The organism is Pseudomonas sp. CFBP 8770, assembly GCF_014841705.1.
Taxonomy (GTDB): domain Bacteria; phylum Pseudomonadota; class Gammaproteobacteria; order Pseudomonadales; family Pseudomonadaceae; genus Aquipseudomonas.
The window spans coordinates 56604-112835 of the sequence record NZ_JACYUL010000007.1 but is presented as its reverse complement, the minus strand read 5'-3'; the positions used below and the strand labels follow the sequence as shown (position 1 = coordinate 112835).

Sequence of the window (56232 nt, the reverse complement as noted above, 5' to 3'; positions counted from 1 at the left end):
TTCGCCGACGACATGCCGCCACCCGGTGGCCCGGCCCAGGCCTACCGCGCCCACGTCATCGAAGGCGAGGTGATCGAAGGCGAAGTGGTCGGTCGCGACACGCCGCGTTCGGACCGCTGAAAATCTGCCGCAACGTCTCGACGGCGCCCTCGGGCGCCGTTTCTTTTGCAGGTTCGCCTGCAAATTTTTTCGCCCCGGCCCTTGTAATCGCCCGCGCCGACCTCATGTATGGGTCACCGCAAGGTTTGTGGCATCAGCGCCACACATGTTCCCGCGTCTTGCGGTGCAAGACGCGACCGGTTACGCCGGAAGATCCACACCGCCGGTATACGCCGGCCGATGAAAACCATAATTAGGAGAGATCGACAATGAAGCTTCGTCCTCTGCATGACCGCGTCGTTATCCGTCGCAGCGAAGAAGAGTCCAAAACCGCTGGCGGTATCGTTCTGCCAGGTTCGGCCGCTGAAAAACCCAACCGTGGCGAAATCGTCGCAGTGGGCACCGGCAAGATCCTGGATAGCGGCGAAGTTCGTGCGCTGGCCGTCAAAGTGGGTGACAAGGTGGTATTCGGGCCTTACTCGGGCAGCAACACCGTCAAAGTCGACGGTGAAGACCTGCTGGTGATGAGCGAGAGCGAGATCCTCGCCGTCGTCGAAGGCTGAAACCACTGAACTCCCGTTACTACCCAGTATTCAAGGAAATCGATCATGGCTGCTAAAGAAGTTAAATTCGGCGACTCCGCCCGCAAGAAAATGCTGACTGGTGTCAACGTCCTGGCTGACGCGGTAAAAGCGACTCTGGGCCCGAAAGGCCGTAACGTGATCATCGAGAAGAGCTTCGGCGCTCCGACCATCACCAAGGACGGCGTTTCCGTTGCCAAGGAAATCGAGCTCGAAGATCGTTTCGAAAACATGGGCGCGCAGCTGGTCAAAGACGTTGCCTCCCGTGCCAACGATGACGCAGGCGACGGCACCACTACCGCTACCGTTCTTGCCCAGGCCATCGTCAACGAAGGCTACAAGGCCGTCGCTGCCGGCATGAACCCGATGGACCTCAAGCGCGGCATCGACAAGGCGACCATCGCCGTCGTTGCAGAGCTGAAGAACCTGTCCAAGCCATGCGCCGATACCAAGGCTATCGCTCAGGTCGGTACCATCTCCGCCAACTCCGACAGCTCCATCGGCGACATCATTGCCGAAGCCATGGAAAAAGTCGGTAAAGAAGGCGTGATCACCGTTGAAGAAGGCAGCGGCCTGGAAAACGAACTGTCGGTTGTAGAAGGCATGCAGTTCGACCGTGGCTACCTGTCCCCGTACTTCGTCAACAAGCCTGAGACCATGGTCGCCGAGCTGGACAGCCCGCTGATCCTGCTGGTTGACAAGAAAATCTCCAACATCCGCGAAATGCTGCCGGTGCTGGAAGCTGTTGCCAAGGCCGGCCGCCCGCTGCTGATCGTTTCCGAAGACGTCGAAGGCGAAGCCTTGGCGACTCTGGTCGTGAACAACATGCGCGGTATCGTCAAAGTCGCCGCCGTCAAGGCGCCAGGCTTCGGCGATCGTCGCAAGTCCATGCTGCAGGACATCGCCGTATTGACCGGCGGTACCGTCATCTCCGAAGAGATCGGCCTGAGCCTGGAAAGTGCCACCCTGGAAAACCTGGGCAGCGCCAAGCGCGTGACCATTTCCAAGGAAAACACCATCATCGTCGACGGTGCTGGCGTTGAAGGCGACATCCAGTCCCGTATCAACCAGATCCGTGCCCAGGTTGCCGAAACTTCCTCGGACTACGACCGTGAAAAACTGCAGGAGCGTCTGGCCAAGCTGTCCGGCGGCGTTGCAGTGATCAAGGTTGGCGCTGGCTCCGAAGTTGAAATGAAAGAGAAGAAAGCCCGCGTTGAAGACGCCCTGCACGCAACCCGCGCAGCCGTCGAAGAAGGCGTGGTACCTGGCGGTGGCGTTGCACTGATCCGTGCTCTGGAAGCGCTGACCAATCTGACCGGCGACAACGCCGACCAGAACGTAGGCATCGCTGTACTGCGTCGCGCAGTTGAAGCGCCGCTGCGCCAGATCGCTGCCAACTCCGGCGACGAGCCAAGCGTCGTGGTCAACGAAGTCAAGAACGGCCAAGGTAACTACGGTTACAACGCTGCAACTGGCGTCTACGGCGACATGATCGAAATGGGCATCCTGGATCCTACCAAGGTGACCCGTTCGGCATTGCAGGCAGCCGCTTCCATCGGTGGCCTGATCCTGACTACCGAAGCAGCCATTGCCGACAAGCCGAAAGCCGAAGGCTCGGCTGGCGGCGGTATGCCAGACATGGGCGGCATGGGTGGCATGGGCGGCATGATGTAAGCGAGCCCTGCGCTCTACCTGTCTTCAGGTAAGAAAAACCCCGGCCAGCCATGGCCGGGGTTTTTTTATGCCTGCCCAGCCTATAAGCTGCGCGAGCCCCGCCGGGGCGACAGCAGCACTCGGAGACCTGCCCATGCGAATCCTACTGGTTGAAGACAACCGCGACATCCTGGCCAACCTGGCCGATTACCTGGGTATGAAAGGCTACACCGTCGACTGCGCCCAGGACGGCCTGTCCGGACTGCACCTGGCGGCGACCGAGCACTACGACCTCATCGTGCTCGACATCATGCTCCCGGGCATCGACGGCTATACGCTGTGCAAGCGCCTGCGCGAAGACGCCCGGCGCGACACACCGGTGATCATGCTCACTGCGCGCGACCAACTGGACGATCGCCTGCAAGGCTTTCGTTCCGGTGCCGACGACTACTTGCTCAAGCCGTTCGCCCTGTCGGAGTTGGCGGCACGCATCGAAGCGGTCCTGCGCCGCGCTCAGGGCGGTGGTCGTCGCTCGCTGCAGGTGGGCGACCTGATCTACGACCTCGACACCCTCGAAGTCACCCGCGAGGGCCGCCTGCTCAAGCTCAACCCGGTAGGCCTCAAACTGCTCGCCGTGCTGATGCAGAAGAGCCCCCACGTGCTGCGCCGCGAAGTGCTCGAAGAAGCCTTGTGGGGCGACGACTGCCCCGACAGCGACAGCCTGCGCAGCCACGTCCATCAACTGCGCCAGGTGATCGACAAGCCGTTCGAGAAACCTTTGCTGCACACCGTGCACGGCGTCGGTTACCGTCTTGCCGAAGGCCGTGATGGAGTTTAAGCAGAGCCTTGCGCAACGCATCATCATCGCGTTTGCCTTGATGAGTGCGTTGGTCGCCGGAGCGTTCGCGGTCGGTATCGTGGCCACCGTGCACCTGGTGGAAGAGCGGTTGATATCCGCAGGCCTGGGCGGCGATCTGCAGCGCCTGTTGCTGATGGACAACGCTGCCGATTGGAGCCATCGCCCCGAACCCGATCAGTTGTTCTACTACGACGACGGTCCGGGCGACTTCGAGCTGACTGCGGACGTAAGGCATCTGCCACGCGGCTTCCACGAAGTGTTTCGCGGCAATCTGTCCTACCACGCGATGGTCGAAATAGTCGACGGTCGTCGTTACGCCTTGCTGCAGGATCAGAGCGATTTCGAAGAGCGCGAACGGGTGCTGTTCGCCGTGGTGCTGGTGGGCTTCGTGCTCAGCCTGGCCCTGGCGATCTTTCTTGGCTGGGTTCTGGCACGCAAGGTCATGGCACCTGTGGTGCGCCTGGCCCGCCAGGTGCGCCATCGTGACCAGATCCTCGGCCTGGCACCGCCACTGGCACCGGACTACACGGCCGACGAGGTTGGCGAGCTGGCCGTGGCCTTCGATGCCACCCTTGGCCGCCTGCGCGATGCCTTGACCCGCGAGCGGCTGTTCACCAGCGACGTGAGCCATGAACTGCGCACGCCGTTGATGGTGCTGGCCAGCTCCTGTGAGCTGCTGCTGGAAAATCCGGCGCTGCCTGAACGCTCGCGTGCACAGGTGCTGCGCATCGCCCGAGCCTGCGAAGACATGCGTGACCTGGTGCAGACCTTCCTGATGCTGGCGCGTGCCCAGCGTGACGACAGCGGCCGAGTCACGCCGGCCACTTTGGGGCAGGTGGCCGAAGCGCTGCTGACCCAGTGGCGACCAGCCATCGAAAAGAAAGGCCTGGCGCTTGAGTTCGTCGCTGGCGCGCCCTTGGCGCAGACCTACAACGGTACCTTTCTACACGCCGTGATGGGCAACCTGCTGCGCAATGCCCTGCACTACACCGATCAGGGTTTCATTCGTCTGACGCTGGGAGCGAGCAGCTTCCATGTGGAAGACAGCGGTGTAGGGATTCCCGAAGCCCAGCGCGAGGCCATGTTCCAGCCGTTCGTGCGTGGCCCGGAGAAGCGCGGGGAAGGACTAGGCCTGGGGTTGTCGTTGGTCCAGCGGATCTGCGAGGACCAGGGTTGGCAGGTCCGTCTGGAGCCTGTCGAGCCTCATGGCTGTCGCTTCACCGTTGAGCTGGGCCTTGGCAAGCGACCCTTGGCGTGATGCTTGCGTCGCACCCCAGGGGCAATTATTGTAGGAAATATCCTGTATCACCTCGGAAATTTCTGACAAATTTTTCACAATGACATGACCTAGCCATGACGGTTGGATGAATAAGGTGTGCGCCACTGTCCTGGAGGCGTGCCCATGTCCGATCCCGTGAAGCTGGAATTTTCCGATAAGTACGATCGCGCTCACGCGCAGAAGTACTTCGACAAACATCGCAACAGTTTTGCTCGACGCATGTCGCACCGACGCGACGAACAACTGGCCCGCAAAGCCCTGGCCCTGGTCGGCGAACCTGGGTTGGTGCTGGACCTGCCGTGCGGCGCCGGTCGTTTCTGGCCGCTGCTGGCAGAGAAGCAGAACCGGGTGATCATCGGTGCGGACAACTCGGCAGCCATGGTGGAAACCGCCTGCGCTTCACAGCCGGCGCACATCGTGGGACGGGTGCAACCGCTGCAGACCTCGGCATTCGATGTCGCCCTGCCGGACAATTCGGTAGACAGCATTTTTTGCATGCGGTTGCTGCACCACATCGGTGAAGCCGAGCACCGCATGACGATTCTCAGGCAGTTTCATCGGGTGACGCGTGACAGCGTGGTGTTGTCGCTGTGGGTCGATGGCAACTTCAAGGCCTGGAAGCGTGAGCGGGCCGAGCAGCGTCGACGCCTGCACAACGAGCAGGATGGGTATCAGAACCGTTTCGTGTTGCCAGCGGCAACCGTTGAAGCGGAGTTCATCCAGGCCGGTTTCCGCATCCAGGAACGTCTGGATTTTTTGCCGATGTACGCCATGTGGCGAGTATACGTTCTACGTAAGGGGTAAGCAGGATGGCGGTTGAGGGCATGACGGCAGGTGCGGCGAGTGGGGATGCCGGCTTCGATCACTACTGGCGGCAGCAGGGTGCCTGGGTGGAAGAGCCGAACGTCCGGCGTGGCGGCGAAAGCGGCGTGCAACGCCTGTTCGCGGCTGACGGGCAGATGATCTACGTCAAGCGTCAGGTCGGGCATATCTACCGCAGCTGGCTGCACCCGCTCGGTCGTCCCACGGTGCTGCGTGAACGTGATGCGTTGACCGCGCTCTACCAGCTCGACGTGAATGTGCCGAAGATGATTTTCTGCGGCACCCAGCGCGACGAGAACAATCAGTGGCGCGCACTGCTGGTGACCCGTTCCCTGGATGGTTTCGAGGAGTACGAGCACTGGCTGCAGGGCGGGGGCCGTGAACGCCATGGCGAAGCGGTCCACGAGCAGATTCTGCAGAGCCTGGCGACCAATCTGGCGCGCATGCACCGCGGGCGCTGGCAGCACAGCTGCATCTATATCAAGCATGTGTTCGTGCGCGTGACAGGCGAGGGCAGCGCTGCACGCGGCGAAGTGGCGCTGCTGGATCTGGAGAAGTGCCGTCAGCGAATGACCGCCCAGCAAGCCGCGTCTCACGACATGAAGCAGTTGCGTCGCCATTCGTCGTTCAGTGCGTCGGACTGGCAGAAGTTGATCTACCTTTATGAGGCGGCATTCGGCAGCTCCATCAAAGGTTTAGCGTGATGAAACTAGAAATGGCACGAGGTTTGTTTCTGGTGGCAGCCCTGGGGGTGGCCACTGCGGCGGCGGCGGCGTGGGAACAACCTCGCTCGGCCATTGTCAGCACGGCCCACGGCGAGGGCAATTGCCCGTTGCCGCGGTCGCAGAAAGCGCACATCGCAGTGACCCCGGACAAGGATTTCATCCTGTTCATGCTGGGCCTGAGCCAAGGCGTGCGCACCCAAGGCTGAATTTTAGAGCCAGTCCACTGGCTCACCTCGCACTGGCTCAAGCCAGGTACAGGTGGTTGTCCCAAAGCCCCGACGGCAATTGCAGGGGTGTGCCTACCAGCTGCGCAGCGCGGCAGTCGTAATGGCGGCAACGGCCCTGCCCCGAGGTCACCACGAAACCGTCGTCCACTGCCCCCACGCCCGCGCAATCGGGCAAGGTGCCGTCATGTCTGACGGCGCCGCTGTCCATGTCCCAGATGAAGAAACGGTTGGCCCTTGGCGCAGTCAGCGCCACCAGCCTCAGTTCGCTGTGCACGGCAACGCTGGCCGTGTAATGCCCCATGGACTGCAATTGCGTCATTGATACGGGAAAGGCTTCGAAGGGCTGGCCCGGACGCTTGACCGCCAACAGTGGCGCGCTTTCATGGGCGGGCCCCATGAACTGCTGGCAGGCGAAGACGGTATCGTCGCTGCCAATGGCCAGGTGCCGCACGCTGTTCATCGGCTGCTCCAGGCACTCCTTGCTCAGCAAGGTGCCATCGCGCTGCATCATCACCAGGCTCGGCTGCATGGCATCCAGATTCATCTCGATCCGGCTTTCGGCCTCGGTACGAATACCGCCGTTGGCCACTACCAGGGTTTCTCCGTCCGGCATCCACGAAACCTGGTGAGGGCCGATGCCATGGGTGGACAGTTCGCCACTGTGCACCAGGCGGCCGTCGACGAAGCGGTAGACCCCCAGCACGCCACGGCCTGGATCGGTGGTGTCGTTCTCGGTGGCGTACAGCCACTCACCGTCCTTGTGCACCACTGCGTGGCCGTAGAAGTGCCGGTCGGTCTGGGATACCAAGGTCTGCAGCAACACGCCGTCGCGTAGATCGATCAGGTAGCTTTCGGTGCCGGGACGGCGAGCCACGAACAGCGCCACGGGCAGCGTTGGGTGCGCGACGATGTCATGGCAGCGTTGGCCTACCTGCGTGGCGAACACCTCGCGGCCATCCAGCCGATAACCCACGGCGTAATGGCCGCCGTCGGCATCATCGCGGGCAGACAACAGCAGCGGTTCGCGCTGCGGATGCCGAGCCAGCGTCCAGTTGCCCAGGGTCAGCGCCTTGAGCAGTACGTGGGTCAGCTTCTGCGCCGAGCGTGCAATCATCGTCAGTCACCGTCGTTGGCATTGAAGCCCAGCTGGATGTTCAGGGCGCGGGCCAGTTCGCCTTCGTGCAGACGGTGGACCACGTTGAGGCTGTCGTAGAGGGTGTTGAGGAACTGTTTGCCGGCATCGTCGCCGAGCAGTTCGCCGAGGTTGCGGGTGTTGCCGTCGAGCAATTTCATGGACGCGGCGTAGGCGGCGTCGATCTTGTCGGCCAGCGGTTTCTGCTCGCTGGGCAACAGGCCGCGCAGACCCTTGCCGTCGACGCCGACCCAGACGGTCTGCGCGGCCGCCAGGCTCGCCCGCACACTGTGCATCGACTGCGCGCTGCGCCAGGCCTCGGCCTGGTAGGGCTGGGCAATACCCTTGCTGAGGCGGCCCATGGGCGCGCCGAGTTTTTTCTTCAGGGTGTCGAGTGCGGTTACCTGAGCACGCAGCACGTCGGCGATGGCTTCGTGGGAGTCGGCATAGCGCTGGTTGGGAAACTTGGTCATCTGCGCAAGCATGCCGTCGGCGCTGTTCCAGCTGGCGAGTATTTCTTCGGCCAGCGCTTTCTGGCGTTCGCCAATGGCGCTGAGCAGTGGGCAGTAACGCGCTTTTTGCGCGGCGTCGGCGATTTCCGGCTTGCTGTCGAACAGGATGTACTCGTAGGCCGACAGCCCCTGCACGACCACACTGGCCTTGGCCAGACCCTGTGCGTCGATGGGTTGCTCGGCGTTGGCCAACTGCTCGACCTGACGGCCAACCAGGTTCTTCTTGTCCGGCCAGAACTGCACCGACCAGGCTTTGTTGCCCTCGGCCAGCGGGCCGATCAGCAACGGTTGCAGCTCGGCCCAGGCTCTTTGTGCCTTGAGGAAGTCGGCGCGTGCCGCATCCAGTGGCTGCGTGCCCTGGCAGAACGCCAGGGCGCTGGCAGCCAGTTGCCGATCAGCCTCGACCCAGCGGCTATACGTCGGCAGGATGACCTGCTTGGCGATGGCCGCACTGGTAACGGCTTGCCGGTCTTGCGGCGAGCAGGCACCCAGTGCCAGGGCGGCGAGGCCGGTGAAGAGCAGCTTGGGACGGAACATGTAGGCTCCTGAAACGTGTGTTCATCTAGAGAGAGTTCAAGAACGCCAGCAGGGCAGCGCGCTGCTGGGCGTCGAATTGCAATACCTGTCGCTTGGCCGCTTCGGCTTCTCCGCCATGCCACAGCACGGCTTCGAGCAGGTTGCGCGCGCGACCATCGTGGAGAAACTGGCTATGCCCGCTAACCGTTTCGCTCAGGCCGATGCCCCACAGCGGCGGCGTGCGCCAGTCCTGTGCGCCGGCCTTGAACTCGCTGCGCCCGTCGGCCAGGCCGGGGCCCATGTCGTGCAGCAGCAGGTCGGTGTAGGGGCGAATCGTCTGGCTGCGCAGCTCGGGCTCCGCCGCGTCGCTGGCCGTGGTGTATTGCGCCACATGGCAACCCTGGCAGCCGGCCTGATAGAACAGATTCTTGCCGGCCAGTACCTGCGGCGAGTCGACGTCGCGGCGCGCAGGCACACCCAGGTTGCGGGTGTAGAACAGCACCAGGCGCAGAATGTTATCACTGACTTCGGGTTCACCGCCCGGGCCATTGCCGTTGACCGCTTGACGACATTCGGTTTGTGCCGCCGTACAGTCATCGAAAGGACGCAGCGAGGTGGTCAGCCCCATGTCGCTGGAAAAGGCGTGGACATTCTGCTGATTCAGGTTGGGCTGTCCGGCTTTCCAGCCGAATCGGCCAGGTACGCTGCGGCCCTGGGCGTCGTCCCATACCTGGTTGGGCCGACCCTTGATCGGCCCGGCGGTAGCGGCCTGGTTGCGGGCATTGGCCAGGATGTCCGCTTCGCTGATGGCTTCGAGCAGGCCCAGGCCGATCATCGGTGGTGCAACCCGCGCAGAGAAGCGCGTGTCAGGATGCAGCGCACCGTAGCCCAGCTGGCTGATCTGCAACTGCGGCTGGCGCAGTTCGACCTGGGTACCGTCCTGGAAGCGCACCGGCACGCTTTGATAGGTGACCCTCACCTTGCCTTCGGGCACATGGCCGGGGATCGCCATGTCCTGCAATTGCGTGCCATAGACTGGCTCGGGCACCACGCCCAGGCGTTCGATCTCGCGCAGATAGTGCGGGCTGTCGGGCAGCGACAGCCGAACCAGCATGGAGACGGCGCTGAGTGCGTTGTCTTCGGGCGGATGACCACGGCCATCCTTGATGTGGCAGTTCTGGCAGGCGTTGGTGTTGAACAGCGGCCCCAGGCCGTCACGCGCCGTGGTGGTGGACGGTGCGATGACCCAGGGGCTGCGGAAGAAACTGTTGCCCACGCTGAAGTCCAGGCGCCGGACCGGCGACAGATTGGCCGAGGGCATGGAGTAGGCGTTGACATCGAATTTGCGCACGGTGGCCTGGCCTGCGCTCTGTGCTTCGCCCGGTTCTGCCTGGGTGAAACGCGGGGCGTCGTCGCACCCGACCAGGCCGCAGGCCAGGAGCAGGAAGACGATACGGAGCAGGGATGGGCGCATGGGTGAAAAGCTGTGCTGAAGGAAGCGGATGTTCGGCCGACGCGCGGGGCTGCAACTGGCGTCGGCGTAGCCTTATCCAGTGCAGCCCCGGTTGAATCAGAACTCGTGATCGGCGGTATCCGGGTTCAGATCGGTGATGCCCAGTTTGCCGGCGGCCTGTTCGATTGCGCCGGTCTGCTTGACCAGGGCGGCGATGGCATCGCGCACCACCTGCTGGCCGGCGGCGTTGTCGGCACTGATCAGCTGGTCGAAGTGCTCGCCCTTGTTGGCGCGGTCGACGATGGCCTGCATCTTCGCTTCGGTGTCGGCCAGATCGGCCTTGAGCGCGGTATCGGCAGCCGGATCGGCCTTGGCCACCAGTGAGGACAGGCTGGCGCCGGTCAGCTTGGTGCCGTCGGTACGGGTGTACTCGCCCAGGTACACATTGCGGATGCCCTTGGCATTGTAGAACGCGGAATTGTGCGTGTTGTCGCTGAAGCAGTCGTGCTCGTCTTCCGGCGAGTTGGCTTCGAGCGCGACCTTCATGCGTTCGCCAGCCAGTTCGCCGAGCGACAGGCTGCCCATGCCGAAAAGCATTTTGCGCAGGCCGCTGTCGACCGGTTCACCGACCAGCGTGGCGCGGTAGTTGTCGGCCACGTTGGGCTTCCAGTTGGCGAGCATCTCTTCGAGGTCGCTGACCAGCAGGTCGGTGACGGCCTTGAGGTAGGCGCGCCGGCGATCGTTGTGGCCGCCGGTGGCGCCCGCGCCGTCCAGGTAGTCGGAGGCAGGGCGGTTGCCGGCGCCAGGGCCGGTACCGTTGAGATCCTGGCCCCAGAGCAGGAATTCGATGGCGTGGTAGCCGGTGGCGACGTTGGCTTCCGAGCCGCCCAGTTCGTTCAGGCTGGCGAGCTTCTCGGGAGTGATTTCGCTGACGTCGACCTTGTCTTCACCGACCTGGATTTCCTTGTTGGCGATGATGTTGGCAGTAGCGCCCGGGTTGCCCAGGGCGTGTTCGTAGCTCTTGTCGGTGTAGTCGATCAGGCCTTCGTCCAGCGGCCAGGCGTTGACCTGGCCTTCCCAATCGTCGATCAGGGTGTTGCCGAAGCGAAAGGTTTCGGTCTGCAGGTAGGCAGGGCGCGAGGCTACCCAGGCATCGCGTGCGGCCTTCAGCGTGGCGTCGCTGGGGGCGGCGAGGAAGGCGTCCACGGCTTTCTGCAGCGTCTGGGCAGTGCTCAGCGCGTCTTCGAAGGTGGCGTGCACGATGTCGGCGTAATGGGCAACCACGGCCTTGGCGGCCGCTTCGTCCAATGTCCCGGAGGCCGTGGGCACCGCAGCTGGGGCCGCCGGGGCGGATGCAGCCGGGGCTGGGGTCTGGGCAGCGGTGGTGGTTTGCTTGTCCTTGCTGTCGCAGCCGGCAAGAGCGATGGCGATGGCCAGCAGACTGGCGGTGGCCAGGGGCGTACGAATCATGGCGAAATCCTGCGTCAAGAGTGGCGAGCGGGCGCGCCAACGGCGCGCAAAACTGCGCCATAATGCGAAAGATTTGCATTTTCTGTAAAGGGTTAATGTGAAAAAAGCTTCAGGCTGGCATGTCTGCCGCTAGGTTTGCGACGGTGTCCGCGCCAGGCTGGTACGGCTGCGCTCGGATTGCTTGAGCAAGGCCGTCAGTTCGCGAGCGGCCAGCGGCTTGCTGTAAAGGTAGCCCTGGCCTTCGTGACAGCCCTGGGCAACGATGTACGCTTCCTGCTCCAGGGTTTCCACACCTTCGGCAATCACCTGCATGTTCAGGCTCTTGCCCAACTGGATGATCGCCCGAACGATGGTCGCGTCGTCCTCGTCGTTGAGCACGTCCTGCACGAAGCTCTTGTCGATCTTGATCTTGTCCAGTGGCAGCGACTTCAGGTAACTGAGCGAAGAATAGCCCGTGCCGAAGTCGTCGATGGCGATCAGCGCACCCGAGCGTCGCAGACTCAGCAGGTGCTGCGCTGCGGTGCTGATGTCCTCCATCAGGCCGGTTTCGGTCACTTCCAGTTCGAGGCTGCGGGGCGGCAGACGGTACATTTGCAGGATGTTGCTCACGACCCGCGGCAATTCGTTGTGGTGCAGCTGTACCGTCGACAGATTGACCGCCATGCGCAGGCCGCTGAAGCCCTGGTCGTGCCATTCGCGCAGTTGGCTGCAGGCCTCGTTGAGCACCCACTCGCCGATGGCGATGATGCTGCGGTTCTGCTCGGCCAGCGGGATGAACTGATCGGGCGGCACCAGGCCGTGTTCGGGATGCTGCCACCTCAGCAGCGCCTCGACGCCGACGATCCGGTGGTCGCGGTAGCTGATCTGCGGCTGGTACACCAGATGCAGCTGATTGCGTACCAGTGCCTCGCGCAGGTCTTTCTCCAGCTCGCGACGCCGGCGCATCTCGGTGTCGACGCTGGCGATGTAGAACTGGTAGCGATTGCGCGAGCGGACCTTGGCCAGGGTCATGGTCTGCTCGGCTTTCTGCAGCAGGTTTTCGGTGCTGTCGCCGTCTTCGGGAAACAAGGTGATGCCGATGGTGGCGCGCAGGCGAATGGAGTGCGGGTCGAGCGGGAAGGCGGCATCGAGGTCGTCGAGGATGCGCTGGGCCAGTTCCGCCGCCTCGTAGGGTTGTTCGATGTCGGCCTGGACCAGCGCGAACTGATCGCCGCCCAGGCGTGCCAGGGTGCCGAACCTGCCACTGTGGGCCCGCAGGCGATCGGCCAGGGCGCGCAGCAACTGGTCACCGGTCTGGTAGCCAAACTGTTCGTTGATGCCCTTGAAGTCGTCGAGGCCGACGCACAGCACCGCCACCCGCCGCTGCAGTCGGTGGGCGTCGAGCAGGACCTTGTCCAGTTGCTGCTGCAATTGCACACGGTTGGCCAGACCGGTCAGGAAATCATGCTGGGCCATGTGCAGCATGCTGTCTTCGGCTTCGTGGCGCAGTTGGGTATTGCGCTCGATGGAGGCCAGGAGCTGGTTGGCAGTGTTCACCCACAGGCCCAGCTCGTTGTGTTCATGGCCGCGCGGCAACGGCAATTGGTACTCGCCGGGGCGGTCGGGATTGATTTGCAGGAGGTGTTTGATGATCCGCGACAACGGCTTGGTCAGCAGCCAGTGATAGATCAGGTACAGCAACAAGCCCAGGGCGAGCGCGCGCAAGGTGCCGGAGATGAAGATGATCACCGAGCTGACGATGAAATCCTCGCCATAGGTGGCGGTGTCCAGGGTGATGTGCAGGTCGCCGTAGTATTCGCTGTAGGGCCCGCGGCCGATCAGCCGGGTACTGAAGCTGCGCTCCTGGCCCAGGATGCGATCGGTCAGCCAGCGGCTGGTCAGGTTCTGCAGCGGGCGCGAACGTTCGGCGAGCATCGGCTCGTCGGGATGGCCAATGGAAGCCTGGCGGACGGCATCGTCCTGGAACAACCCTTCGATGACCTGCATGCCCATTTCCCGGTCCAGGCTGTAGACCGCCTGGGTCGACGGATCGCGGAACATGGCCAGGATCCGCTCGGCATCGGCGGAGATGGCCTGGCGGGTCTTGTAGCCATCGAAGACGATCTGCGCACAGCTGAGCACCATGCCCACGACCAGTGCCGACATCAGTACCACGCGAAGCAACTTGACGGACAAGCTGTTCCTGACTTCCAGCTTCAATGGCAATTCCTTGTTTCGAACGCTTGGCATCAAGATGCCATGAGTATTGGCAACTTACCGTGAGCCGTAAAGCCACAAATGTACACGAGCCATACCGATGGTCTTGAATACCGGGGGACGCGTTAGTGTATCGGCCGACCTGAACGCATTCTTGAGCGGCAATGTAGCAACAAGGTAAACGAGGCGGGCCTTCGGCGTTTGCGGCGGGCACAAAAAAGCCCGGCGCGAAGGCCGGGCTTTTCAAGCACGCTGTGGCTCAGGCCGTGAATGCCTTGCCTTCGTACTGCTGGGCAACGAAGTCCCAGTTCACCAGGTTCCAGAACGCCTCGACGTACTTGGGACGGACGTTGCGGTAGTCGATGTAGTAGGCGTGTTCCCAGACATCGCAGGTCAGCAGCGGAGTATCGCCATTGGTCAGCGGGTTGCCGGCGCCGATGGTGCTGGCCAGGGCCAGAGAGCCATCAGCCTTCTTCACCAGCCAGCCCCAGCCGGAACCGAAGGTGCCGACCGACGTCTTGGTGAATTCTTCCTTGAAGGTGTCGAACGAGCCGAATGCGGTGTTGATCGCTTCGGCCAATGCACCGGTAGGCTGGCCGCCGGCGTTGGGCGCCAGGCAGTTCCAGTAGAAAGTGTGGTTCCAGACCTGGGCGGCGTTGTTGAAGATGCCACCGGAAGACGACTTGACGATCTCTTCGAGGGTCTTGCCTTCGAACTCGGTGCCGGGCACCAGGTTGTTCAGGTTCACGACATAGGTGTTGTGGTGCTTGTCGTGGTGATACTCCAGGGTTTCCTTGGAGATGTGCGGCTGCAGGGCATCGTGGGCGTAGGGCAGCGGCGGCAATTCGAAAGCCATGGTGATTCTCCTAATCAGGTCTGTTGCGGTTTGCGCAAGGCCGATCACGGGCGGCCTGAGAAACGTCGGCGAGTTTTTACTCTTTGCGACGCAGTGCCGGATCATAGCATCGGCATAGTGGCTTAACCACGCAACAACTGTGTGGAATAGAGGTTCCAGAGCCTTTGCGCGGCCAGACTGACGGTTTCAGGCAAACACCAGCTGTGCCGCCACGGCGAACATCATGACCGCCACCATCAGATCGAGCAGGCGCCAGGTGTTGGGCCGCGCCAACCAGGGTGCCAGCCACGCCGCCGCCAGGGCCAGGCCGAAGAACCACAGCAGCGATGCGCTGGTGGCGCCGGCGACATAGGCAGCAGGCACGCTTTGCTGAGCGCCGAGCGAGCCGATCAACAGAACCGTGTCCAGATACACATGGGGGTTGAGCAGGGTCACCGCCAGCGCGCTGAGCAGCACCGCCTTGCGCGAGCGTAACCCGGCGGTGCCGGCCTGTTCCAGGCTCTGCCGCGAGCAGGCACGGCGCAGGGCCTTGACGCCGTACCAGAGCAGAAACAACGCGCCGCCCCAGCGCGCCACCGCCAGCAAGGTCGGATTGTGTGCCAGGACCGTGGCCAGGCCGAACACACCCGCAGCCACCAGCAACGCATCGCACACCACGCACAGCAGCGCTACGGGCAGGTGATGCTCACGGCGCAGGCTCTGCGCCAGAACGAAAGCGTTCTGCGTGCCGATCGCCATGATCAGGCCGAACGCGACCAGCAAACCGTTCAAATAACTCTGCCACATCGCTGTATCTCCCATTGGATACTGGCCATTGTGAGTGACGGTGCGCTATAAGAAAAAGCAATAGTGCTGATCACTCATTAGGAAATCTGATGTTCGATTACAAGTTGCTCGCCGCGCTGGCCGCCGTCGTGGAGCAAGCGGGCTTCGAGCGTGCCGCGCAGGTGCTGGGCTTGTCGCAGTCGGCGGTGTCGCAGCGGATCAAGCTGCTCGAAGCGCGGGTGGGTCAGCCCGTGCTGATTCGCGCCACGCCGCCGGCACCCACCGACATCGGCCGGCGCCTGCTCAACCACGTGCAGCAGGTGCGCTTGCTCGAACGTGACCTGCAGGGTCAGGTGCCGGCGCTGGATGAACAGGGCATGCCCGAGCGCCTGCGCATTGCCTTGAACGCCGACAGCCTGGGCACTTGGTGGGCTGGTGCGGTCGCGGATTTCTGCATTCGCGAGCAATTGCTGCTGGACCACGTGGTAGAGGATCAGGACGTTGGGCTCAAGCGCATGCGCGCCGGTGAAGTGGCCGCCTGCCTGTGTGCCAGCGAGAGGCCCCTGGCCGGGGCGCGCAGTCTGTTGCTGGGGGCCATGCGCTATCGTGCGCTGGCCAGCCCCGGCTTCATGGCCCGGCATTTTCCCAACGGCTTCGAGCCGGCTCATCTGCCCCGCACCCCCGCGCTGGTGTTCGGCCCGGACGATTACCTGCAACATCGTTTTCTGGCGTCGCTGGGGCTGGCGGAAGGCTTTCTCCATCACCTGTGCCCGTCGTCGGAAGGGTTCAATCGGTTGGCCAAGGCCGGGATGGGCTGGGGCATGGTTCCCGAGCTGCAGGTCGAGGACGCGCTAGCCGATGGCAGCCTGATCGAGATCGTCACCGGCCATCCGGTGGACGTACCGTTGTACTGGCATCACTGGCGCAACGGCGGGCAACTGCTCGAGCGCCTCACCCGGCATCTGCGCGAGGGCGCGGGAAGCTGGTTGGTGCCGCTGTGAGCCCTGCGTGCGTCTACCGCTAGCGGCCCGGTCGCCCACAGCCAGGGTGCCGGGCAGCGAGTGACCTCGAAGAACGCTGCAGGACCCTCCCGAGGTCGTGCGGCGGTAACACATTGAACGATGCACAGCGGAGCAATTCATGAAGATTCTGGTTACCGGCGCAAGCGGCTTCATCGGCGGACGCTTCACGCGCCTGGCGTTGGAGCAGGGGCTTGAAGTGCGCATCAACGGTCGCCGGGCCGAAGGGGTGGAACATCTGGTACGACGCGGCGCACAGTTCATGCAAGGTGACCTGCTCGACCCCGACCTGGCCAAGCGCCTGTGCATCGGCGTCGACGCCGTGGTCCATTGCGCCGGTGCCGCAGGTACCTGGGGTCGCGCTCAGTTGTTCCAGCAGGCCAATGTCGAGGTCACCGAGAACGTCGTCGAGGCCTGTCTCAAGGAGCACGTGCAGCGTCTGGTGTACCTGTCTTCGGCAGCGGTCTGTTTCGACGGTCGCAGCCACCTGGCAGTCAAGGAAGAGCAGGTGCCGGGACGTCTGCGCGGGCATGCGGCGCGGAGCAAGTGGCTGGCCGAGCGCAAGGTGCTCGGCGCTGCCGAGTTCGGCCTGGAAACCATCGTGCTGCGAGCACACCGGGTGACCGGTGCGGGTGACGGGCAGCAGTTCGCGCGGTTGATCGAGATGCAGCGCAAGAATCGCCTGCGGATCATCGGCGACGGCTTGAACAAGGTCGATTTCACCAGCGTGCAGAACCTCAATCAGGCACTGCTGGGCGCTCTGACGGCGGGCGATACCGCACTCAATCAGGTCTACAACATCAGCAATGGCGTGCCGATTCCGTTATGGGACGTGATCAACTACGTGATGCGCCAGCTGGAGTTGCCCCAGGTGCGTCGCTACCGTGACTTCGGCCTGGCCCACGGCACCGCGGCGGCCTGCGAAGCGGCCTGCCTGCTCTGGCCCGGCCAACCCCGACCACGTTTGTCGCGCCTGGAAGTGCAGGCCTTGCACGAGCACTTCACCCTGGATATCAATCGTGCCCGGCATTATCTGGGCTACGACCCACGCACGTCCTTGTGGGCATCGCTGGATGAATTCTGTGGCTGGTGGCGTGCCCAGGTCACGCCCGGCGGTTGAGCCAATCGCCTGGGTGGTGGGCCAGTACCCGTCGTTGCAAGGGTATACTCGCGGTCCTGGCCATTACCCGTGACACAAAGGTTTCTCACATGCGCAAAGATGCTCCCGACGACTTCGACGACAATCTGCCCAGCTTGCGCGGCGATACCCGCGACGACCACGAGTTTGCCCCTGTGGGCGGCGGGCGCGATCGCGAGGCACTGTACTCGCGCAACACGCCGGTGGTGCGCGTCAAGGCGCCCAGCACGGGTGCGCTGTGGGCACTGATCGGTGCGTTGTTCATCGCCCTGGGCGGCCTGGGCTGGTGGAGTTTCCAGCAGATCAACCTGATGGAGCAGCAATTGGTCGCAACTCAGGAGAGTTTTGCGCGCATCAGCGAAGAAGCGGCGGGGCGTCTGCAGGACATCAGCGGCAAAGTGGCCAATACCCAGTCCACTGCCGTATCGGGTAGCGAAGCGATGCGGGCCGAAATCAAGCAGTTGCAGGACCAGCTGGCGCAGCAGACTCAGCAACAGAGTGGTGTGGCCGGCCAGCAGAGCACTTTGCAGACTCGTCTGGAACAGGCGGCGTCCCAGGTGGCCGCGCAACAGACGCTCAACGAGCAGTTGCAGGCGCAGTTGAAGGCCTTGGCGGCCGAGCTTGTGACGTTGAAGCAGGCGCAGCCGGACACCGGCAAGTTGCAGGCACGTCTGGACAGCGTGGACGGCGAGCTGGCCGCATTGAAGAAGAGCAATCCAGGCGCGCAGCTCGAGCGCCTGGAGCAGGACCTCATCGTGCTCAAGAGCGAGCAGGACAATCGCCCGGCGGCCACCAGCGGGCCGAGCGTCAGCGAGTTCGATGCCTTTCGCGGGCAGGCCACGCGCAGCCTGAACACGCTGCAGAATCAGGTGCAGAACCTGCAGCAGCAGATCAGCCAGCTGCGTCGCTGAACGGCCGGGCACGCCAGGTGGCGGCCCCGGCCTGGCGCTTACATGCGCGGGTAGTCCAGGTAACCGGCAGCGCCCTTGGCGTAGAACGTTTCGGGGTGCGGCTCGTTCAACGGTGCGTCGGCCTGCAGGCGCTCCGGCAGGTCAGGGTTGGCGATGTACGGCACACCGAAGGCCACGGCGTCGGCGATGCCATTGGCCAGGGCGGCGTTGGCCGACGCCTTGTCGAAGCGCTCGTTGACGATGTACGGACCGCCAAACGCATCACGCAATTGCGCGGCCAGGCTGTCCTCGCCTTCCTTCTCGCGGGCACAGATGAACGCGATGCCGCGCTTGCCCAGTTCGCGTGCGACATAGGTGAAGGTTTCGGCACGGTTGGCGTCGCCCATGTCATGCAGGTCGGCACGGGGTGACAGGTGCATGCCAACACGGTCCGCGCCCCAGACGTCGATGGCCGCATCGGTCACTTCCAGCAGCAGCCGTGCACGGTTTTCCAGCGAGCCGCCGTAGGCGTCGGTGCGCTGGTTGGTGCTGCTCTGCACGAACTGGTCGAGCAGATAGCCATTGGCGCCGTGGATTTCCACGCCATCGAAGCCCGCAGCCTTGGCGTTCTCCGCGCCCACTCGATAAGCCTCGACGATGTCGGCGATTTCAGCGGTTTCCAGCGCCCGTGGGGTTTCGAAACCGGTAATCGGACGTACCAGGCTGACGTGGCCGTCGGCCGCGATTGCGCTGGGGGCCACCGGCAACTCGCCGTCCAGGTATTGCGAATGCGAGATGCGGCCTACGTGCCACAGCTGCAGCATGATCCGCCCACCGGCAGCGTGCACGGCCTGGGTGACGTTGGCCCAGCCGCGAACCTGGTCGTTGGACCAGATCCCAGGGGTGTCCGGGTAGCCGACGCCCATGGGCGTCACCGAGGTCGCTTCGCTGATGATCAGCCCGGCGCTGGCACGTTGCACGTAGTAGTCGGCCATCATCTGGTTGGGCACGCGGCCCTCGTCGGCGCGGCAACGGGTCAGCGGTGCCATGATGATGCGGTTCGGCAATTCCAGCGCGCCGAGCTTGATCGGGTCGAAAAGTGTAGTCATGAAGAACAGCCTCTATCAGTGAGTGGCGGGTGCCAGGTCCGGAGTGCGGGTCTGGCGAAAAGTGATCAAGGTGACGATCAGGGCAAGCACGGCCAGTGCGGCGGCGGCCAGCGGCACGCTGGTCAGGCCGAGGCCGCCGGCGATGACGGCGCCGCCGATCCAGGCGCCCAGGGCATTGCCGACGTTGAAGGCGCTGATGTTCAGGGTCGACACCAGGTTGGGCGCCGACTTGCCGAAGGTCACCACGTTGATCTGCAGCGCAGGCACGGCGGCGAATGCCGCAGCGGCCCAGAGGAATAACGTGATTTCGGTTGGGATGACGGCCACTGCGGTCCAGCTCAGCGCGGTGGACACCACGGCCATGGCCGCGAAGACCCCGATCAGGGTGGCGCCCAGGCGTCGATCGGCCAGCTTGCCGCCGATGATGTTGCCCACGGTCAGGCCCAGGCCGATCAGCAGCAGGGTGTAAGTGACCCCCCGCGGGGAAATGCCGGTGACGTCACCCAGCAGCGGCGCGATGTAAGTGAACAGGGTGAACATGGACGCGGCGAACAGCGCCGTCATGCTCAGCGACAGCCAGATCCCGGCGCCCTTGAGGGCTGACAGTTCGGCGACCATGTCCAGCTTGGCTTCGTCGCGATTGCCTGGCAGAAAACGCAGCAGACCGATCAGCGCGACAACGCCGATCAGCGTCACCACCCAGAAGGTCGAACGCCAGCCCGCTGCCTGGCCCAATGCGGTGCCCAGCGGCACGCCGAGCACGTTGGCCAGGGTCAGACCGGTGAACATCAAGGCCACCGCCGAGGCGCGCTTGTTGGGTGCTACCAGCCCGGCCGCCACCACCGAGCCGATGCCGAAAAAGGCACCGTGGGACAGCGCGGTGACCACGCGAGCGAACATCAGCACGTTGTAGTCGCTGGCGATGGCGCAGAGCAGGTTGCCGACGATGAAAATGCCCATCAGCACCACCAGCGCCGCCTTTCGCGGCAGGCGTGCGGTGGCCAGGGCCATGAACGGCGCGCCGATGGCCACGCCCAAGGCGTAGCCGGTGACCAGCCAGCCGGCGCTGGGAATGCTGACGCCGAGGTCGCCCGCCACATCGGGCAGCAGGCCCATGATGACGAACTCGGTGGTGCCGATGGCGAAGGAACTCAGCGCCAGAATCAGCAGGGGTAAGGGCATGGGAAAATCCTTGTCAGAGCTGTGCGCTCATTTGCGCGAGAAACGCCTGGATGACGTCCTCGTTGCGTTTGAAAAAGTGCCACTGGCCAACCTTCTTGCTGCTGATCAGGCCGGCCCGTTGCAGGGTGGCCAGATGCGCCGAGACGGTCGACTGCGAGAGGCCGCAGCGTTGATCGATCTGCCCGGCACAGACGCCGTTTTCGGTGCTGTGGTGCTGATCGGGAAACTGCCCCTGGGGATCCTTGAGCCACGCCAGGATTTCCCTGCGCACGGGGTGGGAGAGGGCTTTTATTATTTCGTCGAGATCGAGGGACATGACGTACTCGGCTTATATCGGGACGGGGCGAAATATATATCTGTATTTCGCGATATACAAATATGAATGTGTGCTAATGCCGGGTCATTCGGCTATATCGGGTTATAACGATACAGCTGCAATGGTGCTAAGCTGCGCGGCATGAACTACCTGGCGCACCTTCATCTCGGCGGTCCTGCACCTGAGCAACTGCTCGGCAGCCTCTATGGCGATTTCGTCAAGGGCCCGCTGGCAGGGCGCTTCAGCGCACCCATGGAGGCCGGCATTCGACTCCATCGGCAGATCGATGCATTTACCGACAGTCACCCGCTTGTGCTGCGCGCCATCGGCCGCTTCCCGGCGCAGCGACGGCGCTATGCAGGGATCATTGTCGATGTGTTCTTCGATCATTGCCTGGCGCTGCACTGGGCGGATTATTCCCGGCAGCCGCTGGCGGCGTTCACCGATCTTGTCTATCAGGCGTTGGCAGCCGAAGCCGAACTGCCGGGGCGGCTGGCGGCCATGGCGCCGCACATGATCGCCGAGGATTGGTTGGGGTCGTACCGGGATTTCCAGATCATCGAGCGGGTGCTGCAGGGGATTTCCCGGCGTTTGTCCAAGCCTGAAGGGCTGGTTGGAGGGTTCGAGGAAGTACAAGCCTTGTACGCGCCGCTGACCGAGGATTTCCGCGCGTTCTATCCGGTGGTGCAGGCGTTCGCGCGGGAGAATCACTGACCGCGCCGACACCTTCGCGGCCACTGACCACTCCCACCACAGGCTGCGGTTTTTTTGTGGGAGCGGTCCGTGGCCGCGAAAGGGTCGACTCAATCTCCCAGACTCACGCCGCCCGCCGCACCTGCTCAACCTCCCCGAACAATGCGAACCGCACTGCCTCCTGAGCCTCGTAGGCCAGCGCCGCGCGTTCCTTGCCCAGGCTGGCGATCGGCGCCAGCACCTGAATCAACACCTGCCCGCGAGGCTGAGCAAAAATGCGCAGCAAGTGCGACAACAGATCATCATCGCCCACAAACGGCGCGATCGGATCCAGCTCGCCATCACGCTGATAGCGGATCGCAATCGGCTGCACCGGCACGCCGGCGTCTATGGCGCTGGACATCAGCCGCCCATGGAACGTACGCAGGCTGTGGCCATCGGTAGTCGTGCCCTCGGGGAAGATCATCAGGTCCAGATCGTTGCGCAGGTGCTGGGTCATCTGCCGCCGGATCAACTGGCTGTCGCCCGCGCCGCGGCGGATGAACAAGGTGCCGGCCTTGAGCGCCAGCCAGCCGGCCACCGGCCAGGTGCGCACCTCGGCCTTGGACAGGAACGAAAGCGGCGCCAGCATGCCGAGCAAGGGGATGTCGGTCCAGGAAACATGGTTGCCGACCCACAGCATGGGCTTGCGCGGCAACTCGCCCTGCACGGTCACCTCGAACGGCAGCGCGTTGCTCAGGCGCACCATGAACCAGCGCGACCAACGCTGGCGACGGCCCATGCAGTCGGGCACGCGCAGCCGCTCCAGCAGGCTGAACATCGCCGCCAGCGCCAGGCCCAGGCCGATCACCCAGAGCAGTCGCAGGATGCGCGCGTACACGCGCCAGCGCGGCATCACACGGCCGCCTTGAAGTGGCGGGCGTAGCGCGGGCAGAGATCGTCGCGCTTGAGCAGGATGAATACGTCGGCAACCTGGAAATCCGGGTCCCAGCACGGCTCGCCGCAGATCTTCGCCCCCAGGCGCATGTAGGCCTTCAGCAACGGCGGCAGTTCGGCGATCACGTTGCCTGGAATGTCCAGGCTGGGCAGCGGCATCTTTGGTTCGGCGCGCAGGTGTTCGGTGCACAGGTAGCGCTCGCGCAGGCGCTGCATGATTGCCTGGGCCTGAATGCCGCCGTCCTGCATCGGAATGCTTGCACAGCCCATCAGGTAGTCGTAGCCACCCTCGTTGAGCACTTCTGCCAGTTCGCCCCAGAGCACTGCGATGGTGCCGCCGTTGCGGTAGGCGGGGGCCACGCAGGTGCGCCCGATTTCCAGGATCGAGCCTTGCAGGTGGCGCAAGCCGTGCAGGCTGAACTCTTCTTCGCTGTAGAAGCGCCCCAGCCGGTCGGCGGCGCGGTGGTCGAGCAGGCGTGAGGTTGCTACCAGTCGCCCGGTGGCCAGGTCGCGAACCCCGATGTGCTGGCAATGGGCATCGTAGTCGTCGACGTCCAGACCCTGTTCGGCGCTCTTGAGTTTGGCGTTGAGCTCTGTGCTGAACACGGCGAAGCGCAGGGCCTGGGCCTCGTGCAGAGCTTGCGGGCCGACAAGTCGTTCGGCGTGCAGACGGCGTTCGGTACGGGTGTCGCCAGAGCGTGCGATCTGAGTCATTGCAAGTCTCCAAAAGCCGGCCGGTGAGTGCGGCAGGTCGATTTTGCTAGGCATGGCCAGCCTAGGAAGACCCGGTGTCATCACCATGAAGCTTTGGTGATGCTTGCGTGACAGCCCTCGGCTGCCACATGCCGCACAACTCTTGCAGCGAACGGCTGTCATACCCGCACTGCACACTCGCTCCAACCTCGATCACGAGCCTTCTCCGCATGCCGCGTCTGCTTATCCTGTCGATTTCCCTGCTGTGCGCGTTACCGGTGTGGGCGCAGAATTGGCCGTTCGAGCACTGGAGCCTGGCACCGGCGCCGGCGTCGCCGGCCATTGCCGCGCTGGAGCAGTACGCTTTCGTCGCCCGCGATGATGCCGTGCGCCAAGGCGTGCGCACCGATGCGCTGGTGGTGGTCCGCGACGGCGAGATTGTCTACGAGCGCTACGCCGGCCCCGGTGCTGCCGACCGCGTGCATGCCACCTGGTCGATCAGCAAGAGCCTGCTGGCCACGGTAATGGGCGTGGCCTATGGCGAAGGGCGTTTTGCCCTGCAGGATGCTGCCGCCGACTATTTCCAGCCCCTTGCCCAGCACCGCGACATCCGCGTGCAGGACCTGTTTCACTGGGCGTCGGGGCTGGACTGGCAGGAAGGCTACGAATACGCGCCGCTCAACTCTTCGGTGGTGGCGATGCTCTACACCCGTGGTCAGCGCGACATGGCCAGCTATGCCGCCAGTCACGGGCATGCCTACCCGCCCGGCGAACACTTTCGCTACTCCAGTGGCGACAGCAATCTGCTCGCCGCAGCGCTGCGCAACATGGTCGGTCTGCACGAATACCCGGACTATCCCTGGCAGGCCTTGTTCACCCCTCTGGGCATCGACCAGGCGGTGTGGGAAACCGATGCCAGCGGCACATTCGTCGCCTCGTCCTATGCCTACCTGACCGCGCGCGATCTGGCCCGCGTGGGCCTGCTGATGCAGCGCGATGGCCAATGGCGTGGCCGCCAATTGCTGCCACAGGCGTGGGTGGCTTTCAACCGCACGCCGTTCGCCCCGAGTCAGGACGTTGCAGGAGAACCCGCTGCGGGTGCTCACTGGTGGCTCAACAGCAATATGGCCTGGCCCCATGCACCGCGCAGCACGATGGCAGCGCTGGGGCACTGGGGGCAGGCCCTCTACGTGCTGCCCGAGCAACGCCTGGTGGTGGTGCGCTATGCCGACGATCGCGATGGCAGCTTCAGCCATGATGCGCTGTTGCAGCGGATCGTGGCCGCTTTCGCCGCACCAGGTGGCCAATGAGCACCGGCAAGCGAGCCTGGGCGGCGCTCGGCCTGCTGCTCTCGCTGGCAGCGGCCACCTGGCTGTGGCACGAACGCACGCAGTTGCTGGCCTTTCCCGACATTCTCAGCGCCTTTTCGGCAAAGGAATACTGTTCGTGCCGCTATGTGCTGCAAAACAGTGCCGACTACTGTCAGAGCTACATCAAGCAGTATCTGCCGCTCAGCAGCCTGAGCGAAGACGCTGGCCAGCGGCGGGTTCTGGCCAGCGGCCTGGGGCGCAGCAATACGGCGGCCTGGGTCGGGCCCCGGCAAGGCTGCCGGTTGATTCCAGGAAACGACGGATGAACCGACCTGAACCCCGGCTGCCTGCGCCCGCCACCGGCCTCTTCATCCACTTGGTTACAGGACTGCCCATGCGCGAATTGAACGGCTTGCAAGCGACCTCATCTGTCATGCAGGGGCGCTGACATGGGCGGGCCGGTGTTTCCATGGCGCGAGAGCAGCGAATTCGAGTTGCTGATCGACGGGCCGCAGTTCTTCCCGCGCATGCTCGAACGCATCGGCCAGGCCGAGCACGCGATCGATCTGGAACTGTACCTGGTGGAGGCCGGCGCCTGTGCCCAGGCCGTGGTCCAGGCGCTGCACGCGGCCGCCGCACGGGGCGTGCATGTGCGCTGCCTGTTCGACCACTACGGCTCGCTGGCCTTCACCGCAGAACTGCGCGCGCAGTTGACCGACGTCGGGATGGAACTGCGTTTCTACAACCCGATCAGTTGGCGCCGAGGCGTGCGCAACCTCTACCGCGACCACCGCAAACTGTTGCTGGTGGACCAGCAATGGGCGATGGTCGGCGGCACTGGCGTTACCGATGAGTTCTGGCAGCCGAATGAAAGTGTCAGCGAATGGCATGAAGTGATGGTGGCCATGACCGGCACCTTGGTCGCCGACTGGCAGATGCTGTTCGACCGCCAATGGCGCGCCAACCTCAGGCGCACCGCGTGGCGTCCGCCGACCCACTTTGGCCTGGCACGCGTACCGCCCATGCCCGACGGCGGCCAGGGGCTGGGTCGGGTTGCCTACGCCGATGCCCGGCAACATCGAGACATCCTGCAGTCACTGGTGCGCGCGCTGAACAGCGGGCAGCGTCGCATCTGGCTGGCGACACCGTATTTTCTGCCCACCTGGAAAGTGCGTCGCTCGCTGCGCCGTGCCGCCAGTCGCGGCATCGACGTCAGGCTGTTGCTCACCGGCCCGCGCACCGACCACCCATCGGTGCGGTACGCCGGGCACAACTATTACCCGAAGTTGCTCAAGGCGGGGGTCAAGATCTACGAGTACCAGCCCTGTTTCCTGCACTTGAAAATGGTCTTGATCGACGACTGGGTCAGCGTCGGCTCGTGCAACTTCGACCATTGGAACCTGCGCTTCAATCTGGAGGCCAACCTCGAAGCGCTGGACCCCAGCCTGACCGAGGCGGTGCAGCGCAGCTTCATCACCGACTTCGCCGCCAGCCACGAAGTCAGTCTGGCCGACTGGCGCCGTCGACCGTTCTGGGGGCGGGTCCAGCAACGCATTTTCGGCTGGATGGATCGCCTGAGCGTGGCGGTGTTTCGGCGCCGGGGCTGACGCTGCCCGACAACCGTGGCCTCATCCGGGGCAGGGCTCTACACTGTCGCGCAACTGCGCACAGGACACCTCAGTGACTTCCAGCATTTTCTGGTACGACTACGAAACCACCGGTATCAATCCGCGCTGCGATCGGCCCTTGCAGGTCGCCGGCATCCGCACCGATGCAGACCTCAACGAGATCGCGGCGCCGGTCAACCTGTACTGCCAGCCCAGTGACGACATTCTGCCGCATCCGGCCGCCTGCATGATCACCGGCATCACTCCGGAGCGCCTGGCCGATCGCGGCCTGAGCGAGGCCGATTTCATGACCCGGGTCCACGCCCAACTGGCGATGCCCGGTACCTGCGGGGCCGGCTACAACAGCTTGCGCTTCGATGATGAAATGACCCGCTACAGCCTCTATCGCAACTTCTTCGACCCTTACGGTCGCGAGTGGCAAGGTGGCAACAGTCGTTGGGACTTGATTGACGTGGTCCGCGCTGCCTATGCGCTGCGCCCCGAGGGCATCCACTGGCCGCAGGTGGACGGACGGGCGAGCATGCGCCTGGAGCTGCTCACGGCCGCCAACGGCATCGACCATGGCCAGGCGCATGACGCTTTGTCCGACGTTCGTGCCACCATTGCCCTGGCACGCTTGATCCGTCAGCGCCAACCCCGGCTCTACGACTGGCTGTTCCAACTGCGTGGCAAACAACGGGTGCAGGAAAACATCCAGTTATTGCAGCCCCTGGTACATGTTTCCGGGCAATTCGGCGCAGCGCGACGCTATGCCGCAGTGGTGTTGCCACTGGCTTGGCATCCGAAGAATCGCAATGCTTTGATTGTCTATGACCTGGCTCACGATCCGCAGCCGTTGATCGAACAAAGTATCGAAATATTGCAAGAGCGTCTCTACAAACGCCGGCAGGATCTCCCTGAAGGCGAGGCACCATTGCCTTTGAAACTTCTGCACATCAATCGCTGCCCGGTAATAGCCCCGCTCGGCGTATTGCGTGAGGAGGATTGGCAACGCCTGAATCTCGACAAGCCGCTCTATCAAGCTCGGGCAATGCGCTTGTGCGATGCTCAACCGCAATGGCAATACAAATTGCCGCCGTTGTATCAAACGCAAGCGTTTTCCGAGAGTGTCGATCCAGAACAACAGTTGTACGACGGGTTCATCGGTGACCGTGACCGGTTATTGTGCGAACGGATTCGTACATTGGATCCAGAACAGTTGGCCACTGCGCAATGGATATTCGATGACGAGCGACTGCCTGAACTGTTGTTTCGCTACAGGGCGCGCAACTTTCCGCATACCCTGAATCCTCTTGAAACACAGCGTTGGTTGCAATTCTGTCAACAGCGCTTGAGTGATCCACAATTGGGGGCGCCCAATACTTTGCAAGGCTTCAATGCCGCGCTGGCCGAATGCATGGCCAAGGCCGACCCGCTGCAGACCCAGGTTTTGCGTCACTGGCAGGCGTACGCACAGGCACTGGCGGTGCGCCTGGGCCTGATGCCGACTTGAGCTGAAATCGCGGGAATGAAAAACGCCAGTCGCAGGACTGGCGTTGTTTTATCTACAGGCTGTGATTTACAGGCTGCGATGCAAACGATGTAACGATCAGCCGAGGAAACTGGCCCAGCTCTCGACCACATCACCACCCCATTTGGCTTTCCATTCTTTCAGGGTCTTGTGGTTGCCGCCCTTGGTTTCGATGACTTCACCGTTGTGCGGGTTCTTGTATTGTTTGACCTTGCGCGCGCGCTTGGTACCGGTAACTTTGCCAGTGGTGGGGCGCGGTGCCTTGTTCAACTTGGCTTCCGGATCCAGCAGGGCAATGATGTCGCGCAGCGATTTCTGGTATTCGCCCATCAGGGTGCGCAGTTTGCCTTCGAATTCCAGTTCGGTCTGCAGTTTGTCGTCTTCGGACAGGTTCTTCAAGCGTGCCTGGAGCTCTTTGATGGCTTCTTCGGTCGCGCGATATTCGTTGATCAGGGACATGGTCATACCTCGGTAATGCAAGTGTCAGTGGAAACAGTGTCGTGATAATAAGCATCCCCCGAGGCCAAGTAAACATTTAACGCAAACACTGCTTCGCTGCCGGCGTTGCCTGCAACATTCAGGTGAATGATTTTTCATGTCATTACCGGCGAGATCTATTTAATACCTGTGAACGCATCGACATTACGCTGGCGGTTCGCCGCGTGAAGCACGGCGGGTTTGCGCCAGGCTTGAAAGGCTGCAATCAATACTGCAGGTTTGCCCGTCAGCCGCTAGAATGGCGCCCTTTGCGAAGTTTCTGGAGTTTGAATACATGCGCACTTTTCGGCTGGTGACCGCTTGCCCGGACCGCGTTGGCATCGTTGCCAAAGTCAGCCATTTCCTGGCGTCCCACAATGGCTGGATCACCGAATCGAACCACCACTCCGATGACCAGAACGGTTGGTTCTTCATGCGCCACGAAATTCGTGCCGACACCCTGCCGTTCGACATCGACGCCTTCCGCGAAGCCTTCGCGCCCATCGCCGAAGAGTTCGGCATGGAATGGCGGGTCACCGACACCGCACAGAAGAAGCGCGTGGTGCTCATGGCCAGCCGCGAATCCCACTGCCTGGCCGACCTGCTGCACCGCTGGCACAGCAACGAGCTGGACTGCGACATCGCCTGCGTGGTGTCCAACCACGACGACCTGCGCAGCATGGTCGAATGGCACGGCATTCCCTACTACCACGTGCCGGTCGACCCTCAGAACAAGCAGCCGGCGTTCGCCGAAGTCTCGCGCCTGGTCGATCAGCACCAGGCCGACGTCGTGGTGCTCGCGCGCTACATGCAGATTCTGCCGCCGCAGTTGTGTCAGGCCTATGCCGGCAAGATCATCAATATCCATCACAGCTTCCTGCCGTCTTTCGTCGGCGCCAAGCCTTATCACCAGGCCTCGCTGCGCGGCGTGAAGCTGATCGGTGCCACCTGTCACTATGTCACCGAAGAGCTGGACGCCGGCCCGATCATCGAGCAGGACGTGGTACGCGTAAGCCACAGCGACAGCATCGACGACATGGTGCGCTTCGGTCGCGATGTCGAGAAAATGGTCCTGGCCCGTGGCCTGCGCTATCACCTGGAAGACCGCGTGATGGTGCACGGCAACAAGACCGTGGTCTTCAGCTGAGCATGGACGAGCCGCGCGACAAGGCCAGTGCCAAGCCGTTGCCGGTGATCGGTGCGGGCTGTGCGAGCCGCTACGATCCCGAGGCGCTGAGCGAGGAGCACGGCACCGATTTTCCGGGTGCCGAGGCGTTGTGGGCGCAGCAGTTGCGGGAACGGCAGCAGGCCGAGCCTGCCAGCGATGTCGACACGCCCGCCGGGGTCAAGCCTGGCGGGCCCGCAGCAGCTTGTTGAGCAAGGGCTTGCCCAGCAGCGCGACGAATACCGGGCCGCCGGCGATCAGGTAGAAGTAGTAGGTGACCAGCCGCCAGATCAGAATTGCGGCGGCAGCGGTCGACTTGCCGACCATGGGCGCCAGCAGGGCAGCCGAGGCCAGCTCGGCGGCGCCCGCACCGCCGGGCAACAGGCTGAACTGGCCGGCGCTCAGGGCCAGCATCTGGATCAGGAAGCTCCACGCCCAGTCCACCTCGCTGCCCAGCCCCTGCAAAGTGAAATACAGCACGCTGTAGCGCAGCGTCCAGTGCACGCAGGTCAAGGCGAACACTTGGGCAAGCACGCGGCGGGGCAGGCGGAAGTTGTCGGCGAAGGCGTCGAGGAAATGCAGCAGCTTGCGCGCCAAGCGCCGCCGCGTGGCGGGCTTGATGCGCAGCAGTCGCAGGAACCGTCCGTTGATCTTGATCACCGGGCGGTGATAGCGCGCCAGTACCGCGCATGCTATCAACGCGCCCGTCATCAGAATCCCGCTGGCCAGCAGCATGCTTTCCAGTGCCTGGCTGAGGTTGTGAAACAGCGCGTAGACCAGAATGCAAAGCAGGGCGAAGAAGAAGAACATCAGGTCGTTGAGCTGGTCCATGGCGAACACGGCACTGGTCTTGGCCGCGCCGATGCCCTGGCGTCCCAGCAAGGCCAGCAGGGTCAGCGGTGCGCCGCTGCCGCCTGGGGTCGCGCAATAGGCGAACTCTGCCGCCATCACTACCGCAACCGTCTTCAGCCGACCGATGCGTGCTGCCTGCTCTGCCAGCAGCAAGCGCAGGCGCATGGCATTCACCACCCAGCCGACGCAGATCATGCCGAACATGCCCAGCAGCAGGAGCAGCGAGAACCCGCGCAGACGCTGGAGCATTTCGCTGCCGCCCATGAGCACGGGAATCAGCACGGCTACGACGATGATCAGAACCAGCCACAGCATTCGACTCATGGTTGGCGAGTCGTCGCGAGGTTCGGTGGAGGGGAAAGGCGAGTGCGCTGCATAGAAGAGTCCGTGTGGGCCGGCGTCGGGCCGTCGTGGGCGAGATGATAGCCGCGTCGGCGCGATTCGTCAGCGACTTGGATTCACCCAGGATTTTTTCCTGCACACCGGCCGGTTTGGCATTACGCTGGGTCAGGCTTCATTGAATAACAGCAGAGGTGCAACATGACGGATGCCCGACACGTATTGTTCGGTGCTGACCTGAGCGGCGAGCCAGTGGGTCTGGACCTGCGTCTGGCCAACCGCCACGGTTTGATCGCCGGTGCCACCGGCACCGGCAAGACGGTCACCCTGCAGCGCCTGGCGGAGGCATTCAGCGAGGCCGGGGTGGCGGTCTTTGCTGCCGATATCAAGGGTGATCTGTGCGGCCTCGGCGCCAGTGGCAATCCGCAGGGCAAGATCGCCGAGCGGATTGCGCAGATGCCATGGCTGGATTACCGCGCACAGGCCTGTCCGGTCACCCTCTGGGACATCCATGGGCAATCCGGCCATCCGTTGCGCACCACGCTGAGCGAAATGGGACCGCTGCTGCTGGGCAGCTTGCTGGAACTCACCGACAGCCAACAGTCCGCGCTGTACGCCGCCTTCAAGGTGGCCGACCGCGAAGGCTTGCTGCTGCTCGACCTCAAGGATCTCAAGGCGCTGCTCAATCACCTTCGGGACAACCCGGAGCTGCTGGGTGACGACAGCGCGCTGATGACCACGGGCTCGAGCCAGGCCCTGTTGCGCCGCCTTGCCACGCTGGAACAGCAGGGCGCCGAAGCGCTGTTCGGTGAGCCGGCGTTGCGCCTGGAAGACATTCTGCACCCCGACGCCGACGGCCGTGGTCGCATCCATTTGCTCGACGCCAGCCGCCTGGTGCACGAGGCGCCGAAAGTCTACGCCACGTTCCTGCTGTGGCTGCTGGCCGAGCTGTTCGAGCAGTTGCCCGAGCGCGGCGATGCCGACAAGCCGTTGCTGGCGCTGTTTTTCGACGAAGCCCATTTGTTGTTCAACGGCACACCCAAAGCCCTGCAAGATCGCCTGGAGCAAGTGGTGCGACTGATCCGCTCCAAGGGCGTCGGCGTGTACTTCGTCACCCAGTCCCCCAGTGACCTGCCCGATGCGGTACTGGCCCAGCTCGGCCTGCGTATCCAGCACTGTCTGCGGGCGTTCACCGCTCGCGAGCAGAAAGCGCTCAAGGCGGTTGCCGAAGGTTTCCGCCCCAACCCCGAGTTCGACACCCTGGCGGTGCTCACCGAGTTGGGCACCGGCGAGGCCTTGGTCGGAACGCTGGAGGAGAAAGGCACCCCGGCGATGGTCCGGCGTGTCTCGATCGCGCCGCCGCAGTCGCGTATCGGCCCGCTGACGGACACCGAGCGTGCCGCCGTGGTCCGCGGCTCTGCACTGGCCGGGCGCTACGATCAGCCAGTGGATCGCGAGTCCGCCTATGAACTGCTGACCGCGCGCAAACTGGCGCCCGCCGCCGACCCCGCACAACCGTCCGCGCCAAGCCTGGCCGACAAGGCCGGTGAGTTTCTCAGTGGCGCTGCGGGGCAGGCATTGAAGTCGGCGATGCGCCAGGCGGCCAACCAGTTCGGTCGCCAGTTGGTCCGCGGCTTGATGGGGTCTTTGCTCGGCGGCAGCAAGCGCAAGTAGCGTTCAGTGTTTTCCCACCCATGCAAAAAGGCGCCCGCGGGCGCCTTTTCTGCAACTGTCGCTCAGTACCTAGCCGACCAGTTGACTCGCCAACCAGAACAGCCCGGCCGCCAGGCCCATTGAGGCGGGCAGGGTCAACACCCATGCCAGCATGATCGTGCGGACCGTGCCACCTTGCAGCCCACTCTTGTTGGCTACCATGGTGCCAGCCACGCCTGAAGACAGAATGTGCGTGGTCGACACGGGAAGGCTGAACACGTTGGCCGCGCCGATGGCGCAAGCGGTTACGATCTGCGCCGACATGCCCTGGGCGTAGGTCATGCCCTGCTTGCCGATTTTCTCGCCGATGGTCAGAACCACGCGTTTCCAGCCGACCATGGTGCCGGTGCCCAAGGCCAGGGCTACGGCCAGGATGACCCAGAACGGCGAGTACTCGGTGGTCGCGGTGAGGTCCTTGCGCAGCTTTTCGAGGTCGGATTTCTCACGCGGCTCCAGTGCTGGCAGCTTGCCAACCTTTTTCGCCGTGTCATCCAGGCAGAGCAGGTAGCGACGCACTTCGATGCGACGCTCTGCCGCCAGCGAATGGTAGTCAGCAACACCTTCGAGCGTGCTCAGCAGCGCTGCGATGGTAGGTTCGGTCTGCTGCGGATTGCAGCTGAATTTCTCCGGCAGATCGCCTTGCTGAGCCTTGCCCAACGCCAGGAACTCACCCAGGGTGGCCTGGTTGCGCTGGTAGAACTGGCTCAGGTGCTGGGTAGCGTCGCGGGTCCGCTCGATCTGGTAGGTAGTCGCGTTCAGGTCCAGCACGAACTGTTGCGGGACGATACCGATCAATACCAGCATGATCAGGCCGATGCCCTTTTGGCCATCGTTGGAGCCGTGCACGAAACTCACGGCCATGGCCGACAATACCAGTACCAGCCGATTCCAGAACGGCGGATGCTTCTTGTCGTCCAGCTTGCGGCGCTGCTCCGGAGTCTTGTGCATCTTGGACGCCGGACGCCACCATTTCAGGCCGATCAGCACCAGGGCCGCGGCCACGAACCCGGCGATGGGCGAGAACACCAGCGAAGCGCCGATGTCGATTGCCTTCTGCCAGTTCACGCCATCGCCCAGGGGGATGTCGTTGATCAAGGCATTGGCCAGGCCCACGCCCAGGATCGAGCCGATCAGGGTGTGCGAGCTCGAGGCCGGAATGCCGAAATACCAGGTGCCCAGGTTCCAGGTAATGGCCGCGGCCAGCAGCGAGAACACCATGGCCAGGCCATGTCCGGTGTTGACGTTGATCAGCAACTCCACCGGCAGCAGGTGGACGATCGCGTAAGCCACGCCGACGCCGCCCAGCAGCACGCCGAGGAAGTTGAAGATACCCGACAGGAACACGGCCAGATGCGGCGGCATCGCTTTGGTGTAGATGACTGTGGCCACCGCGTTGGCGGTGTCATGAAAGCCGTTGATGAATTCGAAGGTGAGAACAAACGCCAGCGCTAAGAACAGGCTGACCAACACCCACGCATCCAGTGCGCTGAATAATTCGATCATGAAGGTTTTGTGACCGGGCCATTGAGGGGGCGCGATTATGCCAGAAATCGGCGCGTTATGACCCCCCAGGCGCTGACCGGTGGGTCCGCTTTTCCAGTGCACGGCAGGCAGTGGCAGAGGCTGACGCCTTTGCAGCAGGTACCTCAGCCCCGAAAATTCGGGCTATCACTCAAGGGCAGGGTCCTGCACATTGCCTGGAATCATTCAAACGGGCGTATGAAATCTGTCGTCGAATGACGCATTTTTGAAGGCAATTGACGTGGCCTGGCGTGTACGGCGCATCGGGCCACGTCAGTGTCAGGCGTTCTGCTGCTGCAGGTCTTTTTCGATCTTCTGGATCTCTTCCTGAAACGCCAGGTCGACAATACTGGCGCGTTTGCGCCAAGGCTTGCGTTCGGGTTCCGGCTGAGCGGCGTAGGTGGTGATCTCGCCGCCGTAGACTTCCTTGTAACGTTGTTCCTGGCGCTCCAGTTGCGCGCGCAGTTCGTCTTTCGTCACATTCATTACTCTGATAATTGGAAAGTTGAAACCCGCGGATAGGGCTTCATAAGCGACATGCCGGTCGGCGACCGCATTGTAGCGGCTCGCGGCGTCAACGGGACACGTAGGCCTGTCATCGAATGTGTATAGCATCACTCGACACACAGTGAGAAAGCGTAAACAGCGATAAGTTTCAGAACTGCCCACGAAGCGCCCGTGCCGCAGGTTTGCGATTATCGCCCGGTGGTTCGATAATCGCCCTCGATCGGTTCCGAAGAATCCAGAGGGCAGTACGATGAACGAACATACTCCACCGGCAGGCTCGACAGCGCCTCAGCGAAATGCGTTCAGCTCCCTGGCTCCGCCGATCGTCGCATCGCCGGCCAAGCGCATCCAGGCGTTCACCGGCGATCCCGACTTCATGACCTCGCTGGCCCGCGGGCTGGCAGTCGTGCAAGCGTTCCAGGAGCGCAAGCGACACTTGACCATTGCGCAGATCAGCCACCGCACCGAAATTCCGCGCGCCGCTGTAAGGCGCTGCCTGCATACGCTGATCAAGTTGGGCTACGCCACCACCGATGGGCGCACCTACTCGCTGCTGCCCAAGGTCCTGACCCTGGGGCATGCCTACCTGTCATCGACGCCCCTGGCGGTGTCGGCACAACCGTATCTGGATCGCATGAGCGAGCAGTTGCACGAAGCCTGCAACATGGCCACCCTCGAAGGCGACGACATCCTCTACATCGCGCGCTCGGCCACGACCCAACGGCTGATCTCAGTGGACCTGTCGGTGGGCGGCCGGCTGCCGGCGTATTGCACCTCCATGGGCCGCATATTGCTCGCCGCGCTCGACGACGCCTCTTTGCACGAATACCTGCAGCACACCGACCTTGCACCCAAGACCAGCCGCACCTTGACCAGCAAGGTGACCCTGCTCGAATGCCTGGAGCGGGTCCGCCAGCAGGGGTGGTGCATCGTCGATCAGGAGCTGGAGCAGGGCCTGCGTTCGATTGCCGTGCCGGTGTACGACGCGTCTGGGCAGGTGCTGGCCGCGCTCAACGTCAGCACCCACGCCGGGCGGGTGACACGGGCGGAACTGGAGCAACGCTTCCTGCCGATCATGCTGGCTGCCAGCCGCGACTTGAGTGCGCAACTGTTCGCTTGAACGGTCGTGGCCAGCGCGGGCATTGCAGTGTGCGGTGACCGCACACATCTGCAGGTGCGCGATTGACCGGGCCAGGGCGCGCTGACTAATGTCCATCGCATCGACTGCTCAGGCATGTGTCGATGTGCCCGTCTTTCCCGAATAACTACAATGACAAGAACAATAATGAACAGACCTGCCAACGCTGCAGGGGTGTGCCTGGATGTGCAGACCCTGATCAACGACCGACCGCTGTCGCGCTACCAATGGCGTGTGGTCATCCTGTGTTTCCTGATCGTCTTTCTGGATGGCCTGGACACCGCCGCCATGGGCTTCATCGCGCCGGCGCTGTCGCAGGAGTGGGGCATCGACCGGGCCAGCCTGGGGCCGGTGATGAGCGCCGCGCTGATTGGCATGGTGTTCGGCGCGCTGGGCTCCGGGCCTTTGGCCGACCGCTTCGGGCGCAAGCTGGTGCTGGTTGGGGCGGTGCTGGTGTTTGGCGGGTTCAGCCTGGCATCGGCCTACAGCAGCAACGTCGATCAACTGCTGATCCTGCGCTTTCTCACCGGCTTGGGGCTGGGCGCGGGTATGCCCAACGCCACAACGCTGTTGTCCGAATACACCCCTGAACGGTTTCGCTCGCTGCTGGTGACCAGCATGTTCTGCGGTTTCAACCTTGGCATGGCCGGAGGCGGGTTCATGTCCGCCAAGCTGATTCCTGCCTTCGGCTGGCACAGCCTGCTGTTGCTCGGCGGTGTGCTGCCGCTGCTGCTGGCAGTGGTGCTGATGGTCTGGCTGCCCGAGTCGGCGCGGTATCTGGTGGTACGCAACAAAAGCGTGGAAAAAATCCGGCGCACCCTTGCACCGATCGACCCGGACCAAGTGGCGCGGGCCGAGCGTTTCAGCGTGCCTGAACAGAAAACCGTCAAGGCGAGCAACGTACTGGCGGTGATCTTTTCGGGCACCTACCGTGCCGGCACCTTGCTGCTGTGGCTGACTTACTTCATGGGTCTGGTGATCGTCTATCTGTTGACCAGCTGGCTGCCGACGCTGATGCGCGACAGCGGCGCGAGCCTCGAGCAGGCTGCCTTCATCGGCGCGCTGTTCCAGTTCGGCGGCGTACTGAGTGCCGTGGGCGTGGGCTGGGCGATGGACCGTTTCAACCCGCACAAGGTCATCGCCACGTTCTACCTGCTGGCTGGCGTATTCGCCTACGCGGTGGGGCAAAGCCTGGGCAACATTACAGTGCTGGCGACGCTGGTGCTGATCGCCGGGATGTGCGTCAACGGTGCGCAGTCGGCGATGCCGTCACTGGCCGCGCGGTTCTACCCGACGCAGGGGCGCGCTACCGGTGTGTCGTGGATGCTGGGCATCGGCCGTTTCGGCGCGATCCTGGGCGCCTGGATGGGCGCGACACTGCTTGGCCTGGGCTGGGATTTCGAACAGGTGCTGACTGCGCTGGTCGTCCCTGCCGTGCTGGCCACCGTGGCCTTGTTGATCAAGAGTCGGGTCAGCCACGCCGACGCTACCTGAAGCACGCCGCTGTATTGTTCGATTATCGAACGAATAGTCGATAATCGGATTGTTCGTGAGAGGCTGGCGTCCTAACCTGTACGCCAGCTTCATTCAAACAAGATGGCTCACAGTATCGAGGAGTCCTGCCCACATGGCTGCAATCCTGTCGCTTACCGATGCGGTGAAGCAATTCGTCAACGATGGCGACACCATCGCGCTCGAAGGCTTCACCCACCTGATTCCAACCGCTGCAGGTCACGAGATCATTCGTCAAGGCAAGAAAGACCTGACGCTGGTCCGCATGACCCCCGACCTGATCTACGATCAGTTGATCGGCGCCGGTTGCGCTCGCAAGTTGATCTTTTCGTGGGGTGGCAACCCCGGTGTCGGTTCGCTGCATCGGCTGCGCGATGCCGTCGAGAAGCAGTGGCCGCAAGCGCTGGAGATCGAAGAACACAGCCATGCCGACCTTGCCAATGCCTATGTGGCGGGTGCCTCGGGTCTGCCATTCGCGGTCTTGCGGGCCTACGCCGGTTCCGATCTGCCCAAGGTCAACCCGCTGATCAAGACGGTGACCTGCCCCTTCACCGGCGAAGTGCTGGCAGCGGTGCCGTCGGTGCGCCCCGATGTCACCGTGATCCATGCGCAGAAAGCCGACCGCAAGGGCAACGTACTGCTGTGGGGCATCCTCGGCGTGCAGAAGGAGGCCGCCTTGGCCGCCGAGCGCTGCATCGTCACGGTGGAAGAAATCGTCGACGACCTGCAGGCCCCCATGAACGCCTGCGTACTGCCGACCTGGGCACTGACTGCGGTCTGCCACGTACCGGGTGGGGCACATCCGTCCTACGCCCATGGCTACACCGAGCGCGACAACGTGTTCTACCAAGCCTGGGACCCCATTGCGCGAGACCGGCAGACGTTTACCGCCTGGATCGACACCTACATCCGCGGCACCCAGGACTTCAGCGAATACCGGGCCAAACTGGCCAGCGCAGCGCAGGTGACCCCATGACTTATTCCACCAATGAAATGATGACCGTCGCCGCCGCGCGGCGCCTGCGCAACGGCGCGGTCTGCTTCGTCGGCATCGGCTTGCCGTCCAAGGCCGCCAACCTGGCGCGCCTGACGTCCTCGCCCGACGTGGTGCTGATCTACGAATCCGGCCCGATTGGCGCGAAACCCACCGTGCTGCCCTTGTCCATCGGCGATGGCGAGCTGGCAGAAACCGCCGACACCGTTGTGCCCACCGGTGAAATCTTTCGCTACTGGCTGCAGGGTGGGCGTATCGATGTCGGCTTCCTCGGCGCCGCCCAGGTCGACCGTTTCGGCAACATCAACACCACGGTGGTGGGCGACTACCACCAGCCCAAGGTGCGCCTGCCAGGCGCTGGCGGCGCGCCTGAAATCGCCGGCTCGGCCAAGAGCGTGCTGATCATCCTCAAGCAGTCGAACCGCAGCTTCGTCGAAAAACTCGATTTCGTCACCTCGGTGGGCCACGGTGACGGCGGCGACTCTCGCAAGCGCCTGGGCCTGCCGGGGCAAGGCCCGGTCGGGATCATCACCGACCTGTGCATCATGGAACCGGAAGCCGGCACCAACGAATTCGTGGTCACCTCCATTCACCCCGGCGTGACCCGCGAGCAGATCAGCGCGGCCACTGGCTGGCCGATCCGCTTCGCCGACGACGTGCAGACCACGGCCGAACCCGACGCCACCGAACTGGACGCCCTGCGCGCGTTGGAGGCCCGCACCGCGGCCGCCCACGGCCAGGCACCGGGAGAAGCATGATGCGCGACGTATTCATTTGCGATGCTGTGCGTACACCGATTGGTCGCTTCGGCGGCAGCCTGGCCAACGTTCGCGCCGACGACCTTGCCGCCATACCGATCAAGGCGTTGCTCGAGCGCAACCCGACGGTGAATTGGGCGCAGGTCGACGAAGTGTTCATGGGCTGCGCCAACCAGGCCGGCGAAGACAACCGTAACGTGGCGCGCATGGCACTGCTGCTGGCCGGTCTGCCCGAGGGCGTACCCGGCGTGACCCTCAATCGGTTGTGCGCCTCGGGCATGGATGCGGTGGGTACTGCGTTTCGGGCCATTGCCAGTGGCGAGATGGAGCTGGCGATTGCCGGTGGTGTTGAATCGATGTCACGCGCACCCTTCGTCATGGGCAAGGCCGATGCCGGGTTCTCCCGCAACATGAAGCTGGAAGACACCACCATCGGTTGGCGCTTCATCAACCCGCTGATGAAGGCCCAATACGGCGTCGATGCGATGCCGCAGACCGCCGACAACGTGGCCGACGATTACCGGGTTTCCCGTGAGGACCAGGACGCGTTCGCCGTGCGCAGCCAGCAGCGCACCGCTGCCGCCCAGGCGGAGGGCTTCTTCGCCGAGGAGATCGTGCCGGTGCGCATTCCCGGCAAGAAGGGCGAAACCGTGGTCGAGCAGGACGAGCATCCACGTGCCGATACCACCCTGGAAACCCTGGCCAGGCTCAAGCCGGTCAACGGCGCCGACAAGAGCGTGACCGCAGGCAATGCTTCGGGTGTCAACGACGGCGCCGCCGCCATGATTCTCGCCAGTGCCGAGGCAGTGCAAAAGCATGGCCTGACGGCGCGTGGCCGGGTGCTGGGCATGGCCAGTGCCGGGGTGGCGCCACGGGTGATGGGCGTCGGTCCGGTACCGGCGGTGCGCAAGCTGCTGGAACGCCTGAACCTGGCGGTCGAGGACTTCGACGTGATCGAGCTCAACGAGGCGTTCGCCAGCCAGGGCCTGGCCGTGCTGCGCGAGCTGGGGCTGGCGGACGACGCTGCGCAGGTCAATCCCAATGGCGGGGCGATTGCCTTGGGGCACCCACTGGGCATGAGCGGGGCGCGGCTGGTGTTGACCGCACTGCATCAGTTGGAAAAAAGTGGCGGCAAGCGCGGGCTGGCGACGATGTGTGTGGGGGTAGGGCAGGGTCTGGCGTTGGCGATCGAGCGGGTTTGAGGGGGCTTCACTGGCCTCTTCGCGGGCAGAGCCCGCTCCCACAGAAAAGCCCTCTCCCACATAGATCAAATGTTCTTGTGGGAGCAGGCTCCTGTGGGAGCGGGCTCTGCCCGCGAAGAGGCCCTAAAGCCAACCCTCAACCTCCCAGACCGCCAATCACCTTGTGCCTGAGGTTGTAACAGGTTATGTCTAGCCTTTACCGACCTCAATGAGAACTAAAACATGACAACAGTTCATTACACCGGTGAGGAGCGCAAGAAGCGCATATTCGCCATCGTCGGCGCTTCATCGGGCAACCTGGTGGAGTGGTTCGACTTTTATGTCTACGCCTTCTGCGCCATCTATTTCGCGCCAGCCTTCTTTCCTTCCGACGATCCAACCGTGCAACTGGTCAACACCGCCGGGGTGTTCGCCGCGGGCTTTCTGATGCGGCCGATCGGTGGCTGGTTGTTCGGCCGCGTGGCCGACAAGCATGGCCGCAAGAACTCCATGATGATCTCGGTACTGATGATGTGCGCCGGCTCGCTGGTGATCGCCTGCCTGCCGACCTACGCCACCATCGGCGTCTGGGCGCCGATCATCCTGCTGCTGGCCCGGCTGTTCCAGGGGCTGTCGGTAGGCGGTGAATACGGCACCACGGCGACCTACATGTCCGAAGTCGCCCTGCGCGGTCAGCGTGGTTTCTTCGCGTCGTTCCAGTACGTGACGTTGATCGGCGGGCAACTGCTGGCCGTGCTGACCGTGGTCATTCTTCAGCAGTTTCTCGATGAGCAGGAACTGCGGGCCTGGGGCTGGCGCATTCCGTTTTTCGTTGGTGCCGTGGCCGCGATCATCTCACTGTTGTTGCGCCGTACGCTGAAGGAAACCAGCACCGCCGAAACGCGCAACGACAAGGACGCCGGCAGCATCGCCGGGCTGTTCAAGAACCACAGCGCAGCCTTCATCACCGTATTGGGCTACACCGCTGGCGGCTCGCTGATTTTCTACACCTTCACCACCTACATGCAGAAGTACCTGGTCAACACGGCGGGCATGCACGCCAAGACCGCCAGCCTGATCATGACCGGCGCGCTGTTCCTGTACATGTGCATGCAGCCGCTGTTCGGCATGCTCGCCGACCGCATCGGCCGGCGCACCTCGATGCTCTGGTTCGCCGGGCTCGGCACCTTGTGCACCCTGCCGATCCTCATGGCATTGAAAACCGTCACCAGCCCGTTCCTGGCCTTCGTGCTGATCACCCTGGCGCTGGCCATCGTCAGCTTCTACACCTCGATCAGTGGCCTGGTCAAAGCCGAGATGTTCCCGCCGCAAGTGCGCGCCCTGGGCGTCGGCCTGGCCTACGCGGTGGCCAACGCGGTGTTTGGCGGTTCTGCAGAATTCGTCGCCTTGAACCTGAAGAACATGGGCAACGAAAACGCGTTCTACTGGTACGTCACGGTGATGATGGCCATCGCCTTCCTGTTCAGCCTGCGTCTGCCCAAGCAGCCCAAGTACCTGCATACCGACCATTAAGCCCAAGGGCGCGCCATCGCTGGCGCGCCCTTGCAAGGGAGTTCCATGAACCAACCGCCGAACAATCAGTTGTTCGATGTCTACTTCACCGCTCCGGCCATGCGCCAGATCTTCTGCGACCATGGCCGGGTGCAGGGCATGCTCGATTTCGAAGCCGCGCTGGCTCGCGCCCAGGCCCGGGTCGGCGTGATCCCTGGCACTGCAGTCGCCTCCATAGAGGCCGCGTGCAAGGCCCAGCTATACGACTTCCAGGCCCTGGCGCAGGCCATTGCCAGCGCTGGTAATTCAGCCATTCCCTTGGTCAAGATGCTCGGCAAGGCCATCGCCGCCAACGACGCCGATGCCGAGCGCTACGTGCACCTGGGTGCGACCAGCCAGGATGTGATGGACACCGGGCTGGTCCTGCAGCTGTTGGCGGCAGTCGATCTGATCGAAGCCGACTTGCAGCGTCTGGGTAACGCCCTGAGCCAGCAGGCCCGCCGCCACTCGGCCACCGTGATGTCCGGACGGACCTGGCTGCAACACGCCACGCCCGTCACCCTGGGCATGAAGATCGCTGGCTGGCTTGGCGCCTTGACCCGCAGCCGGCAGCGCTTGCGCGAGCTCAGGCCGCGGCTGGCCTGTCTGCAGTTCGGCGGCGCATCGGGCACTCTGGCCGCACTCGGCGATCGAGCCATGCCGGTGGCTCAGGCCCTGGCCGAGGAACTGCACCTGAACCTGCCCGACCAGCCCTGGCATACCCAGCGCGACCGACTGGTGGAGCTGGCCTCGGTGCTGGGTCTGTTGGCTGGCAGCCTGGGCAAGCTGGGCCGGGACATCAGCCTGCTGATGCAGACCGAGGCGGCAGAAGTGTTCGAGCCGTCCGCACCGGGCAAGGGCGGTTCCTCGACCATGCCGCACAAGCGCAACCCGGTCGGTGCGGCGGTGCTGATCGGCGCCGCCACCCGGGTGCCGGGCCTGCTGGCCACCCTGTTCAGCGCCATGCCGCAGGAACACGAGCGCAGCCTGGGGCTGTGGCATGCCGAATGGGAGACCCTGCCGGAGATCTGCTGCCTGGTGTCCGGCGCGCTGCAGCAGGCCCTGGCCATTGCCGATGGCATGCAGGTCGACGCGGAGCGCATGCTGGCAAACCTGGACCTGACTCAGGGCCTGGTGCTGGCCGAAGCCGTCAGCATCGTACTGGCCCAGCGCATCGGTCGCGACCGCGCCCATCATGTGCTGGAACAGTGCTGCAAGCAGGCCGTCGCCCAGGGCCGGCACCTGCGCGCGGTGCTCGGCGACGAGCCGCAGGTCACCGAGCACTTGGCCGCCAATGAACTGGACGGTCTGCTGGACCCTTCGCATTACCTGGGCCAGGCCCAGGTCTGGGTCGAACGGGCGGTGGCCGAACACGATCTTTTGAATGCGTGAGGAGATGAGCGTGGCACAGGTAAAACTCGCCGAGGGCGAACTCGATTACAGTCTGGAAGGCCCCGAGGACAAGCCCGTACTGGTGCTGTCCAACTCGCTGGGCACCGACCGGCACATGTGGGACGGCCAGGTGGCCGCCTTCACCGAACATTTCCAGGTGCTGCGCTACGATACCCGCGGCCATGGCCGATCCCTGGTGACCCCGGGCACCTACACCATCGAACAGCTGGGTGGCGACGTGCTCGCGCTGCTCGATGCCCTGCAACTGGACAAGGTGCACTTCTGCGGCCTGTCCATGGGTGGCCTGATCGGCCAATGGCTGGGGATCAACGCCGGCGAGCGCCTGCACAAACTAGTGATCTGCAACACGGCGGCGAAAATCGGCACCCAGGACGTCTGGAACCCCAGGATCGAAATGGTCCTTGGACAGGGCGAGGCGGCCATGCAGTCGTTGCGCGACGCCTCCATCGCGCGCTGGTTCACCCCGGCGTTCGCCGACGCCAACCCGGCCGAAACCCGGCGCGTCACCGACATGCTCGCGGCCACTTCGCCTCAAGGCTACGCCGCCAACTGCGCGGCCGTGCGCGACGCCGATTTTCGCGAGCAATTGGGCGCTATCGAGGTACCGCTGCTGGTGATCGCAGGCACCGAGGACGCTGTGACCACGCCCGCCGACGCGCAATTCATCGTCGAGCAGGTGGCCGGTGCGCAGTACGCCGAGTTTGCCGCGGCGCACCTGTCCAATGTCGAAATCGGTGCGCCGTTCAGCGACCGGGTCGTCGAATTTCTATTGCGCTGAAGGAGCACGCCCGTGGACGAAAAAGAACGTTACAACGAAGGGTTGAAGGTCAGGCGAGCGGTGTTGGGCGAGGCGCACGTGGAGCGCAGCCTGAACAACCTGACCGAGTTCAACAGCGAGTTCCAGGAGATGATCACCCGCCATGCGTGGGGCGATATCTGGACCCGTCCGGGCCTGCCGCGGCACACCCGCAGCCTGGTCACCATCGCCATGCTGATCGGCATGAACCGCAACGACGAGCTAAAGCTGCACTTGCGTGCGGCGGCCAGCAATGGCGTCACCCGTGAAGAGATCAAGGAGGTGTTGATGCAGAGCGCCATCTATTGTGGCATTCCCGCGGCCAACGCAACGTTTCACTTGGCCGAATCGGTCTGGGATGAGTTGGGTGTCGAATCGCGTCAGTGACGCCCGAGCGGGCCGGTGCGGGCGCCATGCCCGTCACCGGCGCGAGGGTTACAGAATGCTCAACGGATAGCTGACGATCACGCGGTTTTCGTCGAACTCGCTGGTGCTGTAGTCGCGACGCATGGTCGAGTTGCGCCAGCGCATGTTCAGGCTCTTGAAGGTGCCCGACTGCACGGTGTAGGCCAGCTCGGTTTCGCGGCCCCATTCCTTGCCGTCGGTGACGGTGGCGGTGTGCACGTTGTCGCCGCTGATGTAGCGGTTCATCAGGGTCAGCCCCGGTACGCCGACGCCGGCGAAGTTGAAGTCATGGCGCAACTGCCAGGATTTCTCCTTGGCGTTCTCGTAGCTGGAGTTGTAGCTGTCGTTGGCCAGGGTGCCGCCACTGGTGCCGTTGACGCGCATCCAGCCGTTGTCGCCGGTGACTTTCTGCAGGCCGACATAGAAGGTGTTGCTGCCGTACTTGGCCGACAGCAGCGCCGACCAGGTCTTGTTGTCCAGATCGCCGGCGCGTGCGCTGCCGTCCTCCTTGCCATGGAAGAAGCCCAGGTTGGCACCCAGGGTCCAGTCGCCCAGGGGCTGGCTGTGGAGAATCTGCAGGTACTGCTGCTGGTAGATGTCCTTGAGCTCGGCGTTCCACAGGCCGACCAAGGTGTTCTTGTTGTTGAAGGTGTATTCGCCACCAACGAAGTTGAAGCGGTCGGAAGTGATGCCGGCGCGCCCCTGCAGGAACATGTCCTCCATGCTGGCATCGTTGCGCGGGCTGTTCTTGCGGAACTGGCCGCCGTACAGGGTCAGGCCGTCGATTTCCTGGGAGGTGACCTGTCCGCCCTGGAAAGTCTGCGGCAGCGAGCGCCCGTCATCCGAGCGCAGGATAGGCAGCACCGGCATCCATTCACCGACCTTGAGCACGGTCTTGGATATCTTGGCCTTGGCGGCCACACCCAACCGACCGAAATCGTCGGCCGGTTCGTTACCCGAATGGGTAGGCAGCAACTGGGTACCGAAGGTGCCACGGCCACCATCGAGCTTGACCGAGTACATGCCCAGCACGTCCACACCGAAGCCGACCATGCCTTGGGTGTAGCCGGACTTGGCATCGAGAATGAAGCTTTGGGTCCATTCCTCGGACTTGCTCTGCGGGAAAGCCGGGTTGGTGTGATTGCGGTTGAAGTAGAAGTTGCGCAGGTTCAGACCTACCTTGGCGTCTTCCAGGAAGCCGGACTCGGCTGCAAGGGAGGGCAGGGCGGCCGTGGCAACGGTCAACGCGATCAGGTTGGGCAAGAAACGGGGTGAACGACGGAAGTGCTGGCGCATGGGGTAAACCTATTGTTATTGATTTTATGATTGACGCACGCTTGTATGAGCTGGTCATGCATGTTGCCAAGTGTTGCGCGGATGGTGCGTTGGGGTGGCGCCCGATTCAACCGACCGCACGGGAATACGTGCGATAACCGAACACTAACTAACTGGTTAATAACAAGTCAGTTATCTGGTCATCAGACCACTATTGCTCAAGATTGAACTTTCGGCCAGTCCCGCGTGACATTTTCTTCAGAGGCTTCCTGGGTAGAAGCGTAATTCCTGCCAGCCCGGCATAAAAAAACCACCGCAGGCGGTGGTTTATTCAACGCAACGTTACGCTTCAGCTTTTCGGAGCCTGCGCCGGCTGGGCCAACTGGGCCTGGCCAGTACGCTCATACCAGCCGCCCCCCAGAGCCTTGTACAGATTGACTTCGCTGGTCAGCTGCGAAAGCCGGTCGGTGATCAGCGACTGCTGGGCACTGAACAGCGAACGCTGGGCATCGAGGAACGTCAGGTTGCTGTCGATGCCGATCCGATAGCGACGCTCGGCCAGACGGTAGTAATCCTGGTTGGCCTGCACCGAATCACGCTTTGCCTGCAACTGCTCGTTGTAGGTCTTGCGTGCAGCGAGGCCGTCGGACACTTCCTGGAAGGCCGTTTGAATGACCTTCTCGTAATTGGCCACATTGATGTCTTTCTGGATCTTCGAGTAGTCCAGGCTCGCACGCAGCGCACCGGCGTTGAAGATCGGCAGGCTGATGCTGGGCGAGAACAACCAGCTGCCGGAGCCGGCGTCGAACAGGCCGGACAGCTGGCGGCTCGACGTGCCGGCGTTGGCGGTCAGGCTGATGCTGGGGAAGAACGCCGCGCGAGCCGCGCCGATGTTGGCGTTGGCGGCCAGCAAGGCGTGTTCGGCCTCGAGGATGTCCGGGCGCCGGGTCAGCAGCTGGGACGGCATGCCGGCCGGTACTTCGCTGAGCAGGTCGGCATCCAGCCCACGGCCCTCAGGCAAGTCCATCGGAATGCGCGTGCCCAGCAGCATGGTCAGGCTGTTGCGGTCCTGCGCCACCTGGCGCTGGTAGCGGGCCAGGCTGACGCGGGCGGTTTCCACCGCGGTACGCGCCTGACTCAGGTCCAGGGCCGAGGACACGCCTACCTCGGTGCTGCGGCTGGTCAGCTTGAGGCTTTGTTCGAAGGCGCCCAGGGTATCCTGGGTCAGCTTCAACAGCGCCTGGTCGGCTTGCCAGGTCAGGTAGGCATTGGCCACGTTGGCCACCAGGCTGATCTGGGTGGAACGACGTGCCTCTTCGCTCGACAGGTAGGTCTGCAGCGCCTGTTCGTTGAGGCTGCGGATGCGGCCCCACAGGTCCAGTTCATAGGCGCTGACGCCCAGGGTCACCCCGTAGTGGCTGGAGATGCCCGACTCGCCAAGCTGTGACAGGTCGGCCGGCGTGCGCTGACGCGTACCGGTGCCGTCGGCGTTGATGGCCGGGAACAGATCGGCGCGCTGGATGCGGTACTGCGCCCGGTAGGCCTCGATGTTCAAGGCTGCGACGCGCAGGTCGCGGTTGTTCTGCAGCGCCACCTGCACCAGGCGCTCAAGCGCCGGGTCGGTGAAGAACTGCCGCCAGCCTTGTTCGGCCGCAGCCACTTCGGCCGCATCGGCGGGCGCGTAGGCCTCGCCTTGCGGAAACTGCTCGGCCACTGGCAGGGCAGGCTGCTGGTACTCGGGGATCATCGAGCAGCCGCCGAGCACGAAGGCGGCGACAGCGATGGATATCAGTGACTTGCTCATTGGCCAGCCTCTTCGTGTGTAATGGCTTTGTCGTTGCCCTTGTCCTGCTCGTGTTCCTTGTCGTATTTGCTCTTGAACATCGACGACACGGCCACGTAGAACATCGGCACCCAGAAGATTGCCAGGACGGTGGCGGTGATCATACCGCCGATCACCCCGGTACCGATGGCATGTTGGCTGCCTGAACCTGCGCCGCTGGAAATGGCCAGTGGGACAACGCCGAGGATGAACGCCAGCGACGTCATGATGATCGGCCGCAGACGCATGCGGCACGCTTCGGCCGCCGCATCGACCAGGCTCTTGCCCTGTTCGTGCAGCTCCTTGGCGAACTCGACGATCAGAATGGCGTTCTTCGCCGCCAACCCCACCGTCACCAACAGGCCTACCTGGAAGAACACGTCGTTGGACAAGCCACGCATGCTGGTGGCAATCAACGCACCGATGACACCGAGCGGCACCACCAGAAGCACCGCGATCGGGATCGACCAGCTTTCATACAGGGCTGCCAGACAGAGGAACACGAACAGCAGCGAGATCGCATAGAGCGCTGGGGCTTGCGAGCCGGACAGACGTTCTTCGTACGACAGACCGGTGAACGAATAGCCGATGCCGTCCGGCAGCTTCTTCGCCAGCGCCTCGACCTCGGCCATGGCGTCACCCGAGCTGTAGCCCGGTGCCGGGGTACCCAGGATTTCCATCGCCGCCACGCCGTTGTAGCGCGACAGTTTGGGCGAACCGTAGATCCACTCACCGGTGGCGATGGCCGACAGCGGCACCATGGTGCCCGAGTCGTTGCGCACGTACCACTTGTTCAAGTCTTCGGGGGTCATGCGCGCTGCCGCTTCGCCCTGCACATAGACCTTCTTCACCCGACCGCGGTCGATGAAGTCGTTGACGTAGCTACCGCCCAAAGCGATGGACAGGGTCTGGTTGATGGTCGACAGGGTGATGCCCAGGGCACTGGCCTTCTCGTCATCCACGGTGAGCTGGTACTGCGGCTCGTCGTTCAGACCGTTGGGACGCACGCCCGCCAGGATCTTGCTCTGGGCGGCCATGCCGAGGAACTGGTTGCGTGCCTCCAGCAGTTTTTCATGACCAACCCCACCCTGATCCTGCAGGTAGAAGTCAAAGCCCGAGGCGTTACCCAGTTCCAATACCGAAGGCGGGACCACGGCGAAGACCATGGCATCGCGGAAGCTGGCGAAATGTTTCTGCGCACGCTCGGCGATCTTGAACACGGTCGTCTCGGCGTCGCGCTCACCCCAGGGTTTGAGCATGACGAACGCCAGGCCCGAACTCTGGCCACGACCGGCGAAGTTGAAGCCGTTGACACTGAACACCGACTTCACACCAGCGCCTTCGCCGTTTTCCCCATCGAGCAGGAAGGTGCGCATCTCGTCGATGACCTTCTGCGTCCGCTCGGCCGAGGAGCCTGCAGGCGTCTGCACCTGGGCGAAAATGACGCCCTGGTCTTCTTCAGGCAGGAACGCCGAAGGGATGCGGGTGAACAGGAAGATCATGCCAGCGAAAATGATCAGATAAACGATGAACGCCGGCAGCTTGTGCGTGACCATGCGCTTCACGCCGTTCTCGTAGCTGACCACGCTGCGGTCGAAGGTTCGGTTGAACCAGCCGAAGAACCCGCGCTTGGGCTGGCCGTGTTTTTCCAGATCGATCGGCTTGAGCATGGTGGCGCACAATGCCGGGGTGAAGATCAGCGCGACCAGTACCGATAGCGCCATGGCCGAAACGATGGTGATCGAGAACTGTTTGTAGATCACACCGGTGGAGCCGCCGAAGAAGGCCATCGGCAGCAATACCGCCGAGAGCACCATGGCGATACCGACCAGCGCGCCCTGGATCTGCTCCATCGACTTCTTGGTCGCCTCCTTGGGCGACAAGTGCTCCTCGGCCATGACCCGCTCGACGTTCTCCACCACCACGATCGCATCGTCCACCAATAGTCCGATGGCCAGGATCATGCCGAACATGGTCAAGGTATTGATGGTGAAACCGAACGCGGCGAGGATGCCGAAAGTGCCGAGCAGTACCACCGGTACCGTCATGGTCGTGATGACCGTGGCGCGGAAGTTCTGCAGGAACAGGTACATCACCAGGAACACCAGCACGATCGCTTCGATCAGCGTGTGCACGACGCCGGAAATCGACTCGGTCACGGTCGGCGTTGTGTCGTACGGGTAAACCACTTTCATGCCTGGCGGAAAGAACGGCTCCAGGTTGGCCACGGTGGCACGGATCGCCTTGGCGGTGTCCAGCGCGTTGGCGCCCGAGGCCAGCTTGATCGCCATACCCGAGGCCGGCTTGCCGTTGAACTGGGCGTCGATGCTGTAGCTCTGGCCGCCCAGGGCGATGCGCGCGACGTCCTTGAGACGTACCTGCGAACCGTCAGCGTCGACCTTGAGCAGAATGTTGCCGAACTGCTCGGCGGTCTGCAGGCGGGTCTTGCCGATGATGGTGGCGTTGAGCTGGGTGCCAGGCACGGCCGGCAAGCCGCCGAGCTGACCGGTGGCGATCTGCACGTTCTGCGCGCTGATCGCGGCGCTGATTTCCACCGGTGTCAGTTGATACTTGTTCAACTTGGCCGGGTCCAGCCAGATGCGCATGGCGTACTGCGAACCGAACACCTGGAAGTCGCCCACGCCTGAGGTCCGCGAGATCGGGTCCTGGATGTTGGAGACGATGTAGTTGGACAAGTCTTCACGGGTCAGTGTGTCGTCTTCGGCCACCAGGCCGATCACCAACAGGAAGTTCTTCACCGACTTGGTCACGCGCAGGCCCTGTTGCTGCACTTCCTGCGGCAACAGTGGGGTGGCCAGGTTGAGCTTGTTCTGCACCTGCACCTGGGCGATGTCGGGGTTGGTGCCCTGGTTGAAGGTCACGCTGATGGTCATGCTGCCGTCGGAGTTGCTCTCCGAGGAAACGTAGCGCAGGTTGTCGATACCGTTGAGCTGCTGCTCGATGATCTGTACCACGGTGTCCTGCACGGTCTGTGCGGACGCACCTGGGTAGGTGACCTGGATGTCGATGGCGGTCGGCGCGATGGCCGGGTATTGGTTGATGGGCAGCTTGAGAATGGCCAGCCCACCCACCAGCATGATCACCAGGGCAAGAACCCAGGCGAAAATGGGGCGGTCGATAAAGAATTTAGACATCGATTACTCACCTTTGCCGTTGGCGGCAGGGGCGGACTGTTCAGGAGTCAGGTTGCCAGCATCCTTGACGGTCACATCGGCACCTGGCTTGACGTATTGCAGACCTTCGGTGATCAGGCGATCGCCAGCGTTCAGGCCTTTCTCGATCACCCAATAGGCGCCATCGGTGCGATTGGCCACCAGCTGACGCTGCTCGACCTTGTTGTCCTTGTTGACGATCAACGCGGTCGGGGTGCCCTTCAGGTCGCGCGTCACGCCTTGCTGAGGCGCCAGGATGGCTTCGCTGCGCACACCGGCCTGCAGCTTGGCGTGCACGAACATGCCGGGCAGCAGCACGTGTTCCGGGTTGGGGAACACGGCGCGCAGGGTCACCGAGCCTGTGGCCTGATCGACCGACACTTCGGAGAACTCCAGCTTGCCGGCCTGGGCGTACTCGCTGCCATCTTCCAGGGTCAGTTTGACCGAGGCGGCGTTGTCGCCGGCCTTTTGCAGCTTGCCGCTGTCGAGGTCGCGGCGCAGCCGAAGCATTTCGGCGGACGACTGCGTCACGTCGACGTAGATCGGGTCCAGTTGCTGGATGGTCGCCAGGGCGTTGGTCTGGCCATTGGTCACCAGTGCGCCTTCGGTCACGTCGGAACGGCCGATGCGGCCCGAGATCGGCGCCATCACCTTGGTGTAGCGCAAGTCGATCTGCGCACTCTTCACCGAGGCCTCTGCCTGCAGCTGCTGGGAGCGGGCGTTGTCGTATTCCTGGCGGCTGACGGCCTGCTCGTCGATTAGCTGCTTGTAGCGCCCGGCCAGCGACTTGGCCGATTCCAGCGTCGCTTGGGAGCTGCCCAGCGTCGCCTCGTACACCGACGGGTCGATCTGGTAGAGCTGCTGCCCGGCCTTGACCTCGGTACCTTCCTTGAACAGACGCTTGAGGATGATCCCGTTGACCTGCGGCCGCACTTCGGCCACGCGGTACGCGGTGGTCCGACCCGGCAGTTCGCTGGTCAAGGTATAGGGTTGGGTTTTCAGGGTAACCACGCCGACCTGAGGAGCTTGCTGAGCCTGTTGCGGGGCTGCTTCTTCCTTCTTGTCACAGCCGCTGAGCAGGGTTGCCAGGGCGACGGCGGATACCAGAGCGGTAACAACTGGCTTGAATTGCATGAAGATCCTCGGGTCGTGAGCGCGGGGGAGGGCTCAAGAATAGTGGAAAGGTAAAAAAATGTTACGACTGGATTAATAGCTTACTAACGAATATACTTACATTCGTGGTTGTTTGTAAACAACTTGATGGCCTGATGCCCGCGACGTTGCGGCGCACCCATCGACATTCGGGACAAGCCCTGCACAAAAGGGATTTCCGGCCTGAGCACGTGCTGCCTTACGCATCGCGCGTGCATTGAAGATTGAGGTTCTACTGCCATGGTTCGCCGTACCAAAGAGGAAGCCCAGGAAACCCGCAGCCAGATTCTCGAAGCGGCCGAGCAGGCGTTCTACGAACGCGGCGTGGCACGCACGACTCTGGCCGACATCGCGACCCTGGCAGGCGTGACGCGCGGTGCCATCTATTGGCACTTCAGCAACAAGGCCGATCTGGTGCAGGCCATGCTCGACAGTCTGCAGGAGCCGCTCGAGGAGCTTGCCCAGGCCAGTGAAAGCGAGGATGAGCCCGACCCGCTGGGTTGCATGCGTCAGTTGCTGATTCGCCTCTTTCAGCAGATTGCCGTGGACCCCAAGACCCGCCGCCTCAACGAAATTCTGCACCATAAATGCGAGTTCACCGATGAAATGTGTGACATGCGCCGCCAGCGCCAGTCGGTCAGCATCGACTGCAATGTGCGCATCGAACGGTCGTTGCGCAACGCGGTAAACCGCGAGCAGTTGCCGCACGATCTGGACACCGTCAGGGCGGCCATCGCCTTGCACGCCTATATAGATGGCATGATTGGCCAATGGTTGCTCGTCCCCGACAGTTTCGACCTCTATCAGGAAGCGGAGCGTTGGGTGGACCTGAGCCTGCAGACGCTGAGCCTGACACCGGCGTTGCGCAAATAAAGTTCTGAATCAAGTTGTAACAGCGCCCTTGCTCGCGCCATCATCGACCCGACACCATCCAGCCGCTGCCCGAATCCTGCGTGCGGCGGACAGGTCACGACCGGTACCCTTTCATCATCCTGTTGCGAGCGTGTGAATGAGCGTGCAAAACCCGTTGCTCTCTGGGATCAACCAGCCGCTGCGCGGTATCGCGCTGATCTGTCTGGCGACGTTGCTGTTCGCCAGTCACGATGCCTTGTCCAAGTACCTCTCCGGGCTGTTCCCCATCGTTGTGGTGGTGTGGGCGCGCTACGTGGTGCACACCCTGTTGATGCTGGTCATATTCGTGCCGCAGACCGGGCTGTCCACGGTGATCCGCACCAAGCGGCCGGGGCTGCAGCTGTTGCGCGCGCTGTGCCTGATCGCCACCAGCCTGTTCTTCACCACCAGCCTGCGCTACATACCGCTGGCCGAAGCCACTGCGGTCAACTTCCTGGCGCCGCTGCTGGTGACGGCGCTGTCGGTGCCGTTGCTCAAGGAAGTGGTGACCCGTGCGCAATGGGCGGCGGTGATCACCGGCTTCATTGGTGTGCTTATCGTGATCCGCCCCGGCGGTGCCCTGTTCACACCGGCCATTCTGCTGCCACTGATATCGGCGTTCTTCTTCGGTCTGTACCAATTGCTGACGCGCAAGCTCAGCAGCATCGACAGCCCGACCACCAGCAATTTTCTCGCCGGTATCTTCAATACGCTGATCATGAGCGCCGCGCTGCCGTTCTTCTGGCAGGCGCCGGGGTGGATCGATGCACTGTTCATGGTCGGCCTGGGCACCTGCGGGATGCTCGGGCATCTGTTGCTGACCCAAGCCTTTCGCCATGCCGCGCCGGCGCTGCTGGCACCGTTCAGTTACGGGCAGATCCTGTTCGCCGGGATGTACGGCTACCTGATCTTCGACCACACCCCCGACATCTTCGGGGTGGTGGGCATCAGCGTGATCTGTCTCAGCGGCCTGGCCGTAGCCTGGGCCCAACGCAAGAAGCGACCGGCTGTCTGAGCGGGCCTCTTCGCACAAGCTACTTCTCACCATGCCCACGGCCGCGCAATTCCAGGTTGGGCAGCGCCAGTGCCACGGCCACTCCCAGCAGCGAGATACCCGCACTGGCCCATAGCAGGTGCTGGAAGGTCTGCGCCAGTTCCATGCGCAAGGCATCGCGGGCGGGGCCTGCGGCGGCGTTGAGCCCGGTCAGCAGCACGTTGTCGGTCATTACCTCGAGCCCATGGCCGCTCAAGGCACCGTCCGCCAGTTGCACACCGTGTAGCATGGCCAGCAGCAACGCCGACAGACAAGCCACGCCAACGGCGCCGCCCAACGAACGAAACAAGGCCAGGGTACTGGTGGCCACGCCGATGTCCCTGGCCTGCACCGAGTTCTGCGCGCCGACCAGCGAGGTGGGAAACTGCAGGCCGCAGGCGAAGCCCGTCAACAGCATGAAGGTCACGCTGAGCGGCAGATTGTCCGGCGGACTGAACGCCATGCCCAGAATGCCCAGCGGAGCGAGCAACGCCCCGGTCAGGATGATCGGTTTGTAGCGCCCGGTCTGCGACGTACGACGTCCGCCCAGGAAAGCCCCGATCGGAAACCCCAACGCGAGCGGCAACAGGTACAGGGCCGCTTGGTCCGCGCCGGCACCGGTGACGGTCTGGAAGCGCAGGGGCATCATCACGCTCAAGCCGATGGCCTGGAAGCTGGTAAAAAACACCGTGCACCAACAGAGCACCGCTGCGCGGTTGGCAAACAAATGCATCGGCAGCAGCGGTTCGCGAAAGCGTCGTTCATGCCAGACGAAGCCCAGCAGCGCTGCCACGGCAATCACCAGCAGGGCCCAGACCTGCGTGTCGTCCAGCCCATGTCCCTGGCCGATGCGGGTGATGCTCATGAGCAAGGTGCTCAGGCCGATGATCATCAGCACCGTACCCAGGTAATCGATGATCGGCGTACGTTGCGGTATGGGCAGCCCCGCCAGCTTGCGGTTGGCGTACCAGCAGGCGAACGCGCCCAGCGGCAGGTTGATCAGAAACACCCAGCGCCACGACAGGTACTGGGTCATGTAGCCGCCCAGTACCGGGCCCAGCACGCTGGCGGCAGCGTACATGCTGCTGAAATAGCCCTGGTAGCGGCCACGTTCGCGCGGCGGCACGACATCGCCGATGATCGCCTGGCTGACCGAAACCATGCCGCCAGCGCCGACGCCCTGCAGCAGGCGGGCCAGCACCAGTTGCTCCATGCTCTGCGCCATGCCGCAGAACAGCGAGGCCAGGGTGAACAATCCCGTGCCGATCAGAATCATGCGTCGGCGTCCGTACAGGTCGCCCAGCTTGCCGTAGATCGGCGTGGCCACGGTCATGGCTACCATGTACCCGGATATCACCCACGCCAGGCGGTCGACGTCGTTGAACTGGGCGGAGATCGCTGGCAGGGAGACCGCGACGATGGTCTGGTCGAGGGCTCCCAGGAAAATGGCCAGCATCAAGGCTACCAGAATGCTCTTGATGGCCGGTGGGGAGTGGCTGAGATCGGTCACAGGTAGGCCTGCAAAAAGACGCCCAGGCAAGATGGCCGCGGGCTGCTGTCTTCGAGTGTACTTGATAGCTAGCTATCGGTTCTATTGATGACCTCGGGTTTTTTGCCAACCCTGCCGGCGTGACATCAGAGGCTGATGCGCAGGCGCGCCAGGTCACGCACCGGTGGTGCGCCGAAATGCCGGCTGTATTCGCGGCTGAACTGCGAAGGACTCTCGTAGCCCACTCGATACCCGGCGGCCGATGCGTCGAGATCTTCGCTGAGCATCAGTCGACGAGCCTCCTGCAAGCGCAGCTGTTTCTGGTACTGCAACGGGCTCATGGACGTCACCGCCTTGAAGCGGTGGTGCAGGGTCGACACGCTCAGGTTGACCTCGCGAGCCAGGTCTTCGATGCGCAGGCTGCGCTGGAAATGCCGATTGATCCAGGCGATGGCCTGGCTGACCCGGTGCGTCTGGCTGTGCGCTACGGCGATTTCATACAAGCGGTGACCCTGTTGTCCGCCCAGCAGCCGATAAAGGATCTCCCGCCGCACCAGGGGTGCCAGCACGGCAATGTCCTTCGGGGTTTCCAGCAGCCGCACCAGGCGCAGCACGGCGTCGAGAAACGCCGTGTCCATCTGCTCCACATACAGGCCACGCTGGGTCGAGCGCGAAGGCACGCCGAGCGGTCCGGCGTCGGCGATCACCGCGTTGATTTCGTCGGGGTCGATGTCCAGCCGCAAAGACAGACTGGGGTCGCCGGGGCTGGCGTCCAGAATTCGTCCCGAGATCGGCATGGCCACCGATACCACCATGAAATTCAGCGGATCGTAGATATAGCGCTCCTCTCCCAGGCGTACCTCCTTGCTGCCGTGGGCGAGGATGCACAGCGCCGGTTGTACCAATGCAGGGAAAGACTGCACGCACTCTTCATAACGTACCAGGTGCAGGCCACTGATCGCGGTGCCATGGCAGCCCGGTGCCTGTGCGCCACGGGCAATGCGCTCGGCAAGTTCGCAGCGGCTTCGTTCCAGGGCAGGGTGCAGGGGCAGGGCAGCAGGTGCGGCGGGTTTCATGCAGGCTCCATGATCTGTGCATCACATGACCACGAGGATAATCCGCGCTTAATGCCAAGGGTAGACGATAGCTGCAGGATGCTTGCCCAATCCTGCCAAGTTGCATGCGGGCCTTGTCCGAACCGGTGCGTGCATTCTGCGTACAGACATGAAAACCGCCACACAAGGCCACATGGATTGATCGAAACTGCAACCCTGCAGGATCGGGCAAGACCTTGACAGGAAACGGCTAACCCCTGTGGTCCGGGGTTGCGTAACGTTGTCGCTGCAACCTTGTTCACCGCAGACCGTTCAATCAGGGAGAGTCGAGCATGAACTCATTTTCTACCGTCAGCCTTGCTACCGTCAGTCATTGTGCCTTGGTCACCGCCCGGCACGGGCATTCCGAACAGGTCGGGCTGGGCTTGTCGGCACTGGTGCGGCCTGCGCT

The 56232-nt window shown here is 63.2% G+C and carries 53 protein-coding genes (2 of these 53 running past the window's edge); 31 read left to right on the top strand and 22 right to left on the bottom strand.

The annotated features are described in order from the left end of the window. The 8 genes from IFT98_RS16665 to IFT98_RS16630 form a co-directional block, all read left to right on the top strand. On the top strand, positions 1 to 120 hold the end of the coding sequence (locus tag IFT98_RS16665; protein WP_192050704.1) for an FxsA family protein. 372 nt of this gene lie to the left of the window's left edge; only the last 120 of its 492 coding nucleotides appear in the window; its start codon lies off the left edge, out of view; the stop codon is at positions 118 to 120. A 248-nt stretch (positions 121 to 368) separates the two neighbouring features. Next, entirely contained in the window at positions 369 to 662 is a 294-nt protein-coding gene (locus tag IFT98_RS16660) for a co-chaperone GroES (protein WP_122713401.1), read from the top strand. Positions 663 to 707: 45 nt separating this feature from the next. Beyond that, positions 708 to 2354 (top strand): chaperonin GroEL, encoded by a 1647-nt coding sequence (gene groL, locus IFT98_RS16655; protein WP_122797148.1) that lies wholly within the window; start codon positions 708 to 710, stop codon positions 2352 to 2354. 133 nt (positions 2355 to 2487) lie between these two features. Then, entirely contained in the window at positions 2488 to 3171 is a 684-nt protein-coding gene (gene colR / locus IFT98_RS16650) for a two-component system response regulator ColR (RefSeq protein ID WP_122479445.1), read from the top strand. Continuing rightward, positions 3161 to 4450, top strand: a complete 1290-nt coding sequence (locus tag IFT98_RS16645) for a sensor histidine kinase (RefSeq protein ID WP_192050706.1) — start codon at positions 3161 to 3163, stop codon at positions 4448 to 4450. Before colR ends, IFT98_RS16645 begins: the two co-directional genes overlap by 11 nt. 144 nt (positions 4451 to 4594) lie before the next feature. Further along, a complete protein-coding gene (locus IFT98_RS16640) occupies positions 4595 to 5275 on the top strand; it encodes a class I SAM-dependent methyltransferase (RefSeq protein ID WP_122713399.1) in 681 nt (226 codons plus the stop codon). 5 nt (positions 5276 to 5280) lie between these two features. Continuing rightward, on the top strand, positions 5281 to 5997 hold the full coding sequence (locus tag IFT98_RS16635; protein WP_192050708.1) for a lipopolysaccharide kinase InaA family protein: 717 nt from the start codon (positions 5281 to 5283) through the stop codon (positions 5995 to 5997). Then, a complete protein-coding gene (locus IFT98_RS16630; protein WP_122713397.1) occupies positions 5997 to 6224 on the top strand; it encodes a hypothetical protein in 228 nt (75 codons plus the stop codon). The genes IFT98_RS16635 and IFT98_RS16630 overlap by 1 nt, the downstream gene beginning before the upstream one ends. A 37-nt stretch (positions 6225 to 6261) precedes the next feature. Here IFT98_RS16630 and IFT98_RS16625 read toward each other — a convergent pair whose 3' ends face one another. From IFT98_RS16625 to IFT98_RS16595, 7 genes are all read right to left on the bottom strand, one after another. Beyond that, positions 6262 to 7359: a DUF1513 domain-containing protein gene (locus tag IFT98_RS16625; protein WP_192050710.1), complete on the bottom strand. Its 1098-nt coding sequence runs from the start codon at positions 7357 to 7359 to the stop codon at positions 6262 to 6264. A 2-nt stretch (positions 7360 to 7361) separates the two neighbouring features. Beyond that, positions 7362 to 8426 carry an imelysin family protein gene (locus tag IFT98_RS16620; protein ID WP_122713395.1) on the bottom strand — a complete coding sequence of 355 codons (1065 nt, stop codon included), beginning with the start codon at positions 8424 to 8426 and terminating at the stop codon, positions 7362 to 7364. Positions 8427 to 8451: 25 nt separating this feature from the next. Further along, a complete protein-coding gene (locus IFT98_RS16615; RefSeq protein ID WP_192050712.1) occupies positions 8452 to 9879 on the bottom strand; it encodes a di-heme oxidoreductase family protein in 1428 nt (475 codons plus the stop codon). A 96-nt stretch (positions 9880 to 9975) separates the two neighbouring features. Continuing rightward, complete coding sequence (locus IFT98_RS16610; protein WP_122800484.1) at positions 9976 to 11328, bottom strand: imelysin family protein; 1353 nt, start codon at positions 11326 to 11328, stop codon at positions 9976 to 9978. 129 nt (positions 11329 to 11457) lie between these two features. After that, the gene (locus tag IFT98_RS16605) at positions 11458 to 13527 is read right to left on the bottom strand and encodes a putative bifunctional diguanylate cyclase/phosphodiesterase (RefSeq protein WP_122797154.1); all 2070 of its coding nucleotides are present in this window, start codon (positions 13525 to 13527) and stop codon (positions 11458 to 11460) included. A gap of 256 nt (positions 13528 to 13783) precedes the next feature. Next, positions 13784 to 14380 carry a superoxide dismutase gene (locus IFT98_RS16600; protein ID WP_122713391.1) on the bottom strand — a complete coding sequence of 199 codons (597 nt, stop codon included), beginning with the start codon at positions 14378 to 14380 and terminating at the stop codon, positions 13784 to 13786. Between the two features lie 186 nt (positions 14381 to 14566). Beyond that, positions 14567 to 15166 (bottom strand): LysE/ArgO family amino acid transporter, encoded by a 600-nt coding sequence (locus tag IFT98_RS16595; protein ID WP_122797155.1) that lies wholly within the window; start codon positions 15164 to 15166, stop codon positions 14567 to 14569. Positions 15167 to 15255: 89 nt separating this feature from the next. Here IFT98_RS16595 and IFT98_RS16590 point away from each other — a divergent pair, with 89 nt between their 5' ends. From IFT98_RS16590 to IFT98_RS16580, 3 genes are all read left to right on the top strand, one after another. Further along, positions 15256 to 16146 carry a LysR family transcriptional regulator ArgP gene (locus tag IFT98_RS16590; protein WP_192050713.1) on the top strand — a complete coding sequence of 297 codons (891 nt, stop codon included), beginning with the start codon at positions 15256 to 15258 and terminating at the stop codon, positions 16144 to 16146. 139 nt (positions 16147 to 16285) lie between these two features. Next, positions 16286 to 17284, top strand: a complete 999-nt coding sequence (locus IFT98_RS16585) for an NAD-dependent epimerase/dehydratase family protein (protein WP_192050715.1) — start codon at positions 16286 to 16288, stop codon at positions 17282 to 17284. A gap of 89 nt (positions 17285 to 17373) precedes the next feature. After that, the gene (locus IFT98_RS16580; protein WP_192050717.1) at positions 17374 to 18213 is read left to right on the top strand and encodes an ATPase; all 840 of its coding nucleotides are present in this window, start codon (positions 17374 to 17376) and stop codon (positions 18211 to 18213) included. 38 nt (positions 18214 to 18251) lie between these two features. Here the strand turns inward: IFT98_RS16580 and IFT98_RS16575 are convergent, their stop codons facing one another. From IFT98_RS16575 to IFT98_RS16565, 3 genes are read right to left on the bottom strand one after another with little or no spacing between them, the layout of a single operon-like run. Further along, complete coding sequence (locus IFT98_RS16575) at positions 18252 to 19301, bottom strand: alkene reductase (RefSeq protein ID WP_192050719.1); 1050 nt, start codon at positions 19299 to 19301, stop codon at positions 18252 to 18254. 15 nt (positions 19302 to 19316) lie between these two features. Continuing rightward, positions 19317 to 20483, bottom strand: coding sequence for an MFS transporter (locus IFT98_RS16570; RefSeq protein WP_192050720.1), 1167 nt, complete (start codon positions 20481 to 20483; stop codon positions 19317 to 19319). Between the two features lie 13 nt (positions 20484 to 20496). After that, a complete protein-coding gene (locus tag IFT98_RS16565; protein ID WP_043186925.1) occupies positions 20497 to 20799 on the bottom strand; it encodes an ArsR/SmtB family transcription factor in 303 nt (100 codons plus the stop codon). A 141-nt stretch (positions 20800 to 20940) separates the two neighbouring features. Between IFT98_RS16565 and IFT98_RS16560 the strand changes: the two genes are divergently transcribed. Then, entirely contained in the window at positions 20941 to 21513 is a 573-nt protein-coding gene (locus IFT98_RS16560; protein WP_192050722.1) for an acyl carrier protein phosphodiesterase, read from the top strand. Between the two features lie 103 nt (positions 21514 to 21616). On the opposite strand, the gene IFT98_RS16555 is transcribed toward IFT98_RS16560, so the two are convergent. After that, complete coding sequence (locus tag IFT98_RS16555; RefSeq protein WP_192050724.1) at positions 21617 to 22387, bottom strand: lysophospholipid acyltransferase family protein; 771 nt, start codon at positions 22385 to 22387, stop codon at positions 21617 to 21619. Then, positions 22387 to 23142, bottom strand: coding sequence for an L-ornithine N(alpha)-acyltransferase (gene olsB, locus IFT98_RS16550; RefSeq protein WP_192050726.1), 756 nt, complete (start codon positions 23140 to 23142; stop codon positions 22387 to 22389). The genes IFT98_RS16555 and olsB overlap by 1 nt, the downstream gene beginning before the upstream one ends. Before the next feature lie 209 nt (positions 23143 to 23351). On the opposite strand from olsB, the gene IFT98_RS16545 reads away from it, so the two are divergent. The 4 genes from IFT98_RS16545 (at position 23352) to sbcB (ending at position 27551) form a co-directional block, all read left to right on the top strand. After that, positions 23352 to 24431: a serine hydrolase domain-containing protein gene (locus IFT98_RS16545; RefSeq protein ID WP_192050728.1), complete on the top strand. Its 1080-nt coding sequence runs from the start codon at positions 23352 to 23354 to the stop codon at positions 24429 to 24431. Continuing rightward, positions 24428 to 24757: an amidase gene (locus tag IFT98_RS16540; protein ID WP_192050730.1), complete on the top strand. Its 330-nt coding sequence runs from the start codon at positions 24428 to 24430 to the stop codon at positions 24755 to 24757. Before IFT98_RS16545 ends, IFT98_RS16540 begins: the two co-directional genes overlap by 4 nt. Positions 24758 to 24880: 123 nt before the next feature. Next, complete coding sequence (locus IFT98_RS16535; protein ID WP_192050731.1) at positions 24881 to 26038, top strand: phospholipase D-like domain-containing protein; 1158 nt, start codon at positions 24881 to 24883, stop codon at positions 26036 to 26038. A gap of 73 nt (positions 26039 to 26111) precedes the next feature. Beyond that, the gene (sbcB, locus tag IFT98_RS16530; protein ID WP_192050733.1) at positions 26112 to 27551 is read left to right on the top strand and encodes an exodeoxyribonuclease I; all 1440 of its coding nucleotides are present in this window, start codon (positions 26112 to 26114) and stop codon (positions 27549 to 27551) included. 96 nt (positions 27552 to 27647) lie between these two features. On the opposite strand, the gene mvaT is transcribed toward sbcB, so the two are convergent. Continuing rightward, positions 27648 to 28028, bottom strand: a complete 381-nt coding sequence (mvaT, locus tag IFT98_RS16525) for a histone-like nucleoid-structuring protein MvaT (RefSeq protein WP_122713621.1) — start codon at positions 28026 to 28028, stop codon at positions 27648 to 27650. Positions 28029 to 28341: 313 nt separating this feature from the next. On the opposite strand from mvaT, the gene purU reads away from it, so the two are divergent. Then, the gene (gene purU / locus IFT98_RS16520) at positions 28342 to 29193 is read left to right on the top strand and encodes a formyltetrahydrofolate deformylase (RefSeq protein WP_192050735.1); all 852 of its coding nucleotides are present in this window, start codon (positions 28342 to 28344) and stop codon (positions 29191 to 29193) included. A gap of 2 nt (positions 29194 to 29195) precedes the next feature. Then, complete coding sequence (locus IFT98_RS16515) at positions 29196 to 29423, top strand: hypothetical protein (RefSeq protein ID WP_192050737.1); 228 nt, start codon at positions 29196 to 29198, stop codon at positions 29421 to 29423. Here IFT98_RS16515 and IFT98_RS16510 read toward each other — a convergent pair. Next, entirely contained in the window at positions 29392 to 30387 is a 996-nt protein-coding gene (locus IFT98_RS16510) for a lysylphosphatidylglycerol synthase transmembrane domain-containing protein (protein WP_192050738.1), read from the bottom strand. The two genes, IFT98_RS16515 and IFT98_RS16510, sit on opposite strands and share 32 nt — an antisense overlap. 216 nt (positions 30388 to 30603) lie before the next feature. On the opposite strand from IFT98_RS16510, the gene IFT98_RS16505 reads away from it, so the two are divergent. Next, entirely contained in the window at positions 30604 to 32076 is a 1473-nt protein-coding gene (locus tag IFT98_RS16505; RefSeq protein WP_192050740.1) for a helicase HerA-like domain-containing protein, read from the top strand. A 69-nt stretch (positions 32077 to 32145) separates the two neighbouring features. Here IFT98_RS16505 and IFT98_RS16500 read toward each other — a convergent pair whose 3' ends face one another. Both IFT98_RS16500 and IFT98_RS16495 read right to left on the bottom strand, forming a co-directional pair. Continuing rightward, a complete protein-coding gene (locus IFT98_RS16500; protein WP_122713372.1) occupies positions 32146 to 33618 on the bottom strand; it encodes an inorganic phosphate transporter in 1473 nt (490 codons plus the stop codon). A gap of 297 nt (positions 33619 to 33915) precedes the next feature. Then, positions 33916 to 34116: a hypothetical protein gene (locus IFT98_RS16495; RefSeq protein WP_122713371.1), complete on the bottom strand. Its 201-nt coding sequence runs from the start codon at positions 34114 to 34116 to the stop codon at positions 33916 to 33918. 277 nt (positions 34117 to 34393) lie between these two features. Between IFT98_RS16495 and pcaR the strand changes: the two genes are divergently transcribed. The 9 genes from pcaR to pcaC all read left to right on the top strand — a co-directional run bounded on the left by pcaR (position 34394) and on the right by pcaC (position 43873). Continuing rightward, on the top strand, positions 34394 to 35263 hold the full coding sequence (pcaR, locus tag IFT98_RS16490) for a pca regulon transcriptional regulator PcaR (protein ID WP_192050742.1): 870 nt from the start codon (positions 34394 to 34396) through the stop codon (positions 35261 to 35263). A 165-nt stretch (positions 35264 to 35428) separates the two neighbouring features. Beyond that, positions 35429 to 36775, top strand: a complete 1347-nt coding sequence (locus IFT98_RS16485) for an MFS transporter (RefSeq protein ID WP_192050744.1) — start codon at positions 35429 to 35431, stop codon at positions 36773 to 36775. Positions 36776 to 36908: 133 nt separating this feature from the next. Further along, a complete protein-coding gene (locus IFT98_RS16480; RefSeq protein ID WP_192050745.1) occupies positions 36909 to 37769 on the top strand; it encodes a CoA transferase subunit A in 861 nt (286 codons plus the stop codon). After that, the gene (locus tag IFT98_RS16475; RefSeq protein ID WP_192050747.1) at positions 37766 to 38545 is read left to right on the top strand and encodes a CoA-transferase subunit beta; all 780 of its coding nucleotides are present in this window, start codon (positions 37766 to 37768) and stop codon (positions 38543 to 38545) included. The genes IFT98_RS16480 and IFT98_RS16475 overlap by 4 nt, the downstream gene beginning before the upstream one ends. Then, positions 38542 to 39747, top strand: a complete 1206-nt coding sequence (pcaF, locus tag IFT98_RS16470; protein WP_192050748.1) for a 3-oxoadipyl-CoA thiolase — start codon at positions 38542 to 38544, stop codon at positions 39745 to 39747. The genes IFT98_RS16475 and pcaF overlap by 4 nt, the downstream gene beginning before the upstream one ends. A gap of 222 nt (positions 39748 to 39969) precedes the next feature. Next, entirely contained in the window at positions 39970 to 41259 is a 1290-nt protein-coding gene (locus tag IFT98_RS16465; RefSeq protein WP_122479412.1) for an MFS family transporter, read from the top strand. Between the two features lie 45 nt (positions 41260 to 41304). Then, positions 41305 to 42669 carry a 3-carboxy-cis,cis-muconate cycloisomerase gene (locus tag IFT98_RS16460; RefSeq protein ID WP_192050750.1) on the top strand — a complete coding sequence of 455 codons (1365 nt, stop codon included), beginning with the start codon at positions 41305 to 41307 and terminating at the stop codon, positions 42667 to 42669. 10 nt (positions 42670 to 42679) lie between these two features. Then, positions 42680 to 43468 carry a 3-oxoadipate enol-lactonase gene (gene pcaD, locus IFT98_RS16455; protein WP_192050752.1) on the top strand — a complete coding sequence of 263 codons (789 nt, stop codon included), beginning with the start codon at positions 42680 to 42682 and terminating at the stop codon, positions 43466 to 43468. A 12-nt stretch (positions 43469 to 43480) separates the two neighbouring features. Continuing rightward, positions 43481 to 43873 carry a 4-carboxymuconolactone decarboxylase gene (gene pcaC / locus IFT98_RS16450; RefSeq protein WP_122713364.1) on the top strand — a complete coding sequence of 131 codons (393 nt, stop codon included), beginning with the start codon at positions 43481 to 43483 and terminating at the stop codon, positions 43871 to 43873. Between the two features lie 48 nt (positions 43874 to 43921). On the opposite strand, the gene IFT98_RS16445 is transcribed toward pcaC, so the two are convergent. The 4 genes from IFT98_RS16445 to IFT98_RS16430 all read right to left on the bottom strand — a co-directional run bounded on the left by IFT98_RS16445 (position 43922) and on the right by IFT98_RS16430 (position 51295). Beyond that, positions 43922 to 45187: an OprD family porin gene (locus IFT98_RS16445; RefSeq protein WP_192050753.1), complete on the bottom strand. Its 1266-nt coding sequence runs from the start codon at positions 45185 to 45187 to the stop codon at positions 43922 to 43924. A gap of 328 nt (positions 45188 to 45515) precedes the next feature. Then, positions 45516 to 46970 carry an AdeC/AdeK/OprM family multidrug efflux complex outer membrane factor gene (locus IFT98_RS16440; RefSeq protein ID WP_192050755.1) on the bottom strand — a complete coding sequence of 485 codons (1455 nt, stop codon included), beginning with the start codon at positions 46968 to 46970 and terminating at the stop codon, positions 45516 to 45518. Next, a complete protein-coding gene (locus IFT98_RS16435) occupies positions 46967 to 50143 on the bottom strand; it encodes an efflux RND transporter permease subunit (RefSeq protein WP_192050757.1) in 3177 nt (1058 codons plus the stop codon). The genes IFT98_RS16440 and IFT98_RS16435 overlap by 4 nt, the downstream gene beginning before the upstream one ends. A gap of 3 nt (positions 50144 to 50146) precedes the next feature. Next, the gene (locus IFT98_RS16430; RefSeq protein ID WP_122479406.1) at positions 50147 to 51295 is read right to left on the bottom strand and encodes an efflux RND transporter periplasmic adaptor subunit; all 1149 of its coding nucleotides are present in this window, start codon (positions 51293 to 51295) and stop codon (positions 50147 to 50149) included. Between the two features lie 258 nt (positions 51296 to 51553). Here IFT98_RS16430 and IFT98_RS16425 point away from each other — a divergent pair, with 258 nt between their 5' ends. Continuing rightward, positions 51554 to 52186, top strand: a complete 633-nt coding sequence (locus tag IFT98_RS16425) for a TetR family transcriptional regulator (RefSeq protein WP_122479405.1) — start codon at positions 51554 to 51556, stop codon at positions 52184 to 52186. A 136-nt stretch (positions 52187 to 52322) separates the two neighbouring features. Then, positions 52323 to 53219, top strand: coding sequence for a DMT family transporter (locus IFT98_RS16420; protein WP_192050758.1), 897 nt, complete (start codon positions 52323 to 52325; stop codon positions 53217 to 53219). 19 nt (positions 53220 to 53238) lie between these two features. Here the strand turns inward: IFT98_RS16420 and IFT98_RS16415 are convergent, their stop codons facing one another. Next, positions 53239 to 54747: an MDR family MFS transporter gene (locus IFT98_RS16415; protein WP_342214178.1), complete on the bottom strand. Its 1509-nt coding sequence runs from the start codon at positions 54745 to 54747 to the stop codon at positions 53239 to 53241. Positions 54748 to 54872: 125 nt separating this feature from the next. Continuing rightward, positions 54873 to 55802: an AraC family transcriptional regulator gene (locus IFT98_RS16410; RefSeq protein ID WP_122479402.1), complete on the bottom strand. Its 930-nt coding sequence runs from the start codon at positions 55800 to 55802 to the stop codon at positions 54873 to 54875. Positions 55803 to 56113: 311 nt separating this feature from the next. Here IFT98_RS16410 and IFT98_RS16405 point away from each other — a divergent pair, with 311 nt between their 5' ends. Then, positions 56114 to 56232 carry the 5' end (the start) of a putative quinol monooxygenase gene (locus IFT98_RS16405; protein WP_192050760.1) on the top strand. The gene runs 220 nt beyond the window's last position, so 119 of the gene's 339 nt are visible here — the first part of the coding sequence; it begins with the start codon at positions 56114 to 56116; its stop codon lies beyond the right edge, outside the window.

What these genes read in the sequence shown, in the direction of transcription:
- IFT98_RS16660 (WP_122713401.1), top strand. Translation starts at nt 369, where the DNA reads ATGAAGCTTCGTCCTCTGCATGACCGCGTCGTTATCCGTCGCAGCGAA.
- groL (WP_122797148.1), top strand. Translation starts at nt 708, where the DNA reads ATGGCTGCTAAAGAAGTTAAATTCGGCGACTCCGCCCGCAAGAAAATG.
- colR (WP_122479445.1), top strand. Translation starts at nt 2,488, where the DNA reads ATGCGAATCCTACTGGTTGAAGACAACCGCGACATCCTGGCCAACCTG.
- IFT98_RS16645 (WP_192050706.1), top strand. Translation starts at nt 3,161, where the DNA reads ATGGAGTTTAAGCAGAGCCTTGCGCAACGCATCATCATCGCGTTTGCC.
- IFT98_RS16640 (WP_122713399.1), top strand. Translation starts at nt 4,595, where the DNA reads ATGTCCGATCCCGTGAAGCTGGAATTTTCCGATAAGTACGATCGCGCT.
- IFT98_RS16635 (WP_192050708.1), top strand. Translation starts at nt 5,281, where the DNA reads ATGGCGGTTGAGGGCATGACGGCAGGTGCGGCGAGTGGGGATGCCGGC.
- IFT98_RS16630 (WP_122713397.1), top strand. Translation starts at nt 5,997, where the DNA reads ATGAAACTAGAAATGGCACGAGGTTTGTTTCTGGTGGCAGCCCTGGGG.
- IFT98_RS16625 (WP_192050710.1), bottom strand. Translation starts at nt 7,359, where the DNA reads ATGATTGCACGCTCGGCGCAGAAGCTGACCCACGTACTGCTCAAGGCG.
- IFT98_RS16620 (WP_122713395.1), bottom strand. Translation starts at nt 8,426, where the DNA reads ATGTTCCGTCCCAAGCTGCTCTTCACCGGCCTCGCCGCCCTGGCACTG.
- IFT98_RS16615 (WP_192050712.1), bottom strand. Translation starts at nt 9,879, where the DNA reads ATGCGCCCATCCCTGCTCCGTATCGTCTTCCTGCTCCTGGCCTGCGGC.
- IFT98_RS16610 (WP_122800484.1), bottom strand. Translation starts at nt 11,328, where the DNA reads ATGATTCGTACGCCCCTGGCCACCGCCAGTCTGCTGGCCATCGCCATC.
- IFT98_RS16600 (WP_122713391.1), bottom strand. Translation starts at nt 14,380, where the DNA reads ATGGCTTTCGAATTGCCGCCGCTGCCCTACGCCCACGATGCCCTGCAG.
- IFT98_RS16595 (WP_122797155.1), bottom strand. Translation starts at nt 15,166, where the DNA reads ATGTGGCAGAGTTATTTGAACGGTTTGCTGGTCGCGTTCGGCCTGATC.
- IFT98_RS16590 (WP_192050713.1), top strand. Translation starts at nt 15,256, where the DNA reads ATGTTCGATTACAAGTTGCTCGCCGCGCTGGCCGCCGTCGTGGAGCAA.
- IFT98_RS16585 (WP_192050715.1), top strand. Translation starts at nt 16,286, where the DNA reads ATGAAGATTCTGGTTACCGGCGCAAGCGGCTTCATCGGCGGACGCTTC.
- IFT98_RS16580 (WP_192050717.1), top strand. Translation starts at nt 17,374, where the DNA reads ATGCGCAAAGATGCTCCCGACGACTTCGACGACAATCTGCCCAGCTTG.
- IFT98_RS16575 (WP_192050719.1), bottom strand. Translation starts at nt 19,301, where the DNA reads ATGACTACACTTTTCGACCCGATCAAGCTCGGCGCGCTGGAATTGCCG.
- IFT98_RS16570 (WP_192050720.1), bottom strand. Translation starts at nt 20,483, where the DNA reads ATGCCCTTACCCCTGCTGATTCTGGCGCTGAGTTCCTTCGCCATCGGC.
- IFT98_RS16565 (WP_043186925.1), bottom strand. Translation starts at nt 20,799, where the DNA reads ATGTCCCTCGATCTCGACGAAATAATAAAAGCCCTCTCCCACCCCGTG.
- IFT98_RS16560 (WP_192050722.1), top strand. Translation starts at nt 20,941, where the DNA reads ATGAACTACCTGGCGCACCTTCATCTCGGCGGTCCTGCACCTGAGCAA.
- IFT98_RS16555 (WP_192050724.1), bottom strand. Translation starts at nt 22,387, where the DNA reads ATGCCGCGCTGGCGCGTGTACGCGCGCATCCTGCGACTGCTCTGGGTG.
- olsB (WP_192050726.1), bottom strand. Translation starts at nt 23,142, where the DNA reads ATGACTCAGATCGCACGCTCTGGCGACACCCGTACCGAACGCCGTCTG.
- IFT98_RS16545 (WP_192050728.1), top strand. Translation starts at nt 23,352, where the DNA reads ATGCCGCGTCTGCTTATCCTGTCGATTTCCCTGCTGTGCGCGTTACCG.
- IFT98_RS16540 (WP_192050730.1), top strand. Translation starts at nt 24,428, where the DNA reads ATGAGCACCGGCAAGCGAGCCTGGGCGGCGCTCGGCCTGCTGCTCTCG.
- IFT98_RS16535 (WP_192050731.1), top strand. Translation starts at nt 24,881, where the DNA reads ATGGGCGGGCCGGTGTTTCCATGGCGCGAGAGCAGCGAATTCGAGTTG.
- mvaT (WP_122713621.1), bottom strand. Translation starts at nt 28,028, where the DNA reads ATGTCCCTGATCAACGAATATCGCGCGACCGAAGAAGCCATCAAAGAG.
- purU (WP_192050735.1), top strand. Translation starts at nt 28,342, where the DNA reads ATGCGCACTTTTCGGCTGGTGACCGCTTGCCCGGACCGCGTTGGCATC.
- IFT98_RS16515 (WP_192050737.1), top strand. Translation starts at nt 29,196, where the DNA reads ATGGACGAGCCGCGCGACAAGGCCAGTGCCAAGCCGTTGCCGGTGATC.
- IFT98_RS16510 (WP_192050738.1), bottom strand. Translation starts at nt 30,387, where the DNA reads ATGAGTCGAATGCTGTGGCTGGTTCTGATCATCGTCGTAGCCGTGCTG.
- IFT98_RS16505 (WP_192050740.1), top strand. Translation starts at nt 30,604, where the DNA reads ATGACGGATGCCCGACACGTATTGTTCGGTGCTGACCTGAGCGGCGAG.
- IFT98_RS16500 (WP_122713372.1), bottom strand. Translation starts at nt 33,618, where the DNA reads ATGATCGAATTATTCAGCGCACTGGATGCGTGGGTGTTGGTCAGCCTG.
- pcaR (WP_192050742.1), top strand. Translation starts at nt 34,394, where the DNA reads ATGAACGAACATACTCCACCGGCAGGCTCGACAGCGCCTCAGCGAAAT.
- IFT98_RS16485 (WP_192050744.1), top strand. Translation starts at nt 35,429, where the DNA reads ATGAACAGACCTGCCAACGCTGCAGGGGTGTGCCTGGATGTGCAGACC.
- IFT98_RS16480 (WP_192050745.1), top strand. Translation starts at nt 36,909, where the DNA reads ATGGCTGCAATCCTGTCGCTTACCGATGCGGTGAAGCAATTCGTCAAC.
- IFT98_RS16475 (WP_192050747.1), top strand. Translation starts at nt 37,766, where the DNA reads ATGACTTATTCCACCAATGAAATGATGACCGTCGCCGCCGCGCGGCGC.
- pcaF (WP_192050748.1), top strand. Translation starts at nt 38,542, where the DNA reads ATGATGCGCGACGTATTCATTTGCGATGCTGTGCGTACACCGATTGGT.
- IFT98_RS16465 (WP_122479412.1), top strand. Translation starts at nt 39,970, where the DNA reads ATGACAACAGTTCATTACACCGGTGAGGAGCGCAAGAAGCGCATATTC.
- IFT98_RS16460 (WP_192050750.1), top strand. Translation starts at nt 41,305, where the DNA reads ATGAACCAACCGCCGAACAATCAGTTGTTCGATGTCTACTTCACCGCT.
- IFT98_RS16445 (WP_192050753.1), bottom strand. Translation starts at nt 45,187, where the DNA reads ATGCGCCAGCACTTCCGTCGTTCACCCCGTTTCTTGCCCAACCTGATC.
- IFT98_RS16440 (WP_192050755.1), bottom strand. Translation starts at nt 46,970, where the DNA reads ATGAGCAAGTCACTGATATCCATCGCTGTCGCCGCCTTCGTGCTCGGC.
- IFT98_RS16435 (WP_192050757.1), bottom strand. Translation starts at nt 50,143, where the DNA reads ATGTCTAAATTCTTTATCGACCGCCCCATTTTCGCCTGGGTTCTTGCC.
- IFT98_RS16430 (WP_122479406.1), bottom strand. Translation starts at nt 51,295, where the DNA reads ATGCAATTCAAGCCAGTTGTTACCGCTCTGGTATCCGCCGTCGCCCTG.
- IFT98_RS16425 (WP_122479405.1), top strand. Translation starts at nt 51,554, where the DNA reads ATGGTTCGCCGTACCAAAGAGGAAGCCCAGGAAACCCGCAGCCAGATT.
- IFT98_RS16420 (WP_192050758.1), top strand. Translation starts at nt 52,323, where the DNA reads ATGAGCGTGCAAAACCCGTTGCTCTCTGGGATCAACCAGCCGCTGCGC.
- IFT98_RS16410 (WP_122479402.1), bottom strand. Translation starts at nt 55,802, where the DNA reads ATGAAACCCGCCGCACCTGCTGCCCTGCCCCTGCACCCTGCCCTGGAA.